The 57,671-nt window shown below is 49.3% G+C and carries 42 protein-coding genes (2 of these 42 running past the window's edge); 32 read left to right on the top strand and 10 right to left on the bottom strand.

The window, feature by feature from the left end; translation table 11 throughout:
* The 18 genes from QP794_RS08880 to QP794_RS08795 form a co-directional block, all read left to right on the top strand.
* A protein-coding gene (locus QP794_RS08880) for a DoxX family protein (protein ID WP_285075875.1) crosses the window boundary here: on the top strand, positions 1–146 show its end. It extends 265 nt beyond the left edge of the window; 146 of the gene's 411 nt are visible here — the last part of the coding sequence; its start codon lies off the left edge, out of view; its stop codon occupies positions 144–146.
* A 230-nt stretch (positions 147–376) separates the two neighbouring features.
* Positions 377–1,078 carry a pirin family protein gene (locus QP794_RS08875; protein ID WP_285075874.1) on the top strand — a complete coding sequence of 234 codons (702 nt, stop codon included), beginning with the start codon at positions 377–379 and terminating at the stop codon, positions 1,076–1,078.
* Positions 1,079–1,126: 48 nt separating this feature from the next.
* Positions 1,127–1,462: a hypothetical protein gene (locus QP794_RS08870; protein ID WP_285075872.1), complete on the top strand. Its 336-nt coding sequence runs from the start codon at positions 1,127–1,129 to the stop codon at positions 1,460–1,462.
* 238 nt (positions 1,463–1,700) lie between these two features.
* A complete protein-coding gene (locus QP794_RS08865; RefSeq protein WP_285076458.1) occupies positions 1,701–2,645 on the top strand; it encodes an ABC transporter permease in 945 nt (314 codons plus the stop codon).
* Between the two features lie 11 nt (positions 2,646–2,656).
* Positions 2,657–3,619, top strand: coding sequence for an iron chelate uptake ABC transporter family permease subunit (locus QP794_RS08860; protein ID WP_483311893.1), 963 nt, complete (start codon positions 2,657–2,659; stop codon positions 3,617–3,619).
* Positions 3,613–4,371: an iron ABC transporter ATP-binding protein gene (locus QP794_RS08855; RefSeq protein WP_024632808.1), complete on the top strand. Its 759-nt coding sequence runs from the start codon at positions 3,613–3,615 to the stop codon at positions 4,369–4,371. The genes QP794_RS08860 and QP794_RS08855 overlap by 7 nt, the downstream gene beginning before the upstream one ends.
* 39 nt (positions 4,372–4,410) lie before the next feature.
* A complete protein-coding gene (locus tag QP794_RS08850; protein ID WP_285075870.1) occupies positions 4,411–5,397 on the top strand; it encodes a siderophore ABC transporter substrate-binding protein in 987 nt (328 codons plus the stop codon).
* Between the two features lie 181 nt (positions 5,398–5,578).
* The gene (locus tag QP794_RS08845) at positions 5,579–7,162 is read left to right on the top strand and encodes a spore germination protein (protein WP_483311887.1); all 1,584 of its coding nucleotides are present in this window, start codon (positions 5,579–5,581) and stop codon (positions 7,160–7,162) included.
* A 4-nt stretch (positions 7,163–7,166) separates the two neighbouring features.
* On the top strand, positions 7,167–8,366 hold the full coding sequence (locus QP794_RS08840) for a Ger(x)C family spore germination protein (protein WP_285075869.1): 1,200 nt from the start codon (positions 7,167–7,169) through the stop codon (positions 8,364–8,366).
* Complete coding sequence (locus QP794_RS08835; RefSeq protein ID WP_079347782.1) at positions 8,359–8,580, top strand: hypothetical protein; 222 nt, start codon at positions 8,359–8,361, stop codon at positions 8,578–8,580. Before QP794_RS08840 ends, QP794_RS08835 begins: the two co-directional genes overlap by 8 nt.
* 54 nt (positions 8,581–8,634) lie before the next feature.
* Positions 8,635–9,840, top strand: coding sequence for a GerAB/ArcD/ProY family transporter (locus QP794_RS08830; RefSeq protein ID WP_285075868.1), 1,206 nt, complete (start codon positions 8,635–8,637; stop codon positions 9,838–9,840).
* Between the two features lie 129 nt (positions 9,841–9,969).
* Positions 9,970–10,806, top strand: a complete 837-nt coding sequence (locus QP794_RS08825) for a uroporphyrinogen-III synthase (RefSeq protein WP_024632802.1) — start codon at positions 9,970–9,972, stop codon at positions 10,804–10,806.
* Between the two features lie 273 nt (positions 10,807–11,079).
* Positions 11,080–11,802 carry an SDR family oxidoreductase gene (locus QP794_RS08820; protein ID WP_285075867.1) on the top strand — a complete coding sequence of 241 codons (723 nt, stop codon included), beginning with the start codon at positions 11,080–11,082 and terminating at the stop codon, positions 11,800–11,802.
* A gap of 35 nt (positions 11,803–11,837) precedes the next feature.
* Positions 11,838–12,476 carry a ThuA domain-containing protein gene (locus QP794_RS08815; protein WP_024632800.1) on the top strand — a complete coding sequence of 213 codons (639 nt, stop codon included), beginning with the start codon at positions 11,838–11,840 and terminating at the stop codon, positions 12,474–12,476.
* A gap of 74 nt (positions 12,477–12,550) precedes the next feature.
* Complete coding sequence (locus QP794_RS08810) at positions 12,551–12,928, top strand: phasin family protein (protein WP_024632799.1); 378 nt, start codon at positions 12,551–12,553, stop codon at positions 12,926–12,928.
* Positions 12,929–14,599: an ABC1 kinase family protein gene (locus tag QP794_RS08805; protein WP_024632798.1), complete on the top strand. Its 1,671-nt coding sequence runs from the start codon at positions 12,929–12,931 to the stop codon at positions 14,597–14,599.
* Between the two features lie 741 nt (positions 14,600–15,340).
* Complete coding sequence (locus QP794_RS08800; protein ID WP_285075866.1) at positions 15,341–16,792, top strand: SulP family inorganic anion transporter; 1,452 nt, start codon at positions 15,341–15,343, stop codon at positions 16,790–16,792.
* 475 nt (positions 16,793–17,267) lie between these two features.
* Positions 17,268–18,839, top strand: a complete 1,572-nt coding sequence (locus QP794_RS08795) for a DEAD/DEAH box helicase (protein ID WP_285075865.1) — start codon at positions 17,268–17,270, stop codon at positions 18,837–18,839.
* Between the two features lie 234 nt (positions 18,840–19,073).
* Here the strand turns inward: QP794_RS08795 and QP794_RS08790 are convergent, their stop codons facing one another.
* Positions 19,074–20,006, bottom strand: coding sequence for a C1 domain-containing protein (locus tag QP794_RS08790; protein ID WP_285075864.1), 933 nt, complete (start codon positions 20,004–20,006; stop codon positions 19,074–19,076).
* A gap of 536 nt (positions 20,007–20,542) precedes the next feature.
* Between QP794_RS08790 and QP794_RS08785 the strand changes: the two genes are divergently transcribed.
* The 9 genes from QP794_RS08785 (at position 20,543) to QP794_RS08745 (ending at position 37,215) form a co-directional block, all read left to right on the top strand.
* Complete coding sequence (locus QP794_RS08785) at positions 20,543–22,336, top strand: vWA domain-containing protein (protein ID WP_285075863.1); 1,794 nt, start codon at positions 20,543–20,545, stop codon at positions 22,334–22,336.
* 41 nt (positions 22,337–22,377) lie between these two features.
* Positions 22,378–25,767, top strand: coding sequence for a tubulin-like doman-containing protein (locus tag QP794_RS08780; RefSeq protein ID WP_285075862.1), 3,390 nt, complete (start codon positions 22,378–22,380; stop codon positions 25,765–25,767).
* Between the two features lies 1 nt (position 25,768).
* Positions 25,769–28,333 carry a transcription initiation factor TFIID gene (locus tag QP794_RS08775; RefSeq protein WP_285075861.1) on the top strand — a complete coding sequence of 855 codons (2,565 nt, stop codon included), beginning with the start codon at positions 25,769–25,771 and terminating at the stop codon, positions 28,331–28,333.
* Between the two features lie 197 nt (positions 28,334–28,530).
* The gene (locus QP794_RS08770; protein WP_285075860.1) at positions 28,531–29,814 is read left to right on the top strand and encodes a vWA domain-containing protein; all 1,284 of its coding nucleotides are present in this window, start codon (positions 28,531–28,533) and stop codon (positions 29,812–29,814) included.
* Positions 29,815–29,834: 20 nt separating this feature from the next.
* Positions 29,835–30,482, top strand: coding sequence for a beta-mannanase (locus tag QP794_RS08765; protein WP_285075859.1), 648 nt, complete (start codon positions 29,835–29,837; stop codon positions 30,480–30,482).
* Between the two features lie 111 nt (positions 30,483–30,593).
* Complete coding sequence (locus tag QP794_RS08760) at positions 30,594–31,853, top strand: TRAFAC clade GTPase domain-containing protein (protein ID WP_024632789.1); 1,260 nt, start codon at positions 30,594–30,596, stop codon at positions 31,851–31,853.
* Positions 31,850–35,086, top strand: coding sequence for a GAP1-N2 domain-containing protein (locus tag QP794_RS08755; RefSeq protein WP_285075858.1), 3,237 nt, complete (start codon positions 31,850–31,852; stop codon positions 35,084–35,086). Before QP794_RS08760 ends, QP794_RS08755 begins: the two co-directional genes overlap by 4 nt.
* 435 nt (positions 35,087–35,521) lie before the next feature.
* Positions 35,522–36,409, top strand: coding sequence for an ABC transporter ATP-binding protein (locus QP794_RS08750; protein WP_285075857.1), 888 nt, complete (start codon positions 35,522–35,524; stop codon positions 36,407–36,409).
* 326 nt (positions 36,410–36,735) lie between these two features.
* Complete coding sequence (locus tag QP794_RS08745) at positions 36,736–37,215, top strand: glutathione peroxidase (protein ID WP_285075856.1); 480 nt, start codon at positions 36,736–36,738, stop codon at positions 37,213–37,215.
* A gap of 65 nt (positions 37,216–37,280) precedes the next feature.
* On the opposite strand, the gene QP794_RS08740 is transcribed toward QP794_RS08745, so the two are convergent.
* The 7 genes from QP794_RS08740 to QP794_RS08710 all read right to left on the bottom strand — a co-directional run bounded on the left by QP794_RS08740 (position 37,281) and on the right by QP794_RS08710 (position 46,915).
* Positions 37,281–40,187: an alpha-L-rhamnosidase gene (locus QP794_RS08740; RefSeq protein ID WP_285075855.1), complete on the bottom strand. Its 2,907-nt coding sequence runs from the start codon at positions 40,185–40,187 to the stop codon at positions 37,281–37,283.
* A gap of 68 nt (positions 40,188–40,255) precedes the next feature.
* Positions 40,256–41,089: a carbohydrate ABC transporter permease gene (locus tag QP794_RS08735; RefSeq protein WP_483311886.1), complete on the bottom strand. Its 834-nt coding sequence runs from the start codon at positions 41,087–41,089 to the stop codon at positions 40,256–40,258.
* Positions 41,086–41,952 carry a carbohydrate ABC transporter permease gene (locus QP794_RS08730; protein WP_285075854.1) on the bottom strand — a complete coding sequence of 289 codons (867 nt, stop codon included), beginning with the start codon at positions 41,950–41,952 and terminating at the stop codon, positions 41,086–41,088. Before QP794_RS08730 ends, QP794_RS08735 begins: the two co-directional genes overlap by 4 nt.
* A 19-nt stretch (positions 41,953–41,971) precedes the next feature.
* On the bottom strand, positions 41,972–42,154 hold the full coding sequence (locus QP794_RS08725; protein ID WP_285075853.1) for a hypothetical protein: 183 nt from the start codon (positions 42,152–42,154) through the stop codon (positions 41,972–41,974).
* The gene (locus tag QP794_RS08720; protein WP_285075852.1) at positions 42,148–43,524 is read right to left on the bottom strand and encodes an ABC transporter substrate-binding protein; all 1,377 of its coding nucleotides are present in this window, start codon (positions 43,522–43,524) and stop codon (positions 42,148–42,150) included. Before QP794_RS08720 ends, QP794_RS08725 begins: the two co-directional genes overlap by 7 nt.
* Positions 43,525–43,646: 122 nt before the next feature.
* Positions 43,647–45,383: a cache domain-containing sensor histidine kinase gene (locus QP794_RS08715; protein ID WP_285075851.1), complete on the bottom strand. Its 1,737-nt coding sequence runs from the start codon at positions 45,381–45,383 to the stop codon at positions 43,647–43,649.
* Positions 45,380–46,915, bottom strand: coding sequence for a response regulator (locus QP794_RS08710; RefSeq protein ID WP_285075850.1), 1,536 nt, complete (start codon positions 46,913–46,915; stop codon positions 45,380–45,382). Before QP794_RS08710 ends, QP794_RS08715 begins: the two co-directional genes overlap by 4 nt.
* Positions 46,916–47,427: 512 nt before the next feature.
* On the opposite strand from QP794_RS08710, the gene QP794_RS08705 reads away from it, so the two are divergent.
* The 5 genes from QP794_RS08705 to QP794_RS08685 all read left to right on the top strand — a co-directional run bounded on the left by QP794_RS08705 (position 47,428) and on the right by QP794_RS08685 (position 54,958).
* Positions 47,428–48,789, top strand: coding sequence for an FAD-dependent oxidoreductase (locus tag QP794_RS08705; RefSeq protein ID WP_285075849.1), 1,362 nt, complete (start codon positions 47,428–47,430; stop codon positions 48,787–48,789).
* 225 nt (positions 48,790–49,014) lie between these two features.
* Positions 49,015–49,869, top strand: a complete 855-nt coding sequence (locus tag QP794_RS08700) for a formate/nitrite transporter family protein (RefSeq protein WP_285075848.1) — start codon at positions 49,015–49,017, stop codon at positions 49,867–49,869.
* Between the two features lie 452 nt (positions 49,870–50,321).
* Positions 50,322–52,385, top strand: coding sequence for a molybdopterin-containing oxidoreductase family protein (locus tag QP794_RS08695; RefSeq protein WP_285075847.1), 2,064 nt, complete (start codon positions 50,322–50,324; stop codon positions 52,383–52,385).
* Between the two features lie 221 nt (positions 52,386–52,606).
* On the top strand, positions 52,607–53,830 hold the full coding sequence (locus QP794_RS08690; protein ID WP_024632782.1) for an MFS transporter: 1,224 nt from the start codon (positions 52,607–52,609) through the stop codon (positions 53,828–53,830).
* Positions 53,831–54,043: 213 nt separating this feature from the next.
* Positions 54,044–54,958 carry a class I SAM-dependent methyltransferase gene (locus QP794_RS08685; protein WP_285075846.1) on the top strand — a complete coding sequence of 305 codons (915 nt, stop codon included), beginning with the start codon at positions 54,044–54,046 and terminating at the stop codon, positions 54,956–54,958.
* 137 nt (positions 54,959–55,095) lie between these two features.
* On the opposite strand, the gene QP794_RS08680 is transcribed toward QP794_RS08685, so the two are convergent.
* Both QP794_RS08680 and QP794_RS08675 read right to left on the bottom strand, forming a co-directional pair.
* Positions 55,096–56,103 carry an iron-hydroxamate ABC transporter substrate-binding protein gene (locus QP794_RS08680; protein WP_285075845.1) on the bottom strand — a complete coding sequence of 336 codons (1,008 nt, stop codon included), beginning with the start codon at positions 56,101–56,103 and terminating at the stop codon, positions 55,096–55,098.
* 96 nt (positions 56,104–56,199) lie between these two features.
* Positions 56,200–57,671, bottom strand: the 3' portion of a protein-coding gene (locus QP794_RS08675; protein ID WP_285075844.1) for an ABC transporter substrate-binding protein. 178 nt of this gene lie beyond the right edge of the window; only the last 1,472 of its 1,650 coding nucleotides appear in the window; the start codon falls outside the window, past its right edge; its stop codon occupies positions 56,200–56,202.

Raw genomic sequence — 57,671 nt, 5'->3', positions numbered from 1 at the left:
TGGGACAGCCGTTCATAAGTGGTACCGAGCTTGATTACCTGCTGTTGGCAGGTTCATTGACAATGCTCTTCACAGGCAGCCGTTTTCTGGCGGTGGATCATTTCTTCTCCAGACAAGGCAACACTCGCCAGAATGTGAGTGCATAACGGGTCTAACATCCAATAGGGATGGAACAAGTTCATTTTATAAGCAGGTATATCTCATATCTCCTGTATAGAGCCTTTTCTCGCTAAACCGGATTACGTGTAATTGACGCGTGAACCGTTCAAGCCGAGAAAAGGCTTTTTATTTTGGACGACAAGCCCATCTATTTGGTACAATGAGAATAAGTATGCTACTAAGAAAAAATAAGAGAACCTGTAGGAGGGTGCGCTTTATGATAAACGTCATTCCATCCGATTCCCGCTCCAGCTTCGACCGGGGCTGGCTGCGCGGCAATCACAGCTTTTCCTTTGGTGAATACCAGGACTCGGAGAATACCGCGTTTGGACCCATGCGGGTAGCCAATGACGATGTAATTGCTCCTGGCCGTGGTTTTGGGGCACATCCGCATAGTGATATGGAGATTGTATCCATCGTGCTCAATGGGAAACTGCGTCATGAAGATAACCTGGGCAATGTGGCAGTTACATCATTTGGTGGAATTCAGCGCATGTCAGCAGGTACTGGCATGATTCATACCGAGCACAATGCTTCGGATACCGAAGAAGTACGTATATTACAGCTTTGGTTCATGCCATATACAAGAGGGTTGGAGCCGTCTTACGAGACGACCTCGTTTGATCCAGACGCACTTTGGGGAGCACTTGTACCCGTGGTATCGCCTGAAGGTGGGGCGCGTATCGCATCCATTCAACAGGATATGACCATCTATCTTGGCCGATTGGCTAAAGGCCAGACGTTAACATATGAACAGGCAGAAGATCGCCGTATGTACATTTTTGCCATTGAAGGAAAGCTTGGCTTGAACGGAGAGCATCAGTTAACTGAAGGGGACACGGCTCGAGTGGAGCAGACGACATCGATGAGTTTGGATGCAAGCGAGGACGCCTTCTATATGTTAATCGATTTGCCCTAATTTACCGAAATGGAATGGAACTCCAAGATCCAAAGGAGGATGTACTTTATGACGCAGCAGGAATGGTTTATGGTTAAGCATGCAGTGACTGGGCGTGGGCTGGTGAACAGCAAAATCGATTCGTTGTCCTATCGTTATCAAAGAGAGGGAACGGGATTTGTTTTTACCGTTACGGGTCTGGAACAACAGGTGGTGGACAGCATTATGGAGCTCAGACAGGAGCTCAACGTGTTTCGCTTTGTACAGCGCAAGGGTCAACCCCTGGTGAAGCACTGGTATTACGTTCAGGGAGACCGGGTGCATTATGATGGAGAATGCCATACATTGACCATATATGCGGAATCTGAGATACGCTATGTTCCTGAAGATTATTTTGCCGACTAAATGAATCATTAATGGGACCTTCCAATTGGAAGGTCTTTTTCCTTATATACAATTAATTTTGAATTATATGTGTTCAGGTTGTTTTATGAAATTTAGATAAAGAGAGCAGAAGAAGATTGACATGACGAAATGATTATCGATATAATTATTTTAATTGATAATGAGTATCAATATCAAATTATATGAAGTAGAGCAGCTACATTTGTTTACGGCTAATGGTGAGGGGATTAGTAGAGAGATGAAGTTAGGCTATATGTTGATCGGACTGGCTTTTTTGTCTATCGTATACCTGTTTATTGGCAATTCAGACATTTCGCCTATGGATATTTTTCATTTGACCCCAGTCCAGCTTCAGGTGTTACAAGTCAGTCGTTTTCCCCGCTTAATCAGCATCCTTGTGGCGGGAATCAGTATGAGTGTCATTGGACTGATCATGCAGCAGCTGACACGCAACCGATTTGTTTCTCCAACAACGGCCGGAACAATGGACTCCGCCAGGTTGGGTATCCTTGTTACTTTGATGTGGTTTCCTGGTGCTTCTCCACTGCAAAAAATGCTGGTCGCTTTTGCCTTTGCACTGGCTGGAACGCTAATCTTTATGCGGATACTGGAGAAAGTTAAATTCAAGGATACGATTTACATCGCTCTCCTTGGTTTGATGTTTGGCAATATTGTAAGCTCGGTCACGACTTTTTTTGCCTACAAAAACGATTTGATCCAGAACATGTCCTCATGGCTACAGGGGGATTTCTCCACGATTATGAAGGGACGTTATGAACTGATCTATATCAGTATTCCGCTGCTTATTATCGTTTATCTGTTTGCTAATCGTTTTACACTTGCGGGTATGGGCGAAGATTTCTCAACCAATCTTGGACTGGCTTATCGAAAAGTGGTTAATTTCGGGCTGATTCTGGTTGCCATGGTTTCAGCTGTCGTCATTATCACCGTAGGTACAATCCCGTTTCTCGGTCTTGTAGTACCGAATATTGTAACGCTGTATAAGGGCGATAACTTAAGGGATACATTGCCTCATACGGCAGTGCTCGGTGCGATTTTTGTCCTGGTCTGCGATATTCTGGGTCAATTGATTATTTATCCTTATCAGCTGTCCATCAGTTTGACTGTGGGCGTTGTGGGCAGCGTGTTGTTCCTGTATTTACTGCTTCGAAGAAAGGCTTAGGGATCATGAGAATGAAGTATACGGCAAATACCTGGAAGTTTGGCATTTTGATTGCAGCCGCAGTGCTGTTGATTGGTGTATTTCTGGTCATTCAATCCGGGGGCAACTGGGATTATATTTTGCCTCGCAGAGGGAAAAAGATTCTTGCCATTGTGCTCACGGGTGCCTGCATCGCGTACTCCACTGCCATTTTTCAAACGATAACCAACAACCGAATTCTTACGCCTGGCATTATGGGGCTTGACTCCCTGTATATGTTGTTTCAGACCTTTGCCGTGTTTGTGTTTGGGAGCACGCATATCAGCTTTGTGAACAAAAATCTTAACTTTGCGGTATCTGTCCTGTTAATGACCCTGTTTGCTCTACTCCTGCATCAGTTTATGTTCCGTAGAGAACGGGGGCGAAATATTTATTTGCTGCTGCTCGTTGGCCTTATTCTGGGTACGCTGTTTCAGAGCATGTCCTCCTTCATGGAGGTACTGATCGACCCCAATGAGTTCCTTGTGCTGCAAGGCAAGATGTTTGCGAGTTTTAACAATGTGAATACGGATCTGCTGATCATCTCCATGGTGGCCATTATTTTGATCTTGCTGTATGCACAGAAATTCACCAAATATCTCGACGTACTGTCCCTCGGCAAAGATCATGCGATTAATCTTGGCGTGGATTACCAGTACATAGTGAAAAGGTTATTGCTGGTTGTGATGGTTCTGGTGTCAATCTCCACAGCACTGGTCGGCCCAATCATGTTCCTGGGGCTGCTGGTCGTGAATCTGGCGCATCAGTTATTCCGGACACATCGTCATAAAGTACTGATCTGGGGTTCGGTCATTATCGCAGTGGTTTCATTAGTCGGTGGACAGCTCATTGTGGAGCGGGTATTTACCTTTGCTACGACAGTAAGTGTCATTATCAATTTTGTAGGCGGTGTGTACTTCATCTATTTACTGCTAAAGGAGAATAAGTCGTGGTAGAAGTCAGAAATGTAACCAAACAATACGGCGGCGTCCGGGTAGTGGATGACGTATCACTGAATATTACCAAAGGGAAAATCACTTCATTTATTGGCCCCAATGGTGCAGGCAAAAGTACATTGTTGTCTATGATCACCAGACTGATCAGCAAGGATACAGGACAAGTCCTGATCGAAGGAAAAGAGATCGAAGGTTGGAAGAACAAGGATTTGTCCAAAAAAATCTCAGTACTCAAACAATCCAATCACATAAATATCAGGTTGACTGTGGAGGATCTGGTGGCTTTTGGCCGTTTTCCTTATTCACAAGGAAGACTCACGGCAGAAGATCGGCAGTGGATTCAGGAAGCCATCGATTATATGGAGCTGGCTCCTTTCCGCAAAAAATATTTGGATGAACTAAGCGGTGGACAGCGGCAGCGGGCTTACATCGCCATGGTTATTGCGCAGAACACCGAGTATATTCTGCTCGATGAACCATTGAACAATTTGGACATGAAACATTCCGTACAGATTATGAAGGTGCTTCGCAAAATGGTGGATGAATTGGGGAAGACGATTGTTATTGTCATTCATGACATCAATTTTGCCTCCTGTTACTCAGACTATATCGTTGCACTCAAAGACGGGCGTGTCGTTCAGGAAGGTAAAACGGAGGACATCATTGATACGGATGTATTGCAGAAAGTATATGACATGCACATCCCTGTGCAATGGATTGATGGGCGTAAAATTTGTGTGTATTTTGCTTAAAAAATAAACCAATATAGAGAGAGCGAGAGGTGTCTATTTATGAAAAAGGGTTGGTTGTTTACGTTGCTTGTGGTGTTGTCGGTTGTTCTGGCAGCTTGTGGTGGAAGTAAAACAGCAGAAAATACAGGTGCCAGCAGTGGCACAGGATCAGAAGCGAATGCAGCAGCAGAACAGTCCAGTGATGAAATCGTCATTAAACATAAACTTGGCGAAACAACAGTGAAGAAGAATCCGGAGAAAGTGGTTGTGTTCGACTATGGTGTGCTGGATACATTGGATCAGCTTGGGGTAGTGGTTGCCGGTGTACCTCAGGAGGGAGTTCCCTCTTATCTGGCAAAGTATAACGATGCAAAGTACACCAATGTTGGCGGTCTGAAAGAGGCTGATTTTGAGAAAGTAAATGCCATGAAGCCAGACCTGATTATCATCTCAGGACGACTGCAAGACTCCTATGAAGAGCTGAGCAAGATCGCACCGACCATTTATATGGCGGTAGATACAGAAGATTATATGAACTCCCTGACTTCGAATGTGAAGACGCTTGGAGAGATCTTTGGTAAAGAAAAAGAAGCAGAAGAGGCACTGGCATCGATTGATACCTCTGTTAAGGCTTTAAAAGATAAAGTAACGGCTGCAGGAAAGAATGCACTGGTTGTTCTGACGAACGAAGGCAAATTAAGTGCGTATGGTGCAGGTTCCCGATTTGGTGTCATACATGATGTGTTCGGTTTTACTCCAGCAGATGCAAATATTGAAGTATCCACCCATGGACAGAGCGTTTCATTTGAGTATGTTATGGAGAAAAATCCGGATTATCTGTTTGTGGTAGATCGGAGTGCGGTGGTTGCAGGTAGTGGTGAAGCAACTCCAGCCAAACAGGTGATCGAGAACGATTTGGTCAAAAATACAAATGCCTTTAAAGATGGACACATTGTTTATCTTGACCCGGATTACTGGTACTTGTCCGGTGGTGGTCTGGAATCCATTCAAGAGATGATTAAAGAAGTGGACAAGAGCATCCAATAAGTAAATGAAGATTGCTGCATACTTTGATTAGGCCCCTAAGGTCTCTGTTATTTACACAGGGGCCTTTTTTTTGTTGCCTGAATTGAAAAAAAATGATTGGATATTTTACAAAAAGACCACATAATTCCGTGTGATCTGGCACAAGCTACCTTGTATAAAAAACAGGAACGGAGGGCGGCATATGGCGGACAAAACATCAGGGAAAGATGGTTCAAGGGATTCGGGGAAAAAGAAGCATGTCCCTTTGGGGCTGCCGTCTCCCCCTATTTTGCGGCAGTCGATAGGCCTCTCACATGAAAGCCATATGCTGGCACTGGAAGACATTTTCTCGGATTGTTCGGATGTCATATTCCGCAATGTCAAGATTACACCTGAAGTAGAAGGCCTGCTGGTGTACATCGAAGGCATCGTGAATTCAGCAGATATTCAGGAGCATATGCTCCGTCCTCTGATTCGCGGCCTGATTGAGCAACGAACCGATGAGCCTGTTGCTCCTCTCGATGACACACGAATCGCCTTGTCGCAGGTGAAAAAAGTGGATTCCTGGGCAGCCGCAGCGGATGGAGTGCTGGAATCTTCCGCGCTGTTGTTAATCAACGGGAGCAAGGAGGCCTGGCTTTTCAACGTCAAGGGCGGCGTGCGGCGTGGTGTCGAGGAGCCCCAGACGGAATCGGTTATTCGCGGGCCACGCGAAGGGTTTACGGAGACATTGCGTGTGAACACAGCTCTGCTTCGTTTCAAGCTCAAAACACCTGCGCTTAAGATGTTAAGCATGACGATTGGGACTGAGACCAAAACCAATGTAGTGCTGACCTACATCGATGACATTGCCGATCCCAAGCTGATTAAGGATGTCAAAAAACGTCTCAATAAAATTAAAATCGACGGCATTCTGGAAACGGGATATATCGAGGAGCTTATCGAAGATCATCCGTATTCCCCTTTTCCGCAGATGCATTATACCGAACGTCCGGATACAGTAGCTGGCAACCTGTTGGAAGGCCGATTTGCTATTTTTGTAGATGGCAGCCCATTTGCCCTTATTGCCCCGGTGACCATGTGGCAGATGCTTCAGGCCAGTGAGGACTATTACGAACTGTTCTTTATCAGTAATCTGGTGCGGTGGATTCGATTTTTGTTTGTTGCCATCGCGTTATTCCTGCCTGCGCTTTATATCGCGATTACAACGTTCCATCAGGATATGTTACCAACAACACTGATCCTGAGTATTGCGGGGGCAAGGGAGGCCATTCCATTCCCAGCACTGGTCGAAGCCCTCATTATGGAGCTGTCCTTCGAGGCTTTACGAGAAGCGGGGGTCAGGTTGCCCAAAACGGTAGGTCAGGCCGTCAGTATTCTGGGGGCTCTTGTCATTGGACAGGCAGCTGTTCAAGCGGGAATCGTCTCTGCTCCCATGGTTATTATCGTATCCATGACAGGGATTGCTTCGTTTACGATCCCTCGCTTTAATTTTGCCATTACGGTTCGTTTGCTGCGTTTTCCCATCATGCTGCTTGCCGGAGCGCTTGGCTTGTATGGCATTGTGTTCGGACTGGTGTTGATCTCGGTGCATTTGACACAAATGACTTCCTTCGGTGTGCCTTATCTGTCCGGTCTCAGTCCGTACAGTAAAACGGATACCAAGGATATTGTTATTCGTACACCTTGGTGGAACATGATCCATCGTCCCTCAACGGTGCACCGTGACCAGAAGCGTATGAATGAGAAAATTAATGGCTCACCTGATGCTGAGGAGGGGTGGTAAACACATGTTCTTTATCCACAAACGTCATGCCGTGGCCATCATGCTCCTATGTACTATTTTTATATCAGGTTGCTGGGATCGGAAGGAGATTAATGATATCGCTTTTGTCATTGGTCTGGCTATCGATAAGGAAGCGGATAATTACAGAACCAGTCTGCAAATTGCCCTTCCCGGTCAGTCTGGTTCCTCTGGAAGTGAAGGTGGTGGTGGGGGCACAAGTGGTGACAAATCCTGGTTCATGTTATCCAATACGGCCAAAACTCTGCGTGGAACATCTATTGAAAGCCAAAAGGCACTCTCTCGTGAGCTTTATTATGCACATCGACGTACCATGCTGATTGGAGAAGCGCTTGCCCGTGATGGTGTTGCTCCTATGCTGGATTTGCTTACACGATACCCGTTGAACCGTTTCTCTGCTCTGCCGATTATCACCAAAGGCCCGGCATACAAGGTACTGGATACCGATGCACCAATTGAGAAGTTTCCTTCCGAAATGGTGCGGGAATTGTGCTTCCTGAATATGCGCAAACCGCGTACTCTCAAGACCTTTACGGATGCGATTCTTTCCGAAGGGGTGGAGCCGTTTCTACCTGTTGCCACGACCGTTGACAATGTGCCGGGCAACTGGAAGGACGTTAAGACCAACATCAAGTTGGATGGAATCGCTATCTTTAAGAAGGACAAACTGATAGGCATGATTGAAAAAGAGCCTGCTGGTGCACTTATACTGGCTATGGGTGAAGCTAACGAGCCTGAAATTATGGTCAAGGCTCCTCGAGGGAGTGGTGATATTTTTATTAAACTGAACGAAAACAACTCCTCATTGCATCCTCATATCAAAAATGGAAAAGTATCGGTGACGATTAAACTGTATGCCAAGGGAGTTGTTGTAGACAACGAGTCGAACTACGGCGACCTGCGAGAGCAAGAGATTAAGAACCTGAATCAAGCAATACATCAGAAAATCCAAGATGACATTCTGGAGGGGGTAAGGCTGATTCAGAAAAAATATCCTGCCGATATTTTGGGTTTGGGTCGCTCCATTCATCAGCAATTGCCCAAAGAGTGGGACAAGTTAAAGGATCGCTGGGATGACATTTATCCGGATGTGAAAGTAAGTGTGGAGCCACATATTGTTATTGAAAATGTAGGGGTTATCAACAAACCGTTTGGATTGCATGAGGAGGATATCGTCCATGATTAAGCCGCTGCTGTTCACATATTTGGGTGTAGTCGTTGCCGTAATTATTATGGATTTCAAACATTTGAAGCAGGCAGCGGCCATTAATCGCTGGTTATCCTACGGTCTGATCGTAATCAGCGCCGGGATTTGGTTTTATGTAACGCATTTGAGCAAAACAGTCTTTGTTACTACATGGCTTACCCATTTGATTCAGCGTTGGCTGCCGTTACCTTAAGGCTACTTCAACCAATTTCGAAGCTTGAAAGATAAGATAGAAAGGAGGTATTGCATGAATCAGGGAGTGACCGGTCGTCAGTTGGTGCTGCTCATCATGCTGCTCAGTATTACAGGTACGTTGATGCAGCCCCATGCGCAAGCCATTTACTATGCTGAACAGCATGCTTATTTATCCTACATCCCTGTGTTTTTTGTCATGGTAGCATCACTTTGGATGTTAAGCCGTGTTCAGCGCCGATTCCCCAATCAGGATCTGTTTGAATCGCTGGTGGGACGTTTTCCTTTTTTGGGGCGTGTGACAGGCTTGCTGTACATCCTGTTTTTTCTCTTTATATTTGCCCGTGATATCCGTCTCATCGGTGATTACGTAAGTATCACACTGCTAGAAACAACGCCTCTATCTATCATTGTAGTATCCCTGTTAGTGATGGCTGTTTTTATCGTAAGGGGAGGGCTAGGATCCTTAATTGGCATGTCTGAGCTGTATGTTACGTTGTTTCTGCTAAATTCGTTGATATTGCCTTTCATGCTTATTCAGCAAATAAACATGGATAATCTCATGCCGTATTTTGACATCGATGTTGCCGGTGTTGGCAAGGGAAGCTGGTACATATTCTCCTTTTTCGGAGAGATGATTGCAATACCTTTTGTAGTCAAAGGCAGTGACTTTCGTTTTAAATCAGTCCTTTGGGGCATTACGATCGCAGCCTTATTAATGATATTGATCATCACCGAAACGATCCTGGCGGTGGGGGTACCGATTGCATCGAGGTTAGTATATCCTTCCTATGAGCTGGCAAGGCAGCTGCAAATCAGTGATTTCCTTGACCGGTTCGATCTTGCACTGGCAGCGGCAACTCTACCTACGTTAATTACAAAAATTGCGTTTGATCTGTACTTTGTCTGTTGGGGACTTAAACGGATGATCCCAAAAGTTTCGGGTAAAGTGATGACGGGACCCGTGGCTTTGGTAGGTCTTGTATGTGCTTTCTGGTTTTTTAAAAATGCGATTGAGCTCTTTCGTTTTACAAGGGAGTGGACATGGATTGGGATTGTGTTCGAGGTGTTATTTCCCATCATACTCTTCGTGTTCCTTCGCCCCCGCAAAAAAGACAGGAATGATCAACGGGCAGCGGATAGTCAGAAGCAAAAGCAGCTGCCAAAAGAGGATAAAAAAGAAAAAGCAGCTCAGGAACGAGATGAGTCTGACAAAGGGAAACGTGAAGGACCACAGGGTGGAGAATTACAGCCTTCCTGATATATCCCATCAAAAATCGTTATAGATGAACGTCCGAAAAGCGGGGAAACTCGGTTTCCCTCCAAAGAAGTACCCTGTATACTGTAGTCAGACTGATGACATTCGGCTGAATAAACGGGGGGAACATAGATGGCTCAACATTTGGCGGGTATACGCGTAGCACTGACAGGACCACGAAAATCGAAAGAGATGTCCTTGCTGGTTGAGAAAATGGGCGGTATTCCGCTTGTCCGACCTGCACAGGGAACTGTTTTTCTGGATGACCGTAATATTCGGGACGGACTGGTATCCTGGATATCGGACCCGCCAGACTGGACGGTATTGACGACGGGGATGGGACTGGATGCTATTTTTGATATGGCTGAGGATATGGAAATCGCGGATCAATTGCTGGACGTATTATCGGATTCCATGATTGCAGCAAGAGGGTACAAAACTGTCAATGCACTGCGAAAGCGTAAATTGACTCCGCTGGTGCGGGATGATGATGGCAGCACAGACGGGTTGATTCGGGAGTTCGCACCTCATGATCTTGCGGGAAAGAAGGTAATGTTGCAGCTGCACGGGGAGACAGCACCGAAGCTGGTCAGATGGCTGGAGGATCAGGGCGCTCAGGTTCGTCAGGTACTCCCTTATCGCCACGTCCCGCCGGAAGAGGGCGAGCTTGAACAGCTATTGAATGAAATTTTGCGGCATGAGGTGCATGCCGTCGCGTTTACAAGTGGACCGCAAGTGCGGTTTCTGGTCGAATATGCAGCGTCAAAGGGAAAGCTTGGACCTATGCAGGAAGCCTTCCGTCAAGGTGTGGTGCCCGCTTCGGTGGGCAGGGTTACAGCAAACGCGATGCGTGAAGAAGGTATTGAGGCGCTTGTGGTCCCGGAAGATGAGAAGATGGGGGCCCTCATTGTTGAACTGGGGCGTTATTACGCTGCCAGATCTGCGGACAAGGCTCAGCTTCTGCCTTAATATTGATCCCGCCTAGACTCATTATGAAACATTAAATGAAACGTATATTAAGATGACGAAGTGTTTTCCGTTCTGATCCGACGATAGGGGTCAGAACTTTTTTGTTTCCTGTTTCTGTGAAGGACATTTTATATAAGCTGAACGACTCTGATGGATAGGGATTCTCCTGAGACTTTGGTCGTGAAGTTACTTGTACCCATTCATAATTAAAGGTTTTTGGATAATAATGTGGAATGAATTAAAGACAGATTAAGCTTGCGAGGGAGGGACAGCATGATGAAAACCGTATGTGTAACCGGGGCGGCCCGGGGACTGGGGTTGGCTCTGACGGCGCAGATGCTGAAGAGAGGTTATATCGTCTATGCGGCAGGATTGGACATGGAAGAGTCCAAAGGGATTCGTCTTCTGACGGATGCCTATCCGAAACATTTACGCGCCATCGAACTGGACATTGCGGATGATCTATCTGTAGCTTTGTTCACGGAGACACTTAAGCTGGATACAGAGCATTTGGATATGCTTATCAATAATGCGGCTATACTAGGAAGTATTACGGATCATATCCGCGGACCGTTAAACATGGCGGAGATGGCAGAAGTATTCAATGTAAATACCTTGGGGACATTGCGTGTGACTCATGCCCTGCTGCCCCTCCTTCTTCAAGGGACAAATAAGCTGATTGTCGATATATCTTCGGAGGCAGGCAGTATTGAGCAGTGCAGCCGAGATGGATGGTTTGCCTATTGCATGTCCAAATCTGCGCTAAATATGCAGGCCCGCCTGGTGCATAATGGTCTGAAGGATGAGGGTGGGCAGGTGATGCTGATTCATCCCGGCTGGGTACAGAGTTATATGAGCGGGGAATTGAATACCGCTGCAGATCTTACGCCAGATCAATCGGCTCAGTATATTACAGCACTCATTGATCGCCATAAGGAGTTTAGGGGAGATCAGCCCACGTATGTAGATTACAAGGGGGACACCCTTCCTTGGTAATTCTGTTATAGGTAATTTGAAAGGAGTTTTTAATGATGGATCATCGTAAAAAAGCGTTATTACTTGGTGATTATACTCATCCGGACTGGCATCCGCTGCAAGGTGTGGACGCGGAGATCAGTCGGATTTTTCACGATACTATGACTGTGCAATGCAGTGAGAATCGCAACATGCTGCTGCAAGAAAATATAACCGGATTTGATGTGTGTATCTGTTACATGGACGATTGGAAGGGGAAAGTCTCTCCACAGCAGACAGCAGGCTTATTGTCCTATGTTAGTAATGGTGGTGGACTGGTCATCATACATAACGGAATTTCGCTCCAAAATCGTTATGAGCTGAAGCAGATGGTCGGTGCCAAATTCCTGCATCATCCACCATATGCACCACTGGAGTTCACAGTAACGGCGGAGAGTCATCCGGTGACTGAAGGTATTTCGGGCTTTACGATGGAAGAAGAGCCTTATCAGTTCGAATTCGGTTCATTTGCCGAAACGAAAGTTCTGCTTGAGTATCAATCCGAAGAAGGGCCGAAGCCCGCAGCTTGGGCACATAGATATGGTGTTGGACGCATAGTTTACCTTATGCCGGGACATCATGTACCTTCTTTTGCACATGAAACCTATCGTCAGTTAATTTTGCAGGCAGGAAAATGGGCTGCGCGTTACGTATAGCCGGACCGTCTCTTTTGTGAGTAGGTGATTTAAGGGGTATACTATAGAGATCAACGAAGAGGAGGATGACAAGAATGAGCGATTTGTTCAAAAAGGCGATCTCGTTAGGGCTCGGTCTTACTGTTGTAAGCAAGGAGAAAATTGAGAAGACCGTGGATGATCTGGTCAAGCGCGGGGAACTTGCGCCCGGTGAATCCAAAGCGTTGGTCGAACGGCTGATGGAACGGGGCGATGAAGAGCAGGGCCAGTTCAAGAGAATGATTCACGAACAGGTCAAGCGTGTCCTTCAGGAAGTGGGCGTTCCATCCGAGAGTGATGTAACCAGTTTGGAACAGCGTGTTACCGTCCTTGAGAAAAAACTTGCGGAACTGGGTCACACACCACAGCTTCAACCTGATGTATCCCCAGCTCCACTTGAAGTTCCTCCTCTCAAAGGAAACGAGATCGAGTAGATGGCTGTGCGAATCAAACATGTCGGCAGATACCGGGAAATTGCCATGGCGCTGGTGCGTCATGGCTTCGGTTATATGGTCGAGGAGCTGGGCTTGTTCCAGTTGCTGGCCATACCCCGGCGATGGATGTCGCGTGAGGCACCCACTACCAAAACACTGAGTGAGCGCATTAGACTTGTGCTGCAGGAGCTGGGGCCGGCTTTCGTCAAGCTGGGGCAACTCGCAAGCACAAGGGCGGATTTGTTGCCGGAGTCTGTCATCCGCGAACTCGTGAAGCTGCAGGATCAGGTCCCGCCGTTTTCCTCGGAGACGGCACGGGGTATTTTGGAACAGGAATTGGATACACCGCTGGAGGAGATCTTTTCCCGGTTCGAGGATACCCCTGTGGCTGCGGCTAGTATCGGACAGGTGCATCTGGGCAAACTTCAGAGCGGTGAGGCGGTAGCCATTAAAATCCAGCGACCTGGCATTTCGCGTATTGTTCAGCGCGATCTGGATATTTTACGAGAGTTGACAGCCATGGCGGAGAAGCGCTGGGATTGGGTGAAGCAATATCAGATCCCGCAAATGGTAGAAGAGTATGCCCAGGCACTGATGGCCGAGCTGGATTATACGATCGAGGGTCGTAATACGGAAAAGATTGCACAGCAATATCAGCAGGATAACAAAGTGAAAATACCGCTGATCTACTGGGATCAAACTTCTTCTCGTGTGCTCACGATGGAGTACATCGAAGGCATTAAGCTGAATGATCGTGACGAGTTGATTAAGCGTGGGCATGATCTGAATAACATTGCGCAGAGACTGGTGGATTCGTTGTTGAATCAGATCTTCATTCATGGATTCTTTCATGCTGATCCACATCCGGGCAATCTGATGGTGTTGAAGGATGGCCGGCTTGCCTTTATCGACTTCGGTATGGTGGGCAGCCTGAGTGATGAGATGAAGCAGCATCTGGCTTCGCTCATTATCGGATTGATGCGCAAGGATACGGACAGCATGATCCGGGCGATTGAGAAGCTGGGCATGATGCCAGATGATATGGATTTGCGTGGGCTTCATAGCGATCTGGACAAGCTCCGCAGCAAATACTACGATATTCCCTTTTCCAAAATTAGCGTAGGTCAAGCGCTGAATGACCTGTTCGGCGTGGCCCAGCGACACAGGGTTGTGATGCCTGCCGACATTTTGCTGCTGGGTAAATCGCTGCTCACGATGGAGGGCGTCGTCGAACACCTTGATCCTACGTTGAGTATTGTGGATATGGCAGAACCCTTTGGTCGAAAGCTGATCAAGGAACGCTTCAATCCCGGAAGGATCAAGAATCGTCTGTTCCGCAGTGCTGCGGATATGGCTGAGAGTGTCATGGGTCTGCCTGGACAGCTAAGACAGCTCTCCTCCATCATTAGCAAAGGCAAGCTAAGGCTGGAGATCAGTGTCCCTGAACTGGATGCGCTCATGCGAAGAATGGACCAGGTCAGTAATCGGCTGTCTTTCAGTATTGTTCTGCTCGCATTTTGTATCATTATGGTCGGGTTGATCATCGGTTCTTCGATCAGTCACCAGTCAACCATGCTGTGGGATATTCCGGTCATTGAGATTGGATTCCTGGTGGCGATTCTGATGGTGGCCTTCCTGCTGTATTCGATATTCAAATCGGGAAGATTTTAACAACAATAAGACCCGTAAAGAGACTTTTTTAAAAGGATCTTTACGGGTTATTTTTTTTGAAAGGGTGAGGTTTGTTTGAAAAAGATGCCTAGTAACTTGATTTTATCGTTTTTAACCGGCATTTTTGCGTATTATATCATTGCTAGGACCATAACCATGAGTGCCATAATGGTTTGTCTAGCAGCTACAGGAATCTTAGCTATAATTTATCTGGTCATTTTTTTAATAAAGAAAAACCGTCAGGCTAAAGGATAGAGTCGAGTCGCAACAGATTTTTTGAGAAAAGTTTGTTTGAGAAAGAGTATCTTGGAGTAAAATAACGCAAGCTTAAGAAAATACGAGATTTGCTCCTGATTTTTCAGTTTAATTGTGTTAGTACATATCGCTTTCTATGTCTATAATAATAGGTCAGTACATTAACGGACCCGGTTTTTCTGAGAGGGGAAAACCAAGAGGCATTATGATCGGCTCACGATGTCTCGAAGGCAAGAAACCTGGAAGTAGCAATGGAATAACGTGGTGCTCACTGGAACGGATAATGACATGTTCAGACCTGATGTCGGATAACTTAGCTGAATCATGGGAAATCATGCAATGCAGGCACGTATAGATTCATTTTGTGGGAGGATATCCCGCTGTTTTGTGCTGTCTGTCGTGGTTGATCAGTGACGAACCGTTCCATTGCAAATCAGGCGAAGACAAATTTGAAGTTATACACGTAGGAGGAACGGCAAGAGTCATATGAATACGTTAAAACAACAATGGTTTGGTAACATTCGCGGTGACGTGCTGGCAGGCATTACGGTAGCGCTGGCCCTTATTCCAGAAGCCATTGCCTTCTCCATCATTGCAGGCGTTGATCCGATGGTCGGCTTGTACGCTTCCATTACAATTGCCATTGTGATCTCGATTGCGGGCGGAAGGCCAGGTATGATTTCGGCGGCAACGGGTGCGATGGCGGTGTTGATGGTCGGACTCGTCAAGGATTATGGCGTGGAATACTTGTTTGCCGCTACGATTTTGACGGGTATCATTCAGTTTATTCTGGGGATTTTTAAGGTTGGACGGTTTATTACGTTTGTGCCCCACTCGGTACTGACCGGATTTGTGAATGCTCTTGCGATTCTGATCTTTATGGCACAGCTGACCCACTTCACGGGTGCCAATTGGATCATGTATGCGATGGTAGCGGGTACGCTGGCGATCATTTATATTTTGCCGCGTTTTTTCAAAAGCGTCCCGGCTCCCTTGATTGCTATTGTGATCATGACGATCATTACGGCGCTGTTGAATCTGGATGTCAAAACCGTAGGTGATATGGGGAATCTCACGAGTACCCTGCCGATGTTCCATCTGCCCAATATCGACTGGTCCCTTAATACCCTAATGATTCTGCTGCCTTATTCGTTCACGCTGGCTCTGGTAGGTTTGCTGGAATCCTTGCTGACTGCAACGATTGTGGATGAAATGACCGAAACCAAGAGCAGCAAAAACCGGGAAGTGCGCGGTCAGGGGATTGCCAACTTTGTTAATGGCCTTTTCGGTGGCATGGGCGGCTGCGCGATGATTGGACAGTCGGTTATTAATGTGAAGTCTGGTGGCCGAGGTCGATTATCGACATTTACGGCTGGGGCTTTCCTGGCCATATTATTATTATTGCTCAGTGGTGTGGTGAAAGAGGTGCCGATGGGTGCGCTCGTCGGCGTCATGTTTATGGTGTGCATCGGTACGTTTGACTGGAGCTCCATCAAAAATATTGCGCGTGTGCCACGGGCGGAAGCTATTGTTATGGTCGTTACGGTAGCGATTGTGGTCTACACCCATGATCTGTCGATTGGTGTTATGGTCGGCGTTGTGCTCAGTGTGCTGCATTTTGGCTGGAAACAGACCAAGATTCGCGTGCAGGCCAATCAGGAACAAGGGCAGAAGGTGTATCGAGTCTACGGACCATTCTTCTTCGGTTCATCCTCCCGTTTCGTCGATGAGTTCAATGCCGAGGCAGATCCGGAGGAGATCACGATTGATTTTGGAGGCTCACATATTTGGGATAACACGGCGGTTGTTGCCATTGGTAAAGTGAAATTCAAATATGCGAAGCTGGGCAAAACGGTGCATCTGCGCGGACTGAACGAGGAAAGCTCCCGTTTGCTTGAGAAGAGCGGATTTGCTACGGCACAAGGGCACGGTTCCTAATAACTTATACAGATGAACAAGTGAGCTTAATATGTAAATGGATGAATTTAGATGAGTAACATGGATGAATGATAAGGGGCTGTCCTGCAAGTCATGGAGGAACATGACGGGACGGCCTCTTTCGTTATCTGCATTTTCTCGCTAAATCAGCCTGGAATAACGTGGCTGGAATTCGTTACAATTTTAAAGGGTACCATCACCACAGTATAAGGTGTGCATGATTCGTTAACGCTTTAAACACAATGATCAGGGACAATTGTGGACAAATGCAGGAAAGTAACGTTCAATCCCCTTTTGTTTTGCTTGACTAACGTGTAAACTACAGGGTATGGAGAAGAAGAGCAACGGACCGATTGCTTTTTAAAAAATTCATTTCATAATCATGATTGATATACGGAAAACTAGTCTTGATTGAAGCCAAGTGAAAGCAATTATGAAATGGACTTATCTAAATGAATATACAGAGGTGTAACGATTGGCAAACTTTGAACAACTGGGCATTCGCCCGGAATGGTGCGAGATCCTGAAACAACAGGGCATCGCCGTGCCGACTCCGGTACAGGAACGTTCGATTCCGGTATTGCTGGGTGGGCGCGATATTATTGCTGAGGCGCAGACGGGTACAGGTAAAACGCTTGCTTTTTTGCTGCCGATTATTCAGAAAATTAACGTATCCGACCGCTCGCCGCAAGCACTGATTATTGCCCCTACGCGTGAGCTGGCGCTGCAAATTACGGAAGAAGCGAAGAAGCTGACTGCAAACGACGATAAACTGCATGTTCTCGCGGTATACGGCGGACAGGATGTGGACAAACAGCTGCGCAAACTGCAAAACGGTACACAGATCGTGATTGGTACGCCGGGACGTCTCCTGGACCATCTGCGTCGTGGCACGTTGAAGCTGGACAATGTGAAAAAACTGGTGTTGGATGAAGCCGACCAAATGCTGCACATGGGCTTCTTGGATGATGTAGAGACTATCCTTAGTGAACTGCCACACAAACGTCAGACGATGCTGTTCTCAGCAACGATGCCGAAAGGCATTCGCAACCTGGCGAAGAACTACATGAAAGATCCGGAGGATGTGAAGGTATCCTCCAAGTCTGTGATTCCGATCAATCAGATTCGTCAGCAGGTGCTGGAGTGTACGGATCGTGGCAAACTTGAGGCACTTCGCGGCATGATTGATACGTATCGCCCGTACCTGGCGATTGTTTTCTGCCGCACCAAGCGCCGTGCATCCAAGCTGAATGAAGATCTGCGTGAAGCAGGTTATGCGAGCGATGAACTTCATGGTGATTTGTCTCAATCCAAGCGTGAGAACGTAATGAAAGCATTCCGGGATGCGAAATTGCAAATCCTTGTTGCTACGGATGTTGCGGCACGCGGACTGGATGTTGAAGGCGTAACGCATGTATTCAACTACGATATGCCACATGATGCGGAAAGCTATATCCACCGGATCGGCCGTACCGGTCGTGCTGGCGGCACGGGCCTTGCCGTGACATTTGCAACACAGCATGACAGACCAGAGCTTGCTCGTATTGAGGAAGGCACCAATCAGAAGCTCTCCCGTATCCAGTGGACGAGCGAAGGTCCGGTAGCATCAACTGGAGCAAACAGACGTTCCATCAACAGTCAGGGTGATGAAGAACGTTCTGGCGGACGCTCCGCCGGGACAGGCAGTGCTCGTCGCGGCGCTGGTCGCAGTGAAGGCGGACGTGGCGGTCGTGGTGGTTCCCGCGGCGGTGAAGGTGGACGCAGCGGTGCTCGTAGTAGCGGCCGCAGTGGCGACGAGCGCAGCGCAGGCCGTGGTTCCGCGCGCAGCAGCGACAGCAGTCGCAGCACAGCGAGTCAAGGCGGGCGCGGTGCAGGTCGCAGCAGCGATGAGCGCAGCAGCGGATGGGGCGGCCGTAGCGCCGACAAACGCAGCTCCGGGCGCGGCAGCGAAGGCGGCCCAAGCAAGCAGGGGCGCGCAGGTCGGCCGGACTCCGCAGGACGCGGTCCAGCCAAGAGCGACCGCCGCGATTCTCGTCGCGGACGGTAAAAGATAAAAACTCATAGCGGGTAGTCTGGAAGAACGTCATATATTTTCCAAACATCAAAACACCTCATCCTAGACCTAAGGATGGGGTGTTTTTTCGTCGAAGCTTATATGATAAAAATGATACGATGTCACGCGTAATTCCATTACGCATGCAGGGGTGAACGGATTTCAGGTCGTCTATATACAGGGATTGAGTTTGCACTAATTTACGTTTCGAGTCCATATTCAACAGCTTTACACATGACCATCTGCGTATGAATCCCGATATTTCTCGTTATACACCCGACCCACCGATTCCGCCAGACCACCGCGTGCCTTACCCGGATACAGTTCCAGAGTTTGATAGAGTCGCATGAAACGATCCTTGGGCATAAAGCGGGCGTAGCGGGTAATAAGACTAGGGAACAACTCAATATATTTACTTTTGCGTACAGCCGCGGCGGCGACAGCTGTCAGGATCTGAATGCCGTTGTGTAGCTGCAAAATATTAACCTCGTATGTGGCGACATACCGGATCGCATCCTCGCGAATTAATTCCGGCTTCAGCCGTGCGATTTCACCGATATATTCAGCGAGCAGCCGCTCGAAGCTGCGCAGCAGCAGAGGCTTGAGCTGCAGATCCATATCGCTGCGCAGCACGAAGGATTGCAGCAACGCAACCTGCTGCAGACGAATCCGGTCGTTGTAGACGAGTGAGCCGATCTCCCTGAGCATTTCGTAGGCGAGCGCTTCATCCTGCTTGCGCGCTTCTGCGACAAGGGCCCAATTCCGGTTAATGCCTTGACGAATCGCTTCCTCATCCTGACGAAGCATTCGTTTGAATTCTCGCTGCTGTTCGATCTGGAAAGATCGCTTTTGCATGAAGATCAGTCCAGCGAGGAGCAGCAGGGAGACGCTGGCCGCTGCCATGGACTGATCAATCGTTTCGCCGAAATAAGTAGCAGCCGCACCTAGTATTACCGTGATAAACAGGTCGCGTACAATTCGGCGTTTCACGTGGGAAGCGGCGCTTTCTTCGGCTGAAGTGAGTGTGCCCCGCCCACAGGCGGTACACTGATCCTCCCAAAGACAGGTATACTGTCCGCACCGCTTGCAGACACGCAACTTTTGAAACGCATGCGTCGTTCTTATAAAAGGCCTGATGGATACAACTTGTTTAGAACTCATGCTCAATCACGCTCGCCATTCAGAATAGTGTAGAGGGTCCGATCTGCATCTTCCCGGGAAACGGGTTTGCGCCGATGAAGCAGGAACGCAATCCCCTTTATCATGACAAAAAGAAACAATATGGCGAGGCATCCGTATGTAACCATAATCCGTTCCTTTCTATGGCTTGATCATTTTGCTTATATTATAAGATGAACTATTGTTTGCACACCCGAGTCATTTCGATGGCAGAACAACCTTTCTGCCCTCTCCGTTAACGTGTGATGCTTATATTCATTTTATAAACGATAATGTTTACGGATCAAGCGTCGTTATATTGCAGTTTACTGGCAATAACTATATCATATTTCCATAGTTGGAACTTTAGTGACAGATTAAGACGTAAGAACGTCGATTTTTGTCAGTCATTACAAAACTGTAACTGAAGATAGGGGTGCTTTTCAGAATTTATTAGTAGACTGTTAAGATTTCCTTAAGGCTTGACGCCTATAATAAACTATTCCCATTTTAATCTCAAACGTGAAGGAGTACACCTAATGCTGCGGACAAGCAAAATACGCTGGCTCAGCGGAACTCTGGTTCTGCTGGCAATTCTAACGCTGCTGCTACCTCAGGCGTTGCTGCCACATGCTGCAGCGGCTCAGGCACAGACAAGTGGAATCGATGCGGTACTTGTAGCCGATGTAAGTAATTCAATGAATACAAGTGACCGTGACAAGATCAGCAATGAAGCCATGAAAATGTTTATTGATATGCTGCCGGTCCAGGGGGACAAGGTAGGGATTGTCGCTTACACCGATCAGGTGGAGCGGGAAAAGGCATTGCTGGAGATACAGTCCGATGCGGACAAGAGCAGCCTGAAAGATTTTATTGATCAGCTGGGCCGAGGTCCCTATACCGATATTTCTGTCGGAGTAGCTGAAGCGGTGAATGTGCTGAACCACGGGGCTGACAAGTCTCACTCGCCAATGATCGTGCTGCTGGCTGACGGCAACAATGATTTTAACAAAACCAAAGGCCGCACTCAGGCTCAGTCCGATGCGGATCTGGCAAAGGCCGTCAAGGAAGCAAAGGATCAAGGGATTCCCGTTTATACGATTGGATTGAACGCAGACGGTAAACTGAACAAGGATGCACTTGCAGATCTGGCACAACAGACTGGAGGCAAGTCCTTCATTACGGATACGCCGGATGATCTGCCGCAGATTCTGAGTGAAATTTTTGCGGATCATGCCAAACTGAATGTGGTGAAGCTGCCCTCCATTACAGGAAACGGCAGTTATCAGGAAGTTACCGTGAACGTACCGAACGACAGTGTACTGGAAGCGAATATTTCGATCATGTCTTCAAAACAAGTACAGATCGAATTAACCGATCCTTCCGGCAAAGCCGTGGATCTGAATTCGGATGCAGCCAAGCTCTCGACTTCCAAGAGTTATTCCTTGGTGAAGCTGCTTAAACCCCAGGAAGGCGACTGGAAACTTCGGGTAAAAGGGGCTCCCAAAGACAGCATTGATATCAACCTGTTGTTCAACTATGATCTCCAGCTCGTCGTGGACCCAATTAAGACCAAGTCCTATACAAAGGGCGACAAAGTCGATCTGACAGCCAAGCTGGAGAATGGGGGACAACCGCTGCAGGATAATGACCTGTACGCCGATATGAAGGCGACATTGGTCGTAAACGATCTGGATACAGGCAAAAGTGTGGAACAACCGCTCGAAAACACGGGAACCGGGTTCGCCGGAACGTTTGAAGTGCCGGACAACCATAACTATGAGCTTGTTATCCGTGCAGAAGAGGACAGCTTCTACCGGGAAAGTGCTCCAATCACGATCAATGCGGGTGGAGCAGCCGGAAGCGGAAATCAACCTACGGCTTCTGCTGGCGAACAGGATAAAGCATTCCCATGGTTACCCGTTATTCTTGGCGTGATTGCCCTGGTCGTTGTAGCTGTTGGAGGCTGGTTCCTCATGGGCTGGCTAAAACGCAAAAACCGCGGATTTGTTGGGCAGATGGTTATTGAAATTCGGGATGAAAACACAGGAGACAAGTCGTATCCGCAATATAAAAAGCTGGCTTCCTTCCGGGGCCGATTCCATCTGCATCAGCTGTTACAGCTGGACCCTGAATTGAAGGAAACCGAAAAATATGTATTTACACCCAGCAATGGGGATCGAATTATAATCCGTAATACCGCAGGCGGAACGTTGGAGAAATCCGGCCGTGCCGTTGATGCAAGCTCAGGCGTTGAACTGAAGAACGGTGACCGACTGAGCATCCCGCTGCAACAGGCGGACAAGACCATTTTAATTGAGTATCTGGTATAACAGGCATTTGCACTTGCAGATGACGAAAGGGAGGACTTGGAATGAAACCGATTGTTAGAGAACATATTCAGCAACTGGATGTATCGCTTGGCGGAGGGATTGTCAGCGAGAAAATCAGAGTCGATACGATTGATAACCCGATTCTGATTATCGGCCTTGGAGGAACAGGTATTGATGCGCTGCTGCGTCTTAAATACCAGATTAACCGACGCTTCAAGCTTCCGCAGGACCCGGTATCCAAGAAAAAAATGGACAAACCGTCCAACGTGGAATTTCTTGCTTTTGAAACGAACGAACAGGATCGCGCCAAAAAGTATAAGGGCATCGGACTCGATCCAATTAATGAATTCGTACTGTTGTCCAATGCCGAGATTGGTGGACTGCTTCAGAACCGCAGCGTATTGGAGCCGTATATTACGGACTGGCTGTCTCCGGAGCTGAGCATCACCGATGGCATGAACGGTGCCGCAGGGGTGCGTCAGGCTGGACGTTTGCTGCTGTTTACGAAGATTAACCAGGTCGTTCAGGCGATCGACAAGAAGATCAAAACCTTATCCGTAGGCACCAACAAAAAACTGATGGTGTTCCTGCTGACAGGTCTTTCCGGTGGTACGGGCAGTGGTTGCTTCCTGGATATTTCCTATATCGTTCGCGGGATTATCGAACGCGATCATGGCTCTGCCGGGATTGACCGCGTGAACACGCTTGGATATCTGTTCACTCCAGATGTGAACCTTTCCAACAAAAGCTTGAGTGAACACACTCGTGAGTACATCCGCAAGAATGGTTACGCTGCGCTCAAAGAGCTGGATTACTGGATGAACGTGGATAGCCGGGGAGAACGTTTCTCCCAGAAATATGGCAATATTCTGACCGTGAATTCACCGCTGCCGCCGTTCAACCTGTGTCATCTGATTTCCGCAACCAATACGGAAGGCAAACTGCTGGAAAACGCCTACGATTACTGCATGAACGTCACCGCCGAGAACATCACCAACTTCATGGCGAGTGAGGAAAAGCAGTCGGGTGAGGAGTTTGCCATCCACGACTATATTAGCAACATTCGTACGAACATTGCGCAGATGAACAAGGCTTACCCTGCGAACTATGATTACAACATTATCGGTGCATCCTCCGCGGTACTGCCGATTGAAGAGATGACGACCTATCTGGCTTACCGCATGTTCGACAAAATGAGCACCATGTTCTCCAAAGCGCCGAATCAGGAGGATACCGAGAAGTTTGCCCGCAAACTGGGCATTGATCTCGAAAGTGTGGTCAAGTCCTTTGAAGCCCGCGTACCGGAGCCGCTGCCAGGTTACCAGAATAGCGAGCGTCTGTCCTATGGCAATGTGGTGAAATCACAGGTGGTGAACATGGACACCGAACTGGAGCAGAACTTCCTGGCTCGTGCCCGTGAAGAATATATCAAGGCGAAGAAGCAGCTGCCGGGTGAGATTGCGGGTCAGTTCACCGAACAGATCCGGCGTATGTTTTTGCATCCCGAACAGGGTCCGTTCTATGTGTCCCGTCTGATCTACACGGAAAAAGGCTTCTGTGTACTGAAGATGATTCAGTCGTACATTGAAACCCTGCGTGAGAATGCCTTCCGCATTCCGCGTGATATTGAGGCCGCTCAGGAGCAGTCCGAAGAGAAACTCGGCGATGCGAAGAGTGCTTTTGTTTCCAAAGAGAAGAAGAAGAATGCTTATATTGAAGCGAAAATTCATGAGTACTGGCTGCACGCCGATGTGGAACGCAATGATCAGATGATCGAGTTCTATGAGGATTTGTACGAATTGCTGAATCAGGAAAACAGCCGCATTTATAATGTATTTACCGAAACGCTGAACGCGCTCAGCTCGATTTTCTCCAAAAACGGGGATATTCTCACACGCGGCGAAGAACAGTCCGATCACAAAGGCAACAAGACGTACTATTGGAACGTTGTAAGTGTACCGGATATCGTCAGTGTGGTGGATGGACTGCTGGATAAGCGCGATACGGATGACCTGATCCGCGACTTCTCCCGTGAATTGCTGGAGAACTCCAGCCAGTGGGTGAAGGAAAACGAGATCGATATCGTCAGCTCCATCTCTGATTTCCTGACTGAGAAGTTCGGGGATCTGATTACCCGCTCGATGGAGGACTTCCTAGTTATCAAATATGGACAGGACGAGTCGGTCGAGAAATTCGTGGAACGCTTCATTGCAGGCAAACTGGATGATGAGGCCGTTCCGGTGTTCAATCTGAGCAACAGCACAGGCAGTCTGCATTTCCCATCCTGGGGATTCGTATCGGTGCCAGCACAGGCGCCGGGCATTCTGAGAGGGATTCGCAACTATCAGAACAATGCGGTGGGCAAATCCCATTTTACCGTCAAGGAAAGTGAAGTGCGCAACCGGATCTTCTGGCTGAACACTCGCAACGGGGTTCCCCTGTTTGTGTACACACCGCTCAAAGTATATGAGGAGAGCTATGAACGTACCATTTTGGACAAAGAAGGCATCGGCCGCCATCTGGTGCAAACCGAGAAGAATAACTGGACCTATCTGCCATCTCCGATCCCTGAAAAGTCCTGGGGTGATGTGTACGAGAACGCTCGGGTGAAGCAATACAATGCCCGTGTGCGTACGGAATTCGAGCAGGCGATTGGATACAGGATTGTTACAGCCAAAACGATTGACGAAAATACAAGCAACCGCTACGCCGTTGTTACGACCGAATCGTTCGATTTGTCCGCAAAGCTGGGTGCCTACGACATGCGCCTGACGTCTACTACGCCGAACCTGGGTGAAGTGAAGCGTGCAGTTATGGAACTGAAACGCCTGCAATCCGAAGGATTGCCACGGGTGTCGGTGAAGGACATTTTCGGAAGTATTAATGAAGATATGGCCAAAGAAAACCTGGTACGTTCCCCGCAGCTAATCGCGCGGGTACGTGAAGAGCTGGCGAAGATGAACGCCATCTCGGCCAAAGTCGCCGAACTGGAAGGCATTCTCGCCCAGCACCAGGACGAGGAGCAGTGGTATGACCGCTTCATCGAAGCGCTCTACACGGATACCATCGTGAAAAAGGGCGCGCTGTATGTCTATGACCGTGATCCGGAAGAAGACGCATGGGAGCCGTTCGCGAACCTGATGAAGAGCCGCAACTTTGCTGAATATGAAGTGTTTGGCAACTTCCGTGGACTGGCGGAGAAGGATCGCAGCACATTGCTTCGCAAAGCTTCCCGTCGTGATAACGACCTGACCGCTTCCGAAGATATCACGCCACTGCTTAGCAAAGTGGATGATCTGGCTGCATTGTTCATGGAATCCCGTGATCGCCTGGAATACGAGCGAGTGGAACTGGCGAACGGGGAAGACATCTACCAGTTCTACAGAACGATGTCATCGAAACTGAATGACATTCGCAGAAGGCTGAAGTAAGATGGCGGCCGGGATGGAGTTCAGCTCGAACAATGCCCTGAAGCGTAATCTGGAGAAGTATGCAGCCCAGTATGCAACAGAGCAGGAGCGCCAGGGCAGCCTGGGTGATGGTCGCAGCAGCATCCATTACCCCGCTCTGTTCCTGTTCGTGGGTGATCAGGTCGCTCCGGCAGTATCTGCTGTTCAGGAGATCAACCGGCTGAAATGGGATAACGGGGAAGGCGTAGTGTACGTACAGATTGGGACGGAAGATCAGGATGATGATCGTCATCGGAACCATGACAGCAGCGGACGAATGAAGCATGATAATGATAACGATGGTCAGCTTAACCGCGGTGAACATAGCGATGACCGTCAATCAACCTATCCAGTTGGGCATCGTCCGGCTGAAGCTATGGATCGCAGCTCGTTCGATGACGGTCAGGTGACCCGCCACGTGCTTCCGATATCCGGGGCACAGACCGGGCGACCTTCCAAGACACTTCGTAAGGATGTACATCGCAGTTTTCACGATTCAGATCAGGCCCTCTATGGTCTGAATCGCACCTTGCGAAGGGTGAGTAATCGGATTGCTGAATACGGACGTTTGTATTCATCTTTCGATCGGATCTACGTGACGGTCGTGACTCGGGCAGACGATCCATTAAATGTGTTGTTACCGGAGCTTACCAAGCTGACCGAAACGATATTGGGTCAATCCTTCAAGTCGGTACAGACCGATCTGCATGTGCTGGTCAGCGAGATGGAGCAGGTCGATTCCTTTGGATATGCAAGTGCAGCAGGACTCGCTTTTTTGCGGGAACTGGATTACATGCAAGGGCTGGACTATACGTTCAGCGGTAATCTGCTGGTTACAGAGGACGGTATCTCTATTCCGGTCGTGCATCCTGCATCGCCATTGTTCGATCTCGTATATATTTTGTCAGACAAAAACGAGCGGGGAACCGGCGTACCTGGCGGGTGGATCGAAAATGCCGAGATCATCTGCCGAATCTGTCTGCTAAAGAACCGGAAGCAGGAGCCTGATAGCTCCGGTGCCGTTTCAAGCACTGGAGCCAACACCTATAACAATACATCGTTCAAAAACAATATTCGTACCACTTCGGATCAGCATGGTTATGCCAGTGCAGGTTTTGCCGAGATCAGACGGCCGAACAAACCGATTGCACTTGCGGTGTTGTATCACCTGTATCGTTATTTGCTTGAACGGATGCGGCAGGAACCCGAGTGGAGCATCAAGGACAAGCTTGTCTTCTTTGGACTGGACGGGGCTTCGGTAGAGCGTAAAGTGGAAGGTATTCTTCCCGATGAGGACCTGGTTAGCGGCATGAGCGGCATTATGACGCATAACGTCAGCTTCACGGAACTAAAGCCGCTCTCACTGCGTGAAGCGGAGAGAGCGCTGTTCGGCCATGGGGCAGAGGCGTACTTCCGTGATAACGTGGTCCGTCTTGCCGAGGAACGAGTGCGTCAGCGCAGCACAGAAGGCTCGCTTCGTCGCCAAGCCGAGCATTCACGGACGGAGCATCCCGAGATTGGCTATTTTCAGTGGGCCGCCTGGAGTGACAATGGGTTCGGCAGTGTGCGTGAGGCCTTGCTTGGACTGATCCGGGATAAATCGGTGCAGCTTGAATCCGCACGTTCTTTGCTTGAGCAGCGGCAGCAGGAGCGGGTAGAGGATCAGTCGTTCAAACGGGCATTGTTCCGTGACAAACAAAACGTGCGCAATCTGATCGATTGTTTGCTGGAGCGCGTGTATGTACCCAAGGTTGAATTGCTGCGTCTGGAGAATGAATTGCAGCTGCTTCGTGTCTACGACACAGAGATGGAGCATCTGCATACGTTCAGTCGGAAGGTAACGGAAACACTGGCAGCGCTGGAACGTACCTTGCGTGAGACCGCTCTAGAGAGCATCGCCGCAGCCGATGCGTACATCGGGCAGAACGTAATGGAATACTACGGCAAAGTGACGGAAGCGCTGATCGCCGATTTGGAGGCAAAGCGCGGGCGGGATGTTTGGTTCGAAGACCGCTATATGGGGGATATGAACCGGCTTGCTACGGAAGGAAACGAGCGACTCCTGCAACGTCTGATGGAAGTATGTCATGCCATGCTGCTTACAGCAGATCCGCTCCGGGTACCTTTTGAAGAAGAACTGCTGCTACGGGCGAATGTTACCATTACATATGGCGACAAAAACGTACTGACCCGTGATGATCTGTTCCGCAGATTGTACCGTACACTGGAGGAGCAGGCGGTCGTTCGGGTAAGGGTATTCGACTATACGCAGGAACATCGTTATGAAGAAAAATATTTCTTTGGTGATCACCATAGTGCCTTCATGGACTACGCGGCGCATGCCGAAGAGACGTCACGTATTTATAAACTGGGTGTGGTATACGAAGAACGAAGCAGTGGTGTGGAGAAGCTGAATCTGATGGGAGGCTTCCATCTGGAAGACCTGATGGTGTATCGCAACGGCCGGGTGTATTACGATTCGTATACGGAGAATGGTTATGAGCTGCATCCCTCCGATCTGGCCGAGAAGCTGTCACCCATGCGCTAAAACATAAGGCCGTGTCTCTTATGGACGGAAGGGAGGTACAGATGGGGTTGAACTATGAGGCGGGCAATTTTCATTGTTCCTTCATGGCTCAACGTCGATCTGTTTTCCGCCCGGGATACGGAGTCGTTCATTTTTGATTGCCCATCTTGTATTAATTCAGCCTACTCTTGGCTGGTTTGGAAAGGATGCATGCAAACATGCAGCGAAAAATCAATCTTCTCCTGGTCCTGTTCAGCCTCATTGGCGGAGCTGTGGGCTTTGCGGCTGGAGAAATCATGCTGCGTCAGTGGCTTGGAGAAATGCCTCGTCTATTGCTGATGGGACTATACTTTGGTGTGCTGGCGCTTAGCGTGGGATTGTTCTGCTTACTCGCAGAAATGATCTCGCCAAAGCTGAACGGAGCTTCCTGGAAGCTAAGATATTTGGGGCTGTCCTGGAAACTGCTTGTTCCGGCAACGCTGGCACTACTTTTTGTCGTCGGACTTGCCCTGCAATTGCTGTATCAGATTAACCCGGGCGGTGCGAAGCAAGTCAAAGATATTATACTGATGATCGATAATTCAGGCAGTATGAGTGATACGGACCCGGATAACGGCCGCTTTGAAGCAGCCAAAACGCTGATCAGCCAAATGGAGAGCGATAAACAGGTAGCTGTGATTACCTTTGATGATCAGCCGCAGCTGCTGCAGCCGTTCATTCAGATGGACAGTGAAGCGGCCAAAAATGAGGTATACAGCAAGATTGACGGCATCGTGACGACCTCGGGCGGCACCAATTTCGATGCAGTGCTGCGCGAAGCGATGGAGCAGATTAAGGGCAAGCAGGACCCGAAACGCGGTACGGTGGCGATCCTGCTATCGGATGGATTTAGTGATGTAGACACATCCGGCATTTTGTCTGAGTATGCAAATGAACAGATTGCCGTCAATACGGTGGGTCTGAGTCTGGTAGACCCTTCCGGAACCGACTTGCTGCGTCATATTGCACAGCAGACGGGTGGTACGTACTATGATGTACCGGATTCCGGGGGTCTTAATCTGGCATTCCAGCAAATTTACGATACGATCGATGAACGTACACTGGTGACCGAACGTACAGGCATGATGGAGCACAGCACGTATCTGGCTATTTTCCGAGTGGCTGCTCTGCTTCTGATTGGCGTAGCGCTGGGCATATCGCTTGGGCTGGTATTCGATAACCGCCATTTGGCGGTCAGCTTCGGTATAGGTGGTGCCGTATCGGGTCTATTGGCAGGACTCCTGCTTGAATGGGGTCTGGACGGATCAGCGGTTGGTGATGCATTTGTAAGATTCGGAGCGATGCTCATCTTATCTGCCGTGTTAACCCTGTTCACCTGGATCATTCCAATCAAGGAGAATACACCGCGGAAGACTCGTGGGCGCCGCGAGGCTGGTACAGGAGCCAATTCGGCGGAAGGATTCGGACAGCGGGGAAGAGATACGCGCAGCAAAGGATTTTAACGTCTGGAGGTAGACGATAGATGCGTTTTACGGATGCAGAACCTTCAGCGCCCCTGATTCGCAGACTGACACTTGCAGTGGACGAGAGCCAGTGTACACTTCGCTGGCTCTGGCCAGATCGTGTGGAAGCTGTATATGTTGAACGGCTGGAGCTCGATATGATGAGCGATGATCGTACCGGGGAAGAGGCTGCACAGGGCAAGCTGAAGCTATACACGAAAGAAGAATACAAGGCGAGTAATGGATATATGGATCGCATCACGGGTTTTGGTGCCATCCGGTACACAGTGTATGTCTGTCAGATGGAGGAAGACGGGCCAGTTCTGGTGCGTCAGCGTGATGGGGACAACACAGTGATTGCAAGCGCAGGCAAGGCGGATATTCGCTTTTCCATCCGGTACAAGAGCGGTTTTTTTCAGAAACGAAAAAGTGTGCTGATGACCGTCACGGCCGAAGCACCTGTTCCGAAGGAAGCGCTCTGTTATGTCCGCAAGCAAGGCGGGGTTCCGTTGAACAAGGAAGATGGCACGGTGTACCCTTTTGTGAGTGATTTTGCTCCCGGAAGAAATGAGATGCCACCCGTCGAGGTAGCCAAGGACGATTACGTGAGATTGTTCTTCACGGACGGACCAAAGTATGGAGCCGCCTATAGGCTTATATCAGATTAGATAGTTAGGAATCAAAAAAATCTGGGGATAACAGCGATTGGAAGGTTACTCTGTCATCGTAGTGCAAGTGTAAATCAACTTTGTCTAACTGATCAGGGGAGGGGTGTGGCTATGAGCTTTTTTAGTCGGTTTTTGAAGCGACAGCAGCCGGAGGAGCGGCCGTTGTTTTACGATATCGTATGTCCATATTGCTTCAGTAAGTTTTCACCGGAGGAGGTTGTGTTCCGGGCTGCGCATCATCGCGACGACGATGAGGACTACGCACTTGGGGAAGATGCGAAGCTGAATCGGTATCGCGAACGGTTTGGACTGGATACGGTGTTTGATATGGAGGCCGTACTGGCTCCGCATGATGTACCTGAGGAACATCGCATCTATTCGGATAACATTGTGATGGGACTGAACGATCGGTATGGAGTCGTTACGCGGCGTCGACTGTGTCCACAGTGCCATAACGAGCTGCCTGTCACGGCAGGCAAAGCACCAAGCAATATCATTTCCATTATAGGTGCATCACAGGTGGGAAAATCCGTCTACATGACTTCATTGATTCATACATTGCAGCATTACACTGCAGATCACTTTGATGCGGCCTGCATGCCGCTAAATGCGGAGATTAGTCGCCGGTTCCGTGCGGATTATGAAGAACCGCTGTTCGAGCGGGGCGATCTGCTGGATTCCACGCAGAAGGAGAAGCTGCAGGAGCCGTTTATTTTCCAGTTTGTATTTAAGGATGAAGATAAAGCTCCGCTGACACTGGTGTTCTTTGACGTTGCTGGTGAAGGTATGGTGGAGCAGGACTATCTGGGACTCCACGGGCAGCATATCAAGAACTCGGCAGGCATTCTGTTCATGGTGGACCCGCTCCAGATTCGTTCCATCCGGGACAAAATCCGCATCAACCTCGGCAATGAGCCAGGCGAGTGGACGCCAAGATACGATGAGCCGCGTGATGTGGTGCTGACGATGTTCGGTGACTTTATCGCTTACCAGGACAAAGCCAAGACGAATATTCCGACAGCTGTTGTATTGACCAAAAGCGACATGCTGCATTCCCTCAAGGATGAAGAGGGCGATTACATCAAATCCAACAGTAATGTGTTCCGCAACATGGTGCACCGCGACTGGTTCGACCTGACCGAATTCGAGAATATCGATGGGGAGATCCGACGGTTTATCGAGAAGGTGGACCGTCCGTTCAAAGGCACGATGGATGTGTACTTTAAGGATACGGCTTACTTTGCGGTATCTGCGCTGGGAAGCAATCCGGTGGATATGAAGCTGCAAGGTGTGGTCAGTCCAATCCGTGTCGATGAGCCATTCCTCTGGCTGCTGTACAAGCTGAAGTACATTGAGGGGAGAGTGGGATGATGCGTTCTTCCATAACCCCGCCGATTGAACAGCAGATGTACACCAGAGAGCGGCGCGGGGTGTTTCGCACAACGGAGGGGTTCGATACGGTAGCCGCATCGCCGGGACTGGACCCTTCTTTTATCAAAAAAGTGCTTCATCCCTACTGCGTCTATGACGCTCCAGCAGAACTGACGGGCCGGAGTGAGAAGGATGAAACGAAGTTCCCACCGTCCATTCATCTGCTTCACCTGGAGAGCGGGGAGACGATCCTTGGGCAAAATGTGTACCAGTCCGCTGATTTCACCGGGCTGCGCAGTGCTTTTTTCGCTCATAACTATGTCTTGTCTCCTGAACGCTCGGAAGAGCAGATGAAGCAGGGCGGCTGGCTGGATGCTGTGTTCGCCACGTCATATGACATCGAACAAGGAACAGTACTGCCTGCGCTTACTGAATTGCCGCGTACAGCTGGAGTGGGACAGGGGGCTGCCAGAGGGACAGGCTCGGGCTTCGGCACAAGCCCGGCTGGTGACTTCGGCCCAGGTTCATCTCCAAGCCAGATCCTTGGCGCTTTGAAAATGGACGAAGTGGTGTTCAAACGTCTGCTCTACGCCGTCATGCAGGCTGTAGCGACACGTCGGAAGGTATATATTGCGCTGGATGTGCCCGCTGAAGAAGTTACAGCCGGAGCCAAGGGGTTGCTGCGTTTGTTGTTTACGGCGCTACCTTACGCGTTCCGGCGGCAGCTTGGCTTCATGACATTTGCCAAGGAGCCGCAGGCGAAGAAAGGCATCCACCTCCAATTTGTGGAGCGAGGCACTCTGCGTCCGAAGGACCGGAATACGGAGAAGGATTTCACCTTTGATCTGGTATCGGGCAGAGTTACCCATGCAGATGCATCTGTGGCAAAGCTTCCTTACGCGGAATTTGCCTGGTCTCTGCTGCATGAGCCAGCGGCTGCCGATCCATTTTATGCTTTTGCGGATGAGATGCTGTCCGGGATGGAACCGGGACGAGAATTCTCCATTGAAGCATACGGGGAACTTTCGATGTTCTATCGTCTGGAGCAAGGCAGGGAAGATATATACCTGAATAACAAAAGCGATGTCCTGAGTGGCTTGCTCACCTACTTGAAACCCGAAGGCGGAGCGCGGCAACGTGCACGTTTGAACGAGTTGTTCCTTACATTGCTCAGTCGTGAGCTTGACAGTGTAAAACGGGAGAATGTGCCTGAGGACTCGGTTGCTGCACGCATCGGAGAGTATTTCCGGGTCGCTGCGCCAGTTGTACAGTCTCGAATCGTGGACTATTTCATCTATGGTGTTAATAACGCCCGTTCGCAGAAACGAATGCGTGCTGTGCAGGAACTGTATGGCTTGCTGGATCGGGACAGCCTGTTAAGCCGTGCTTTCTTCGACAAAGTGCTGGCGAACGAATCACTGACCAAGCTGTTGTTCGAGCCCTATCTGGATAATCAGCTGAAACGCACGGAATCCGCTGCCGACGTCGTGGAAGTGATTCAGAGATGGATTACATCTCACTCATCTGCCATTCACAATAGCTTCTTGGTGGAACGGACTGCAACCGAGCTGCGTGAACGTTTGTGCTCAGCGCCCAACCCTGTTCAATCTGCCAATGAGGCACTTAAGCGGGTTAGTGTATTGGATCGTGTATCAGTCGCAGGTTCAGTAGACACAGGGATTACCGCCCGGATTGGGCAATCTGGAGCTGCAGTCCGCGCTAACCGGAAAGGTGGACCTGAGTCCGCTGTCCAACCACCGGCATATCAGGAGGATTTAACCCGACTTGCCGATAAGCTGGCTTACGTCATTAATTTGTTTATGATCCAGGATCTTGATCTGGAGCGGGTTAATCGTGAACAGCTGTTAAGCATTGATATTTTGTTGCATGGAAACGAGGTTCGGGACTGGGCTGCTCGTCAGGGCTCAGATGTATCTGCACGTACAAACATGATGCTGGCAGCGAGAGCATGGCTAAGCGGTGAGGGGCGCAGCGAAGAGGAGCTGGAAGCACTCTCCTTGGCTGAGCGTAATGAACTCCAGCGCTGGACGCGCCGCTGGCTAGTCTTGGAGCTTCGGGATCATCCAGGTACGACTGCGTTTGAAGCGCTGCCGCTGGCTTTCTATCGGGGTGGTAGCGGCAGCAACAAGCTCGATTATCCAGGCCTTATTGAATTTATCTACAGTAATTCAGGACGTACAGAAGTGTTGTATCAATTTATGGAGTGGTCGGGGAATCAACGCTTGTTTATTCGCGGATCTAACGCACACAAGGGATACGCGGATGCAATCGTGGCCTATTTCAAGGCCCACGATCGCGAGGCCTTTAAGTCCAAGTCGGCTTTCAAGCCCTATTATGCCAGAGCAAGCAAGACGATGAAGCCTGCCTACGACCGCGCCAGAACAGAGTTGTCTTCTCCGCTGGTACGCATGCTGACAGGTAAAAGGAAAAACCTTTTTCTATCGGTCATCGTTATCCTGATTCTTGGTATTGCCGGAGGTACGTATGCTTTGATGGGGAATAAGGCGGAGACGCCAGCGGCATCACCTCCACCAACACAGGAGCCCGTTGTTCCTGCTGAACCGGAGGTGCAGCTCGCAGAACAGATCGCCTACCTCGTTCCGGCATTCCAAGCGGACGACGGTACACAGACGCCTGCACGGTTGGTTATCCGTTACAGAAACGAAACCGACAGCAACGCTTTGCAAACGAACACTCTCCAATGGAACTTGAAAGATGGCACTACGCAGAAGCTCAATGCTGAGGGAGAATGGGAGAGTTTCAACCGTAACGAGGAGCCGGATGGGGAAGATGCAGCCGGAAACAGCACAGAGGGCACGTCTGAAGGAAACTCCGCGGATTCTTCTACCCATACTGCGGATGACACTCAGCAGAGCGGAGAAACCGAGCAGGGGGCAGATTCAGCCATAACGGAGGGCACCACTTCAGATCCAGCAGCAGGGAGCACAGGAACGGATACGGGGACTGGCGCAGCTACGGACTCCACGGATAAAGGCACAGCGGAGGGAGCAGCAGGCGAAACGCCTTCAGATTCATCTCAGTCTACAGGAGCAGGTTCGTCTTCAGCGGAAAATCTGACTGTTGCCGAAGCAGATCGACTGTATCCTTATGGGCACCAGGTAGAGCTTCCGGCCGATATCGATCTGGAGGACATCGTGAGTGTTCAGAGTGGAACGACCGTCATCAACCTCGTCCCGGAACCTAAGCTCTGAGCGAGATTACTTGAATAGGTGATTCATGCAGAATACAGCCACCTCGTAAATTCGTAGGGGCTGTATTTTTGTTTTGTTCAAGCGATGGAGAAAAACATGTACAAATTGAAGCGATATAGGTCTATTTTTCACAATTCAGACACATTATTAAAATGTTGGGCACGAATGACCTTGCGCAAAGCGATGTAATGCACGTACACGATGAGAAAAGCTCTCACATGAACGGGGGACAAACTGACTCATTTCCAGTAAAACACTTCAAAAATAGCTCACAACCATCAAGGAATTTGGTATTTAGTGTTGACAAATGATAATGATTATCAGTATCTTTAGAGTATAAGATCTTGTTGCGCCGGAAATACGCTGAACTATAATTTCGTTTTCGTTGTCATAGCCGGAATACATAACCGGGATAAATGAGAGAGGGATGATCGCATGTTTCGTCTGGAGACGTCCAAGTTGGATATCGCTTATGAGGAAAGACTGATTGTTGATAATCTGAATATTCAAATTCCCCAAGGAAAAATTACAGCACTTGTTGGAGCCAATGGTTCAGGGAAGTCCACCATCCTGAAAACGATGGCACGGATCATGAATCCAAAAGCAGGTAGTGTATTGCTCGACGGGAAGTCCATCCATAAGCAGTCCACGCGTGAAGTAGCCAAGCAGCTTGCGATTTTGCCACAGAATCCAACAGCGCCCGAAGGACTTACGGTAACCGAACTGGTGTCCTACGGACGGTTCCCTTATCAAAAAGGTTTTGGGTCGATGCGTGCTGAAGACAAACGCATGATTGAATGGGCCATCGAAGTGACAGGCATGACGGAGTTCCATGATCGTCCAATCGATCAACTGTCCGGTGGACAGCGTCAACGTGCCTGGATCGCCATGGCTCTGGCACAGGAGACAGATATTCTGTTCCTGGACGAGCCGACAACGTTCCTGGATATGGCTCACCAGCTTGAAGTACTGCAATTGCTGGAGCAGCTGAATGCTACAGCGAATCGTACGATTGTTATGGTTGTGCATGACTTGAACCATGCTTCCCGTTATGCGCATCACATGATTGGTATTAAAAAAGGTAAAGCCATCGCTACAGGCTCACCTGTAGAGGTTATGAACTCCGATGTACTTCGCGAAGTATTCAACATTGAAGCGGATATCGTGATTGATCCACGTTCAGGTGTACCGCTCTGCTTGCCATACGCCCTTGCGGGTGAACGCCAGCAATCCGCACCTCCAGAACAAGTGGTCATGAACAGTGTAATGGTTCATGCTGGAGGACGGACAGAGCAACGTGTTCGTCACGCGACAGGAATTTAATGAAACGGGCCGTAGGTGGTCCTCAACGATAGAACGAAGCCGTTGTGCATTATGCACGCGGCTTATTCGCATTCTAGGGGAGACTGACCAAGGTGGAGCCGCAAGAGCGGTATGATTATTTTGGCTGCAAAATCCAGCTCAAAAAGCCCTTGTCCATATTGGTGGTGGAAGTAGACTTCACGTATGAACTGGGGTCGGTTTAATCGCAGATTTGGTAATTGTTCGTCTCGGGTCTATAATATGGATACAGGCTGTGTGCCGTATTGTTATTCGGTACAGTACATACAGCAGCCCAACCTACATCATACTCATGGGAGGAATCAGTCATGTCCGTATATTCGTATCAGGCGGTAACGACCGCAAATCAGGTAGTTCCACTCGAGCTGTATCAAGGCAAAGTGTTGGTCATCGCCAATACAGCCAGCAAGTGTGGACTGACTCCACAATACGGTGAATTGCAGAAGCTCTATGATCGCTATCGTGATCAAGGTTTGGTTGTGCTTGGGTTCCCTTGTAACCAGTTTGGTGGCCAGGAGCCGGGGTCAAGTGAAGAAGCAGAATCATTCTGCCAAATCAACTACGGCGTTAATTTCCCGGTATTTGCCAAGGTCGACGTAAATGGTGAAGATGCTCATCCATTGTTCAAGTATCTGCGTGAGCAGCAACCTGGTGTTGGTGAAGACAACAGCATCCAATGGAATTTCACCAAGTTCCTTGTGAACCGCGAGGGTGAGGTTGTTGGTCGTTTTGAACCTAAGGAGTCCCCTGAAGCGATGACGGGAGAGATTGAGAAGCTGCTCGGATAATCGATATCATCCATAGAAACAAACAAGCCTGCCTCCAGTTTCGGAGGACAGGCTCTTTTTTGAATTTAATGTTTTAATGATGAAGACGATGCAGACAGTTCCTCCAAAATAGCATCTAGTATGTCCGGTGACATCTGGAACATGCCATTTTCCTTAATTTCACGAAAAGAGGAAGTACGGACGATCTGCTGGGTAGCCCCTGTCAACAGCTGGGGAGCGTGTCGTTCAACCACTTCTCTTGCATGAGGATGCATGAGCAGCTCGTTTAATCTTGTTTTTTCAGTGTAGTATTCCTCAAACAGGTCACCGTACTCGTATATGAAGCTGTAGCTTCCCGAACTTGCAATCAGCTCTACACCAGAGAGGGTTTCCTCCATTGAAATGATGCCTTCCCTGCCTGCAACAGCTTTTCCGCCTTCCATCAAGGATGCGAGCCGGGCACCGTTCAGGATGATTCGGCCTGTGGTATTCACAGGCAGCGTCACGGTCACTTCCATCTCTTTGCCCAGGATGCGCCAGCCTGATTCCAGCTTACCGTAAGGGGTTTGATGCCATGCGCTGGCATGTGTGAGCAGATTCGCGCCAAATAACGGTTCAATCCGTGCTTTCCTGAAGCCTGGGGCAAGCATGTCGAGACCGGCAATTTTGCGAATCATCCACTCGCCTACCGCCCCATAGGAATAATGGTTGAAGGAATTCATGTCATCGCTCCAGAAGGAGCCGTCCTCCTTGATGCTGTCCCAGTGCTCCCAGATCGTGGTTGCCCCTTTGGAAACGGAATATAGCCAGCCAGGGTAGCTGTCCTGCATAAGCAATCGGACCGCCGTGCTGTGATAACCGTTGCCTGAGAGAGCAAAGCACAGATAGGGTGTTCCGACAAACCCGGTTGTCAGATGATAATCATTTTGAATAATGAGATCGTTCAGGTCTGCGGCCACGCGCTTTTGTAGTGCTGGTTCCGCCAGGTCAAACATCAGAGTAAGCACATGCGCTGTCTGTGTAGGGACGGCGACTCGACCTGTAGGCGTCATATATTCGTTTCGATAGGAATGAACGATATGATCAAGCAATCTGCCGTATTGCTGTGCATCCTCTTCATGACCAAGCGCAATTGCGGTATCACGCACCAGCCGTGTCGAATGGGCATAGAAGGCGGTAGCAATCAGATCCTCCGGCGTCGCTCCTTTATAGCTGTTCTCCTTGGCATCCAGCCCCAGCCAGTCACCGAAATGGAAGCCAGTATTCCAGAGAAATTCGTTTTCGCCTTGGGCACGAATATATTCGACCCAACGTTTCATGCTGTCATACTGTTCTGCAAGCAGCCGAAGATCGCCGTAAAATTGATAAACGGTCCAGGGGCAGATGACAGCCGCATCTCCCCAGGCAGCTGAATTGGCTCCGCCGACAATGTCGGGAACGACAAATGGAATGCCGCCATCCAAATGCTGCTCGGCCTTTACATCTCGGAGCCATTTGGTGAAGAACGATCCGCCGTGATAATTAAACAGTGCGGTACCAATGAATACCTGGGCATCGCCAGTCCAGCCCAATCGTTCATCCCGCTGTGGGCAGTCCGTAGGTACATCCAGAAAATTGCCTCTTTGCCCCCAGCGGATATTGCGCTGAAGCTGATTTACCCGCTCATCCGAGCATGAGAAGTCTCCGGTTGATACCATGTCAGAATGAGTGACTTCTCCCTGAAACGCGTCCAGCGGCAGCCCCTGCTGCGAATCAGGAAATCCCTCAACCTTGACGTATCGGAATCCCTGGAACGAAAAGTAAGGGGCGTATTCTTCCGCACCTTCACCTTTGGCAATATACGTCACCGTCTGCCTGGCCGGACGCAGGTTGCCAAAATAGATATTGCCGTTCCGATCAAGCACTTCGGCATGCCGCAGCTCAATCCGTGTCCCGGCAGGCGCCTGAACTTGTAACCGAATGCGCCCAACCATGTTCTGTCCCATGTCGAGCACATGATCACCTTCAGGTGTTAACAGGTATTGAACGGGCTTCACGACCTCTGTCACACGAGTGGGCACATTTTCTTGGGCAACCAGTTGATCATAGGGCAGAGCCAGCGTTTCGGTTCCCACCCATTGCGAATCGTCAAAGCCCGCTTCCGTCCAGCCGCTCTGCTCCAGCCTGGCATCATACGTTTCCCCATGGTAGATGTTGCTATACAATATCGGTCCCAGGGATGATCGCCAATCGGTGTCGGATACAACGACCGATTCCATGCCATCCTCATGGCGGATATGCAATTGAACCAATACGGACCGGTGTGGCCCATACATATAGTTCCGCCCATCAAATCCGAGCCCGCCCCGGTACCACCCATCCCCCAGTAGGACACCCATTGCGTTGGTTCCCTGACGGAGCAGATGGGTCACATCGTAGGTCTGGTATTGCTGTCGGTGATGGTAGCTGGTCCAGCCCGGCGCAAACACATCCTCCGATACATTGAAGCCGTTGATATACAGCTCATATAGACCTGTGGCGGTAGAATAGACGCGGGCAGACACAACAGGGGAGGATGAACACAGGCCGAATTCACGTCGCAGCAGGAAGGCAGGCTCTGCTTCAGGTTCAATTTGTGTAGTGTCTGGCGTGGTCCACTTGGCCTGCCAGGCGTTCGAGCTGTACAGAGCGGTTTCCAGTTGACCGGGCTTACTCCAATCCGATTCGCTTCCGGTGTGATCCCAGACTTTGACTCTGAACTGGTAGGCGGTTCGCGGCTGAAGCTCTGGTCCGGCATACTCGATATGCACGGAATCCGATGAGGCCACATGACCTGTATCCCACAAGGGAGCCTGAAAGTCATCCCCAGCGGTCAGTTGAATTCGATAGGCTGTCTGCAGGACTCCGCGCCGACCTGGTTGTATGATCCAGCTAAAGCGCGGGCGGCGGACATCTGTACCCAGACAATGCTCCCTGTATTCACAGGTCAAAGCTTCAATACGAAGATCAGACATGAATAATTCCTCCCGGGACCCGTATCATTCGGGTGATTGTGTATTGAATAAAATGAAATGACTGAAGGTCAGCCTTTGACAGAGCCTGCCGTCATGCCTGATACAATCTGTCTGTTGAAGAAAAGAAACAGGACAAGCGGCGGCAGGGTGATCAGCAGAATGTTCGTGAACAACAAATTGTACTGCGTTACATACTGACTCTGGAAATTGTACATCGTCAACTGGACGGTTGCGTTTTTGGAGCCGGGCAGAAAATATAACGGATTCGTAAAATCATTGAAAATGGTTACGGAGGACAACACAATCACGGTTGCCGTTACCGGCTGCAGCAAGGGCAGAATAATGCTGAAGAACAGCCTTATGCCGCTGCATCCATCGATCACGGCTGCCTCATCCAATTCCCGCGGAATCGCCGTCATGAACCCCCGGTACAGAATGATGGCAAATGGCAAACCGAGAGCAACCTCCACCAGGATCAGTCCGAGAAGTGTCTTGAACAGCCCCAGCCCATCCAGCACCCAGATGGTCGGAACGATGGCTGGAGGAATAATGAGTCCTGCCAGTACCAGAAAGTTAAACAGCGGTGTAAGCCGGTCCTGTCTGCGCTGGATGACGTACGCGGCCATGGCGCATAGAATAATGATGATGACGATGGAAGCAACGGTCAGGATCGTGCTGTTCATGAAGGCGCGAAGCAGCATGAAGCTGCGGGCCGTGACTACGGTTTGGATGTTATCCCACAACTGGAACACCGTGGGCGGTGCCAGATTCAGCAGTGAGGACTCTTTCACGTCCTTGGCGGCGTTGGTGATAATGAAATAGAACGGAATCCAGAAAGCAACGATCGTGAACAGTACTCCCGCTGCCTCCAGAATCCAGTTGCGAGCGCGATGCAGCTTCACAGTTCGGCCTCCTTTCGGTTCATATAGGAATACAGCGGAAAGGCGAGCATTGTGACCAGGATAAAGAGGATGACATTGCCTGCTGTGGCAAGTCCGTAGAAGCCCCCCTGGTACTGCTTATAGATGATGGATGCAATAAGATCGGTTGTGAACCCGGGGCCTCCCTTGGTCATCGTCCAGATTAGGTCGAAGGAACGCAGCCCGCCGATAAAGGACAGGATGATGACTGAGTGCGTAGCTGGACGGCTAAGCGGGACAATAATGTTCCAGAATTTGTGCCAGCCGCTTCCTCCATCCATTTGCAGAGCCTCATAGTATTCCTCCGGGATGCTGAGAATGCCTGCAATGTAGATGACGGTGGCAAAGCCCAGACCTTTCCATACATCGACAAAAGCTACCGAGAGCAGGGCGAGCTTGACGTTCCCCAGCCAATCCGGGCCCTCTATGCCGAGCATGGCGAGTCCCGAGTTGATCATCCCCTCTGTTGGATGCATCATGGCGCTAAAGGCAATACCAACAGCTATGGTACTGATCAGGGTCGGGAAAAATATAACGGAGCGCAGATAGTTTTTGGAGCGGATTTTGGACGTCAGCACCACCCCAAGCAGAAGGCCGATCATCACTTTGAGCGCACAGGTGACCACGGCGTAGATCAATGTGTTTTTGAGGCCGATGCTCAGGGATTGCTCTTGAAAGAAGGTCACGAAGTTTTCCAGCCCGATGAATTCCCATTCTGTCAGATTCCAACGTGTCAGACTGAAGAAGAAGGACAGGATCGTTGGCAAAATAAAGATCACCAGATAGACGAGTGCCGCCGGCAGCAAAAACCAGTAAGAGTACGTTTGTTTGACGGTTTTATTCACAACACTCTCTCCTCAATGGTCATTTGGATGCCGCCTTGCTCCAGCAAGGCGGCTGCATAGCGTTGTCAATCCAAACGTTGTCAGCCCATGGGCTGTCCGACCAAGCGTTGTCGGCCTGAGCGCTGTCAGGCCAAGAGCCATCAGCCGATGCGCTATCAAACCAACTCCAGGCTATGGCTTTGCAGAAGATTTCGGTTACCATCCATCCAAACCAAGCTGCTTGGCCTGTTTCTCGACATCCTTGTCATAGGCAGCAGCGCCTTCAGCAGCCGATTTGATGCCAGCTCCGACCTCAACGGTTATCTGCTCCAGACTTGGACCCTTGACCGGAGAGAGGTATTCCAGCGCGGGTGCCGTCTGCCCGGAATCGAAATACGGCAGCATTTCCTTGACGACCGTTGGCACGCTATCAGGAATCGATGCTCCCTGGATCAGGTAAGGTCCGGTAGGGGAGGATGAGGTAGCTACAGTCTCGGTTCCTTCTATGGAGGCGATAAAGGCCAGAAACTTCTTGGCTTCCTCTATATGCTCGCTTTCTTTATAGATGTACGCTCCGCCGGGCAGCCAGATAGTCAGGCCATTAGCTGAGTCATCATCTCCCGGCTGGGCGAAGAAACCGATATTCTCCATTTCATCCGGGAAATTCTGGGCCATTGCCGGTATGGCAAAGGACAGCATTGGATAGTGGGCGCCTTTGCCTTCAGCCAGCATTTTCAACCCGGAGTCATAGGTGGTTGCCAGAAAGTCCTTGTTCATCAAGTTCTGGTCATGCAATTCCTGAAGCTTCTCGAAGCTGCGCAGCGCAGCAGGTGTGCCTGCAATTGTTGCCTGATGGGACGTAAACTGGTTTGCAAAATCCGGTACCTGGTTCTGAACGTTGTAATAATCGGCGAGGACAACCAACTGAGAGGTCCAGGAATCCTTGTATGTGCCAATGACGGGGGTGATGCCCGCAGCCTGGATTTTTTGATTGTTATCCATCAGCTCGGCCCATGTTTTGGGTACCGTCAGGTTAAGCTGGTTGTAAATTTTTTTATTATAGAACCAGCCCCCTGCTGTGGTGGAGGCGGAGGGCACGCCATAGATCCGATCTTTATAGGTCACGGCCGGTTTGAAGGTATCCATAATGTTGTCCATGAGAGGTTCATCCGTCAGGTCCAGCAGGTTTGCCTCGGGCGACAGCGCCTGCATCAGCGACCCGGAGTTATAGAAAAACACGTCGGTCATATCCCCGGTTGCAAGCCGGGTTTTGATCATATTGTCACCCTCTGATCCGCCGGGTCGAGTCTCCAGCTCGATTTTGATATTCGGATTCTTTTCTTGAAAAGCTCCAATGTAGGCATTGGCCTGGCTAACTGCATCCTGTGAATTATCCACGAGCAGGGTAAGGGTAACTTGATCCTGTGAATTGCTCGAGCTTCCGCTTGTATCGCTGGAGCTGTTCTCGGTTGCACCGGAGCAAGCGGACAGCATAGCTGTCAGCAGGAACATAGCGCAGATCATTACGGTGAGCTTCTGGCGATAACCGCGTTTGGCAGCGGGAAGTGTCGAGCCCGTTTTTCTCTTGAACATATTCTCATCCCCTTGTTGAGTTTATCAGTAGCTGCACAGGTTGGCGCTGCCGATGCTTATATGGTAAGGGAGGGATTAACAATTTGTAAGCGCTTTATTTTTTAGATAAGTGTCTGATTTTTTCAGGTAGCGGGGAAGCGCAGCGTGACCCGTGTTCCATGTCCGACCTTGCTTTCCACCTGGAACGTGCTGCTTGCGCCAAAGGTCAGATCCAGCCGCTCCTGTACGTTACGCAATCCGAAGCCATGTTGAATGCAGGACAGGTTCTCCATCCCGACACCGTTATCCTCAACAGTAAAGAGCATATATCCCTCATCCAGAATTCCCGTCAATCGCACGGTGCCTTCTCCTACTTTGGGCTCAAGCCCGTGATAGATCGCATTTTCCACCAACGGCTGTAGCATTAGCTTCATCATGTCCATTCCCTTGATTGCCTCATCCACCTCTTCAATGTAAGTGAACCGTTCGCCGAAGCGAATACGCTGAATATTCAAATAATGCTCAATATGCTTGAGCTCCTTGTACACCGGAATACGCTCCTGTCCCTTGTTCAGGCTGAGCTTGAAGCTTTCGGACAAGGATACGGCCATCTGGGCGATCGTGGCATCATGCTTCAACGTGGCCATCCAGTAGATCGAATCGAGAGTGTTGTATAAAAAGTGGGGCTTAATTTGCGACTGCAGCGCTCGAAGCTCTGCCTCACGCTCTTTCAGTCTTGATTGAAGCAGGCGTTCGTTCAGCTCGTCCCTTTCCCGAGCGACCATCTTGAAGGTTTCGGCAATGACCCCGACTTCATCCGGGGCAAACCGTTCAGGGAATTTGCCTTGCCCCAGAGTCCAGTCCACCATCATTTTTTTCAATCTCAGCAATGGCCGTGTAATAGTGCCTGATATGGTGTAGGAGGAGACAAGGGCTATAATGCCGATCAGCGTAGCAATAAGTGTTGTTGCCCAGCCGATTGAACGGGATTGTTTCAGCAGCTCGCTGGATTCGACCATGTGAATGAACGTCCAGCCGGTAACGGCATTTCGATGTGTGTTAACCAGAAACCCGTCATGCTCCAATTTTTGAATAGCCTCTGGCAAGGAGTCTGGTTGGGATGCCCAATCCGCGTCGCTTCTACCGTATACGGGCTGGACCTTAGCCTGTGCAATGTCCAGAGCCATGTAAGAGCCATAGCGGCTGGTGCTGAAAATTTTGTTGAAGATCCCGTCCGAAATATTGATAATAAGAAGCCCGATCGTCCGTCCCCCCGGATCGTCCGCGTCCCGGAACAGCTTGACTGTAGAGAAGGAGTCATCCGAGGTACCGAACACATCCGAGTGATAATATACGATTTTCCCTTTCCCCGTAACGGCACGGGAATACCAGTCGGAAGCTTTAATGGCGGTATCCTTGCCCGGAATTTCGTAAATGCCTGCCTCATCCGACCGCCCCTCGCAATACGTGCGAAAATCCAGATCAAGCAGGCAGACGGATGAAATATACTTGCTGTCGATGGAGCTGCTGCTCAATACCTTTTTAAGACGCTGGAGAGTAACTCCGGGTGTGGTGTGGTTGCCGCCCTGTGCACCGCTGCCGCGTAATGCATCCTGAATGCCATCGTTCATGACGATGGACAGATGCAGATTGTTTATTGTTTTGAACAACAGATCGGCCACCTCACCTGACATTCGCAGCTGCTCCCGATTTGTCTGCGTGCTGATCTCCACTAGGGTATGCCGGGCAACATTGTAGGAAATCAAGCCGAGCAGGAACAGGGAGGGCAGGGAGAGCAGGATCATGGCGAGCAGAAAACGGGTGCGGACACGCTGGATGCGTGGCACGAATAACGTATGCGTTAGCCATTGCTTCATCATTTTTCACTCTCCTGTGGAGATCTATCTTCTTCGCAACTGCTTCTGTATTGACCAGGTGTCATGCCCGTTGCTTTCTTGAATGTTTCGGTGAAATGTCTGTAATTCGGATATCCGACCCTTGCACCTGTTTCATGTACGCGCAACCCCTTGGACAGCATGGACTTGGCGCGATCAATCCGCTGATGAGTCAAATACTTAATATAAGAAGTGCCTGTTTGTTCTTTGAAGAGAAGGCTGAAATACGTCGGATTTAATTCGGCATATTGCGCAACCTCCTGCAAAGAGAGATCACAGGCGTAATGGTCATTGATATAAGATAACGCTTTCAAAATAGCAGGATGCCTGGATGAGATATGTGATTCAGAGGGGGTGGTCTGGACAGCGAGGTCCAACTGCTTGCGAAGCCAATCAAACATAGCTTCCCGTGTATGGAAGTCCTGAATTTGTTCATGCGCAGGCGAGCGGCACATCAGCTCGTTGCCGTGCTCACGGGCCGTATCCAGTGCCACATAGATGAGCCGGAGCCATTCTTTTTCCAGCGGTTCAGGTCCAAGCTTCGAAGTTTCGGTCCACGCCTCGAACTCATCCAGTGCCAGCAGCGTTCCCCGCCGATCACGGGTACGAAGACACAATTCCAGGTTGTCCATGTGTTGCGTCAAAGCATGCTTAACGGACTCTTCCATCTGAACTATATCCGAATATTCAACCCATGGCTGCCCGGTAAAACGTGCATGTCGCAGCGACTTGCGGGCCTCCTGGTAACTCTGCTGTGCTTGATTTAGCAGATACGTATGGCCTGCCCCAATTACGAGAGGTTTGCAATCAGACAAAGGTGACAGCTTGGCATACATTTCATTCATCTTCACAGACGCATAACCGTGGGCCGCAGGAAATACAGGGAACACAGCCAGAACGTACTCGTCTCCATTCGCGGCACGGATGCACCGATAACCGGGATAATCAGGCGCAGGGGTGGAGACAGGTGAACTCAGGGCGAATACGCGAATTTCGGTAATTTGATCGGCCTCTGGACCGAACAGCTCCTTCCATTTTGGGATAGCCCTGCTTCCGATAATCATCAGGTCCATCGTTGCCTTCTCCAGCAGCTCTTGTCTTCCAGTTGACCATTGACTCTGAAGTGTAATGAGTTTCCGATGACGCTGGAGTCGGTCCACTGTTTTCATCAGCGCCTGTTCGACATGTTCAATCGTGATGGGCTTCTCCAAATAATCAATTACGCCCAGCCCAATCGCCCTTCTGACATATTCGAATTCATTGAAGCCGCTGAATACAATACAGGCGATATCGGGATGAATTGTGGCCAGCCTCTCGATCAGTTCAAGTCCGTTCAATCCGGGCATGCGAATATCGGTAAGAATAATGTCAGGCCGAAGCTCCTCGACAATACGAAGTGCCGATAGTCCATCTCCTGCGGTTCCGATCAGCTCGATTCCGTATCTTGTCCAGTCAATCATTCCTTGCATACCCTGAATAACAATGGATTCATCATCACACACAACGGCCTTCAGCATGGTGTAATCCTTCCTTTCGGGAGATGATTCATGGAATTGTACAATATGGTACCGTTTCCTGTGGTATATAGTATAACAGCGTTTGGCGGCGTTGGAAGCTGCTTCGATATCCTTTTTTGTTCAAGTTTAGGAGTGGGCAAGGAGGCATAATCACCGGAATATTCGGGAATACTTTGCTTCATACGATTAATGATAAGGTTAGGCAAATAAGAAGGACAAATAAAACAAAATTTAAATGTAGTTGAGAAAAGACTTGCAATGTGAAAATTATCACATTATAATGAATGCATGAAGTGAAATAAATCACAAAGAACACCGGTTTATAGTGAATGTTTTCACAATCATTTTCCAAGTTAAATTAGTGAATAAATTCACAACATTAGAGGTAGTCAAAGCAGGCAAGACAATCAGCGAAGTTAAGGAAAATTTTGTAATCCAGCTTCAGTAATTCAGCAACGTAAAGATAGATGCAAGCAAGCTTTTATATTTATACTCCAAGGGGGAACCTTATTATGAAAATCGCAGTTATCGGATGTACACATGCAGGAACCGCAGCCATCGTTAACACCGCCAAATTGTACCCGGATGCTACCATTACCGTGTATGAGCGCAATGACAATATCTCCTTTTTATCATGTGGTATTGCCCTGTATGTGGGTGGTGTGGTGAAAGATCCGGACGGACTGTTCTATTCTTCGCCTAACCAACTGGCCGAACTCGGTGTCGTTACCAAAATGCTTCATGAAGTGACGTCAGTAGATGCTGCAGGTCATAAACTTCAGGCTAAAAACCTGACAACCGGGGAAGAATTCGAAGATACGTTCGACAAGCTGATCGTAACCACAGGTTCATGGCCTGTTGTACCAAAGCTGGAAGGCATCGATATGGATAACATTTTACTTTGCAAAAACTACAACCATTCCAATACCATCATTGAAAAAGCGAAGGATGCCAAACGCATTACTGTGGTTGGAGCTGGATACATCGGCATCGAGCTGGTGGAGGCTTTTCAAATGAACGGTAAGGAAGTTATGCTGATCGATAGCGTGGACCGGATTCTGAACAAATATCTGGACCCCGAGTTTACGGATGCCATTGAAGAAACGTTGACTGGACGCGGTATCAAACTGGCTTTGGGCCAAACAGTACAGAAATTCACCGGAGAGAATGGCAAAGTGAACAAGGTCATTACATCCAAGGGAGAATTTGAAACAGACCTCGTTATTCTGTGCATTGGTTTCCGTCCAAATACCGAACTGCTCAAAGGCCAAGTGGATATGCTGCCGAACGGCGCAATCATCGTGGATAAATATATGCAAACCAGCCAGAAAGACGTCTTTGCTGCTGGAGACAGCTGTGCAATTCATTACAACCCAACGGGCAAAGCAGCTTACATCCCACTGGCAACCAACGCGGTGCGGATGGGTACACTTGTAGCCCGAAACCTGGTTCGTCCAACGACACCGTACATGGGTACACAAGGCACATCAGGTATCAAAATATATGAGCAAAATATTGCAGGCACAGGTATGACGGAAACGTCTGCTGCTGACGAAGGTCTGGTCGTTGAAGCGGTAACGCTTGAAGATGCTTACCGTCCGGAGTTCATGCCAACGGCAGAGAAGCTGCTGCTCAAAGTGATCTATGAACAGGCTACCCGCCGCATTGTTGGTGCACAGATTATGTCACAGGCTGATCTGACACAGTCGATCAATACGATCTCGGTCTGCATTCAGAACAACATGACGGTAGATGAGTTGGCCTTCATCGACTTCTTCTTCCAGCCGCATTACAACAAACCGTGGAACTTCCTGAACTCGGCTGGTCTTCAGGCGTTGCCTCCAGTAGATGTAAAAACACCAGCAATGGTATAACGGATACTGCTGAGATATAGGAGAGCTGCCGCATCCTGCGGCAGTTCTTTTCTTTTTGTTTTTTCTGAGATCGACCGAACAAGATAGAACGGAAGCATTAAAAAATGTAGTTTTCAGACTTTGTGATAAAAGTAACAAACCTCTCGAAACCTTCGCGATACAATGAACATATCAACAATACAAATTGATTTATGATGTTCATGAACTGTGAAGGAGAGGATCGTTATGGCAGCAAAAACACCTCTTGAGGTTGCACAATATACGGCGCATACGGGGATGAAGAAAGCTCAAAATCCGGTGTCCTCTGTATTGATACTCAGTTTTTTGGCAGGCGCTTTTATTGCGCTCGGATTTATGCTGGATATTCGGGTCATTGCCTCTGCTCCGGCCGAGTGGGGCAGCTTGGTTAATTTGATCGGTGCAGCTGTGTTCCCGGTAGGTTTGATATTAGTGCTGATTGGCGGCGGGGAACTGCTAACAGGTAATATGATGGCCGTTCCACTCGCGACGATTGCGCGCAAACTGTCCGCAGGCAGCATGTTGAAGAATCTCACCCTAGTAACGATAGGTAATTTCCTTGGGGCGATCTTTGTGGCCTATGCGTTTGGGCATGTGCTTGGTCTTACGGCAGAAGGTGCCTACTTGACCAAAGTAGTCGATATGGCTGGACACAAGCTGGACGACAGCTTCCTTCAGGCTTTTATATCCGGGATCGGGTGTAACTGGCTGGTAGCTCTTGCGGTGTGGTTGTCCTATGCATCGGATACGATGAGCGGAAAAGTACTGGGCATTTGGTTCCCAACGATGGCTTTTGTGGCTATTGGATTCCAGCACGTTGTCGCCAACATGTTCCTGATTCCTGCGGCGATCTTCGAAGGGCATTATTCGTGGGGGCAATACGTCATGAATTTCATTCCGGTATGGCTTGGTAATCTGGCGGGAGGGGCGCTGTTTGTGGCGGTTGCTTACTGGATGGTGTATCTACGCAAACATGAGCCGGAAGTGCAGCCTGAGGTGGAAATGGCGGTGGCCCAGCCTGTAGAGACGGAAGCCAGAACGATGTGGAGCAAGCAGGCGTAGCGACATTTTTCCGAGTAACCGAGTTAGTGTTGTAACCGTGGTACAAGTGCGAAAACGAGTGAAAAGGCGAATGCAAAGTAAACAGGAGAGGCGATTCTGATCTCGTTCAAGTCATGGCTGTCGGCTGTGATGAGCGGGAAAGGAGTCGTTTTTTTATGTAGAAATATCTGCACAAAATAAATTCGCCATGACAAGGTTCGGGGGAACGAAACCTGTTCATGGCGAATTTCGGGAGTGGTCCATGATATGGCATGAGGAGGAAGTGGGGAAACACTAGCCTAATGCCTTATTTTTAATTTACCCCTGAATTTCGAGATTGAATCAAGGGGAAATAAGATTTTTTTAAAATAATTTCGAGCAGCTGTGGCGGTGAAAAAAGACTGTTCTCTTTACGCGATTACCATGAAGAAGATATGATATGAAGATAGCTTTGAAGGGGGAGGGACTTGTATATGATCGATCAGGAGAATGGCGTATTCCCGGCGGTTTGCCCGCTCGATTGTCCGGATACTTGCGGCCTGCTGCTTCATAAGGAGAACGGCAAAATCGTGAAGGTAGCAGGCAATCCGGACCATCCGATTACCAAAGGCGCCATCTGTAACAAGGTCCGAAATATGGCGGAGCGGGTGTATCACCCGGAGCGGCTGCAATATCCGATGCGACGCATCGGAGCCAAGGGGGAAGGCCAGTTCGAGCGAATCAGCTGGGATGAGGCCATCCGCGAGATTACGGCGAAATTCAGTTCACTGTCAGATACCTACGGACCGGAGAGCATCCTGCCATACAGCTTCTATGGAAACATGGGCATTCTGGGTGTGGATGGCATGGATCGTCGATTTTTCAATGCGTTAGGCGCGAGCAAACTGGAACAGACGATATGTAACGCGGCCGGAAATACTGGGTGGAAATATACGATGGGTGCGAACCGGGGAACACTTCCCGAAGATACGGAGCATGCAGATGTCATTCTGGTGTGGGGAGGCAACATCGTCAGCACCAATATGCATCAGGTCGTTCTGGCCGAGAAAGCCCGCAAGAAGGGAGCCCAAATCGTCGTCATCGACGTTCATCGCAATCGGACCGCCCAATGGGGCGACTGGTTCATTCCACTCTACCCGGGTACAGACAGTGCACTGGCACTCGGATTAATGCATGTTCTGTTCGAGCAGGGACTGACAGATGAGGACTTTATGCAAAAGTATACCGTCGGCCATGAGGCACTGCGTGATCATGTCCGCAGCTACACCCCTGAGCGTGTTGCACGTATTACAGGCGTACCGGAAGCGGATATCGTGAAGCTGGCTGAGCTGTATGGCAACGCACAGGCCGCCCATATTCATATCGGCAATGGCCTGCAGCATCACGATAACGGCGGCATGAACGTGCGCAGCGTAGCCTGTCTGCCTGCGATTACAGGTCAGTGGCTGAAGCGCGGCGGTGGCGCGATTCGTACCAATAGCTACGCGAGCACCAATAGCGATGCGTTGGAGCGTCCAGAGCTGCGCCAGAACCCGGAGCCGCGCGTGGTGAACATGAACCGGATTGGCGAAGCACTGCTGGAAGCGGAGCAGCCGATTCGGGCGTTGATGGTTTATTGCAGCAATCCTTTGGTGGTGGCACCGGATACCGAGCGGGTGGAGCGAGGTTTTGCACGGGAGGATCTGTTCACGGTTGTCCATGATCTGTTCCTGACGGATACGGCGAAGTACGCGGATATTGTACTGCCTGCGACGTCTTCATTTGAAACGACAGATCTATATACGTCCTACTGGCATCAGTATGTCCATTTGCAAGAGCCGGTCATTGCGCCTTTGGGTGAGAGCAAGAGCAATATGGAATTGTTCTCTTTGCTCGGACAGGCGATGGGGTATGACCCTGAGATTTTTGGTGAGACACCGGAACAGATGATTGAGGAAGCACTCCAGGGTACGGGCAATCCCTACATGAACGGAGTAACATTAGAAGGGCTGAAGCAGCATCATTTCGTCAAGCTGGATATGTCTCCACATGATTCATATTTAGATCAGCTGCCCACACCTTCAGGGAAAATCGAGCTGTATTCGGAAACAATGGCTCAGCGAGGATTGCCTCCGTTACCTACGTACAGTGCACTGGTGGAAGGGTATGACGGGGAGAACCCGGCTGGACCTGCGGACGTTTATCCGCTGATGTTTCTGTCGCCACCGAATCATAATTTCCTGAACTCCACCTTTGCCAATTCGGCCAAACATCAACGCTTGGAGAAGATGCCACTATTGCAAATGCACCCGGAGGACGCCGCTCGCAGACAGGTGGAGGACGGGGATACGGTGGTCGTATGGAATGACCGCGGCCGAATCGAATTAACCGCCAAGGTGAGTGAATCCATGCTGCCAGGAACGGTGATTAGTCAAGGCTTATGGTGGGATGGCAATGGCAAAAAACAGCGGGCAAACTCGCTCACGCCCAATCGACTGTCTGACATGGGCAACGGAGCTACATTCTTCTCGGCCACTGTCGAAGTGAAGCGTCAATGAATGTGCTTGCAGATCGGATCTTTTCAGGTAAGATGAACAATGGATAGATTGTAAGCAATGAGTAGACCGAAAGTAAAGAGTAGATCGAAAGCAGAATGTAGAGCAAGATTCAAAATTTAGAATTCAAATGGCCTTCGCTCTGGCTAATCATGCCGTCTGGCGAGGGTCTATTTTTTATGGCAATATGCTTTTTGAAGGTACTAAGGAGAATAAACAAGATGATGAGATGGCTGGATACGTATCCAAAAGAAGTGAAAATATTTTTGCTGGCTAGTCTGGTCAATGCGACAGGCAGTGCTTTGATGTGGCCGCTGACCACAATGTATGTATTTGATGAGCTTGGGCGCACGATGGCAAATGCCGGGTTTGTCATTCTGATTCAGTCGCTGGGGGGTATCTTCGGTCAATTGCTCGGAGGTGCACTGTACCACCGGGTGGGGGTCAAGAAGCTGATCATCGGATCACTGGCGTTAAACGCTGTGGGGTTGTTTGCTCTGCCGTGGATCAGCGCGTATTGGGTTATATTTATATGTGCGATGGGCTGGATCGGCCTGTTTAGTTCATTATCGCTGCCAGCGATTCAAGCCTTTATCGGCTTCCGGTTTGCAGAGCGACGCGGGGAATTGTTTAATGTGATCTATGTCGCCAACAATATCGGTGTGGCGATTGGTACGGCGCTCAGTGGTTTCCTGGCTGATTTTTCCTACCATCTCAGCTTTGTACTGAACGGGGTGACTTCGGCTGGATTCGCGATCTTCTTCTGGTATTATCTGTCGCGGGCAGAACCGGATCAGGGCGAAGTGCATCTGACCAAGCGCAAAACGGTTCCCGATGGGCCGGGCGTCTGGGCGCTGCTGGGCAACACCAGATTATATCTATTTATGAGCCTGGGCGTGCTGTTCCTGCTTTTTGGTAATTCCATCTGGAATACTGGTGTGTCTCCGTATATTATTTCCGAGGGTATGGAGAAAAGAATGTACGGTCTGCTCTGGACGCTGAACGGGGTACTCATCTTCGTGGGACAACCCTTCACCAGTTGGGTCAAGCGTACAATGGCCCGTACATCGACTGCTCAGATGACGGCAAGTGCAGTGTTCTATGGCATGGCCTACATCGTCATGATCACGATGTACAGCTATCCGGGTATGGTGCTTGCGATGGTACTGGCTACCTTTGGTGAAATGCTGATTTCACCTGCTACGCCGGCATTTATCTCAGAGCATGCGGGAAGATCGGCACCCTTCTACATCGGGATATCCGGTGGAATCGGTGCGGTCGGCCGGGTTATCGGGCCGTATGCCATGGGCGTCATGTACGACAAACAAGGATTGATTCCTGTAGCATGGCTGGCGACTGTCACGGCGGGTATTGCAGTGCTTGGTTTTGTACTGCATGCGGTGCTGAACCGCAATCGTGAAGTGAAGGAGTATGGATTGGACGCTTAGCCTCTTCGGCTAGGTGGTATACGGAAGAGAGAAGACAGGTGGAAGTGGAGGGGAAAGCCACCAGGCCACTTTAATCTGTCTTCTCTCTTCCGTAAATTTTGATTGACAAAAAAATCTTTTTATGCTATAATTTACATATAAATGTATTCCGTATATACTAAGGTTCTCCTGGCCAGGGGGAATCTTATTTTTGTTTGTACGGGAGGATAAAACATGAAGCAAAATGAGTCCAGTATTACATCCCTGATTTCGGCTTTTGGCCGAGCCTACCACTGCCAATACGATACACCTCTTATTTTCGATGATTATATAGCCAAAGAGCTTATCACTCCTCAAGAGTTTTCGGATATCCGCGCGAATATGATTCAAGGCATCCATTTTTTCAACCCGGAGATGACTCACCAGTGCAAGAATGACCCGGATAAGATCCTAAAATGGATTACTCAGGTACAGTTATCTCCAATCACATTGGCCCGGGCTGCCTATTGTGAGCATGTACTGATGCATGAAGTCACGTTGGGATTGAAGCAGGTTGTTATTCTTGGCGCAGGGATGGATACATTTGGTTTGAGGCATCCGGAATTGGAGGACACGCTGGAACTATTTGAAGTGGATTATCCAGCCACTCAGCAGTTCAAGAGGGAGCGGCTGCATCAGGCCAAGCTGAACATTCCGGGCAATCTTCATTTTGTGCCAATGGATTTTACCCGTAAGCCTTCGTATGAAGGTTTGACTAATGGAGGTTTGGAGAAGCTGAAGACGCTGGTTACTCTGCTGGGTGTTTCGTATTATTTGACCAAAGAAAATCTATCCAACTTGCTCCGACATGTATTTTCGGATCTTCCAACGGGGAGCTCCATTGTACTGGATTATGCAGATGAGCATCTCTTTGAGGAAAAAGGAAGGTTTAACCGGGTTGAAAATATGGTGAAGATGGCTGCAATGGGGGGCGAGCCGATGCAATCCTGCTTCACGTATGAGGAGATGGAGCGGTTGTTGGCGGATGCAGGACTACTCATATATGAGCATCTATCGCCGGAGGACATCCAGGATCGATATTTCAGCAATCGTACAGATGACTTGTCCGCCTTCGAAACAAACCATTTCATCCATGCGGTAAAAAAATAAAACCCTATTCCTGCTGTGATTATTACAGATTAGGATCTGAATAAGAAAGGGATGTCCCATAGTCATGAACATGACGGGGGCATCCCTTTTTAGCGTTAGGACTGTCTAAGGAATTGAGCGCAACCCTTCATCATATGTTATTTACGATTTTGCTGTGCGCGTTCTACAATCATATCGGCAAATTCTTCTGCCTGAGCCTGAATTGCAATCGGGTCGAAGTACCAGTAGCGATCTTCTTCCAGCTCGTACACCTGATTGTTTTTCACAGCCGGGAGCGACTGCCAGATAGAGTCACCTTGGTAATTTTTATTGTTCTCCCCTACGGTTAAGAAGATATGGTCTCCCGCATAATCACCAACGACTTCCCGGGAAATCTCTTTCCATTGGGTATCGCCCATCAGCTCTTTCTTGGTGATTTCGAGTGGTGCAAGTTGCAAAGCGCGATATACGGCTTGTCCACCACGACCAAAGTTGTCTCCGTAACCATAGTAGCTTTTGTCAGATACTTCGAGGATCGAGAAGGTCTCCTCAGGTTTAATGACTGCTTTTACTTTGGCGCGAGCGGCTTCAATACGTTCGTCATATTTTTTTAGCCAGGCTTCGGCTTCTTCGGATTTGTTCATGAGTTCTCCGAAGCCCCGAATTTCATCCTCTACATTGGTAAACGTACCGTAGGGAATGACCACGGTCGGAGCGATTTTTTGATAACTCTCAATTTCTTCGGCTTTATCAGAGTAGGTAATGATCAGATCCGGGTCCAACGCAACGACCTTCTCCAGGGATACAGCACCCCGGTCACCAATATTCTCTATACCCTCCACCTGATCTGCGTAGAATGGATTTTCCAGATAATATTGAACAGCACCAACGGGTTTCACACCCAGTGCAAGCAGGTCACTTACGTACATGTCCGTAACAATTCGTTTCGGTTCAGCGGGAATTTCCACATCTCCACTTAATGACTTATAAATCCTTGTAGTATCCGAAGAACTGGTATTTGTTTCGGTCGAATCTGTTGTCGATTCTGAACCCGCCGATGTTGGTTCCGTTGTGCCGGAACCCGTGCCACTGTTACAGGCAGCCAGGATCATGATGATGGCGAGCATAAGCAGCAAGCCGGAAAAGCGTTTTTTTGCAGCAAACATATTATTGTCCCCCTGTGTATATAATCAATAATGATTATTATTCTCATTAATAACATAGAGGATGGCGTAACATTTGTACATGGACATCTATGATGACTAATGCATGGACAATTGTGATGTGAGTTTGTGCATGATGTGCTGTAATTGCTCTATAACGGAGATCGGGTCGAATCCATAAAACATATCCGCATCAATCTCGTACAGTCGCCCTTCACGAACGGCACTCAAGGTGTTCCAGGACTCCTGAGCGAACAGGTTGTCCACAGCATTCTGCTCCGACGATTCCCTGGCATAATCAATAAAAATATGATCTGCGGCATATAAATGAATCTCTGTTAACGGAACATGGATGTAACCTGTGAGCAGCTGGCCATCCTTCTCCATCCGTGCAGGAGGGACGAAGCCCAGCGAATGATACAAAATATGAGAAGCTCGGCCCCACCCGTGGCCATAGATGTACGCTCCGCTCTCACCAATCATGAATATACATACTGCTGATCCACGTACGCCCATCATCTGATCCAGTGTACGATTGGCCTCTTGCTGAAGTATATCATAGCGTTCTAACAGCGTACGAGCTTTCGCTTCCAGGCCCGTGATACGTCCCAAATGAATGAATTGCTCCTGCCAGTCGAGTTCTTCAAAGGGCATCAGAATGGTGGGTGCGATCTGACGTAATTCATCCAGCCCCGAATGAGGTGCATAACCAAGAATCACATCGGGATGAGTGTCTGCGATTAGATCCGTATGATTAATAAGTTCATGCTCAGAATACTGTATGAATGGTTCTGACCCGTATTCAACTATTTTCTCTTCCATCCATTCCGCGACGGCACCCATATGAGGGATATGGCCCAGTGCGAGTAAGGACGCAGTATAGTTGTAAGTAAGACTTACGATTTTTTTTGGTGTTTTCCGATAGAGGGTCGGTGCGCAACCTACCGTTTGTTTAAATTTTCGACTTAGATAAAAGGTGTCTCTGTATCCCGTCAACTGCGCAAGTTCCTGTAATGTCGGATTAGCAAAAAGCAGCTGTTCCTGAGCGATTCGGATTCTTAGCCGGGTAACATACTCCACAAACGTAAGTCCGGTGTACTTCTTGAATTCTCGTGAAAAATGCTCCGGGCTCACATTAACCTCTCTCGCTAATTGCTCCCGTGTAAAGGAGTGATTAACCTTTTCATGGATGTGCGCGATGACGATGTCCAGCCAGGAATGATCTTCATGAGCCAAACGTTCAGCGTGATCAAGTAACGTATCCAGTAACTGATAGAACAGCATATGAGGTTTGAATGGTCCGGATTCATTGCGTTTCGAGCTGGACAGAACCAACTCGGAGATCAGCTCGGCAATAAGGCGACTCGTAATGGGAACAGGATGTCCGAACGGCCAGTGCTTTTGTTCGCTATCTGCAAAATCAAAGGCCACTGCAATACCCTGAACCGGGGACAGAGAACCACGCTTGCTTTCATGCTGAAGCTGGGTTCCAGCTTGGCGTACGACAGCGGAGCCGGTATTTACCATCAATTGACCATTCGAACTGATCAATCTTGCCTGACCGGAGGTGA

The sequence above is a fragment of the Paenibacillus sp. UMB7766-LJ446 genome (assembly GCF_030226665.1).
GTDB classification, from domain to species: domain Bacteria; phylum Bacillota; class Bacilli; order Paenibacillales; family Paenibacillaceae; genus Paenibacillus; species Paenibacillus vandeheii.
The sequence above is the reverse complement of the archived record's forward strand: the minus strand, read 5'-3'. Positions and strand labels throughout refer to the sequence as shown.

Coding starts and splice junctions, on each gene's coding strand:
- QP794_RS08690 (WP_024632782.1), top strand. CDS start 52,607: ATGAGATGGCTGGATACGTATCCAAAAGAAGTGAAAATATTTTTGCTG.
- QP794_RS08870 (WP_285075872.1), top strand. CDS start 1,127: ATGACGCAGCAGGAATGGTTTATGGTTAAGCATGCAGTGACTGGGCGT.
- QP794_RS08760 (WP_024632789.1), top strand. CDS start 30,594: ATGAGCTTTTTTAGTCGGTTTTTGAAGCGACAGCAGCCGGAGGAGCGG.
- QP794_RS08825 (WP_024632802.1), top strand. CDS start 9,970: ATGGCTCAACATTTGGCGGGTATACGCGTAGCACTGACAGGACCACGA.
- QP794_RS08790 (WP_285075864.1), bottom strand. CDS start 20,006: ATGAGTTCTAAACAAGTTGTATCCATCAGGCCTTTTATAAGAACGACG.
- QP794_RS08750 (WP_285075857.1), top strand. CDS start 35,522: ATGTTTCGTCTGGAGACGTCCAAGTTGGATATCGCTTATGAGGAAAGA.
- QP794_RS08815 (WP_024632800.1), top strand. CDS start 11,838: ATGGATCATCGTAAAAAAGCGTTATTACTTGGTGATTATACTCATCCG.
- QP794_RS08800 (WP_285075866.1), top strand. CDS start 15,341: ATGAATACGTTAAAACAACAATGGTTTGGTAACATTCGCGGTGACGTG.
- QP794_RS08700 (WP_285075848.1), top strand. CDS start 49,015: ATGGCAGCAAAAACACCTCTTGAGGTTGCACAATATACGGCGCATACG.
- QP794_RS08770 (WP_285075860.1), top strand. CDS start 28,531: ATGCAGCGAAAAATCAATCTTCTCCTGGTCCTGTTCAGCCTCATTGGC.
- QP794_RS08845 (WP_483311887.1), top strand. CDS start 5,579: ATGGCGGACAAAACATCAGGGAAAGATGGTTCAAGGGATTCGGGGAAA.
- QP794_RS08850 (WP_285075870.1), top strand. CDS start 4,411: ATGAAAAAGGGTTGGTTGTTTACGTTGCTTGTGGTGTTGTCGGTTGTT.
- QP794_RS08840 (WP_285075869.1), top strand. CDS start 7,167: ATGTTCTTTATCCACAAACGTCATGCCGTGGCCATCATGCTCCTATGT.
- QP794_RS08860 (WP_483311893.1), top strand. CDS start 2,657: ATGAAGTATACGGCAAATACCTGGAAGTTTGGCATTTTGATTGCAGCC.
- QP794_RS08775 (WP_285075861.1), top strand. CDS start 25,769: ATGGCGGCCGGGATGGAGTTCAGCTCGAACAATGCCCTGAAGCGTAAT.
- QP794_RS08865 (WP_285076458.1), top strand. CDS start 1,701: ATGAAGTTAGGCTATATGTTGATCGGACTGGCTTTTTTGTCTATCGTA.
- QP794_RS08820 (WP_285075867.1), top strand. CDS start 11,080: ATGATGAAAACCGTATGTGTAACCGGGGCGGCCCGGGGACTGGGGTTG.
- QP794_RS08740 (WP_285075855.1), bottom strand. CDS start 40,187: ATGTCTGATCTTCGTATTGAAGCTTTGACCTGTGAATACAGGGAGCAT.
- QP794_RS08685 (WP_285075846.1), top strand. CDS start 54,044: ATGAAGCAAAATGAGTCCAGTATTACATCCCTGATTTCGGCTTTTGGC.
- QP794_RS08780 (WP_285075862.1), top strand. CDS start 22,378: ATGAAACCGATTGTTAGAGAACATATTCAGCAACTGGATGTATCGCTT.
- QP794_RS08755 (WP_285075858.1), top strand. CDS start 31,850: ATGATGCGTTCTTCCATAACCCCGCCGATTGAACAGCAGATGTACACC.
- QP794_RS08745 (WP_285075856.1), top strand. CDS start 36,736: ATGTCCGTATATTCGTATCAGGCGGTAACGACCGCAAATCAGGTAGTT.
- QP794_RS08810 (WP_024632799.1), top strand. CDS start 12,551: ATGAGCGATTTGTTCAAAAAGGCGATCTCGTTAGGGCTCGGTCTTACT.
- QP794_RS08720 (WP_285075852.1), bottom strand. CDS start 43,524: ATGTTCAAGAGAAAAACGGGCTCGACACTTCCCGCTGCCAAACGCGGT.
- QP794_RS08785 (WP_285075863.1), top strand. CDS start 20,543: ATGCTGCGGACAAGCAAAATACGCTGGCTCAGCGGAACTCTGGTTCTG.
- QP794_RS08765 (WP_285075859.1), top strand. CDS start 29,835: ATGCGTTTTACGGATGCAGAACCTTCAGCGCCCCTGATTCGCAGACTG.
- QP794_RS08705 (WP_285075849.1), top strand. CDS start 47,428: ATGAAAATCGCAGTTATCGGATGTACACATGCAGGAACCGCAGCCATC.
- QP794_RS08835 (WP_079347782.1), top strand. CDS start 8,359: ATGATTAAGCCGCTGCTGTTCACATATTTGGGTGTAGTCGTTGCCGTA.
- QP794_RS08680 (WP_285075845.1), bottom strand. CDS start 56,103: ATGTTTGCTGCAAAAAAACGCTTTTCCGGCTTGCTGCTTATGCTCGCC.
- QP794_RS08875 (WP_285075874.1), top strand. CDS start 377: ATGATAAACGTCATTCCATCCGATTCCCGCTCCAGCTTCGACCGGGGC.
- QP794_RS08830 (WP_285075868.1), top strand. CDS start 8,635: ATGAATCAGGGAGTGACCGGTCGTCAGTTGGTGCTGCTCATCATGCTG.
- QP794_RS08695 (WP_285075847.1), top strand. CDS start 50,322: ATGATCGATCAGGAGAATGGCGTATTCCCGGCGGTTTGCCCGCTCGAT.
- QP794_RS08710 (WP_285075850.1), bottom strand. CDS start 46,915: ATGCTGAAGGCCGTTGTGTGTGATGATGAATCCATTGTTATTCAGGGT.
- QP794_RS08805 (WP_024632798.1), top strand. CDS start 12,929: ATGGCTGTGCGAATCAAACATGTCGGCAGATACCGGGAAATTGCCATG.
- QP794_RS08715 (WP_285075851.1), bottom strand. CDS start 45,383: ATGATGAAGCAATGGCTAACGCATACGTTATTCGTGCCACGCATCCAG.
- QP794_RS08725 (WP_285075853.1), bottom strand. CDS start 42,154: ATGGTAACCGAAATCTTCTGCAAAGCCATAGCCTGGAGTTGGTTTGAT.